Source organism: Tritonibacter mobilis F1926, assembly GCF_000376545.2.
In the GTDB taxonomy this organism is placed as follows: Bacteria; Pseudomonadota; Alphaproteobacteria; order Rhodobacterales; family Rhodobacteraceae; genus Epibacterium; species Epibacterium mobile.
Genome location: NZ_CP015230.1, coordinates 333,694 through 389,781, shown reverse-complemented (window position 1 = coordinate 389,781; position 56,088 = coordinate 333,694). Strand labels below are relative to the sequence as shown.

The following is a 56,088-nucleotide window of genomic DNA, read 5'->3' as shown; positions in this document are numbered from 1 at the left end:
TCAGGTTGCGTTCTTCCTGATCGCGGTCCAGATCCCCTTCTTCCTCGCCATTGCAGGAGGCAAAGGCGATGCGCATGTCGCCTGTCAGGTCGGTCTGCACGCTATAGCTCTGATCGCCGAGGTGATAGGTGCCGTTGCTTTGTGTGAGGGTGAAATCATAGCGCCAGATGGCGTTGCGGCCGATCTCTCGCAAGAGTTTTGGCCTATGCTGTGCGTCACCCACTTCCAACAGATCGGGCTCTTCGCCAATCGGGAGCAAGACCATTGCTGCAACCTGCAGCGCGTCTCCCTTGAGCCCCCGATAATACAGGATAGGCCCTAGCCGCGCCGCTTCGAATTCAACAGTCATATGTCCCTCTTCTAAGTTGAGCGCGGTGTCGTTTGTCCAGACATAGGGTCTGATCTGCAGCGTGGAAACCCTCAGACACATTTGCCCCGGATCACATGCGCGCCATCGGTCTATGAGGGAACGCGACCTGCGCTTCTGGGTTCCGAGATTTTCAAACACGTGCCCTGCCCAGACCCGACATCCCGCCAGATACCTCAAGGGGTTTCGAATGCTGACGCATCCGACCGGAGCGCAGGCGCGCGGCCTGACGGCCGCGCGCCTGCGCTCTCCTCAATAGCCGATATGCTACTTTATCTGAGGTAATCCGTGCTTCAGGTCACCTGCACCACCAGCGGTGTAAGCCCCTCATATGTCAGCTCTAACCTGTCGCCCGGCACCACCGGCCCCACCCCCGAGGGCGTACCGGTCAGGATCACGTCGCCTGCGGCCAATGTGTAATACTGCGACAGATGCGCAATCATTTCCGGGATTTTCCAGATCATCTGGTTGAGGTCGCCTTGCTGGCGTGGCTCTCCGTTGACCATGAGCGTCAGCTCACCCGCCTCAGGGTGGCCAAGCGTGCTGGCCGGGGTCAGAGGGGCCACGGGCGCAGCATGTTCGAAGGATTTGCCGATTTCCCATGGGCGGCCCGCCTTTTTGGCGACGCCTTGTAAATCACGCCTCGTCATGTCGAGCGCCAGCGCATAGCCCCAGACGTGATCGAGCGCGTCCTCTTGCGCGATACTCTGGCCTCCCTTGCCCAGCGCAACCAGCAGCTCTGCCTCGTGGTGGACGTCATTGCTCATCACCGGATAGGGAAAACGGCCAGACGTATCGAGGCTGTCGGGGGTTTTCTGAAAAAAGAAAGGAGGTTCGCGGTCAGGATCATGGCCCATCTCAATCGCATGGGCAGCGTAATTGCGGCCAATGCAATAGACCCGGCGCACGGGAAAGACCGCCGCGCTGCCCGCAATGGGTAATGCGGCTTGTGGCGGTGGCGCGATGACATATTCGGGCTGCGAGGCAGGCATAAGCGATCCTTTTCTCTTTGTTACAAGAAGAGATAGAGGCTTTGCCTGCGCAGGCCAAGGCTTGACGCGCCAGACATGTGGCGATCAAGATTCGCCCGCCCGGCCCCCTGTGGCACGCAGCGACAACGCCCGCTTAACACATTGATAATCATGCGGAATGCCCACTGACCTATTGTTTCGTGTGCGAAACAATAGGTCAGTAACATTGCCTTTTCACCAAGCACCGCCTGCGACGGCGCGCGGGTTTCAAACCTGAAAGGTTTACTCGCCCGCAATCTGATCCGCAGTCACAGGCAACCCCGCGCGTCCCCGGATGCTGTCACGGATGATCGCCTTGATCAAAGCCACCCCCATCAGTGCCATCACAACGGAGAATGGCAATGCGCCGATGATCATTGCGGTCTGAATTGCACCAAGCCCGCCGATGATCAGCAAGGCCCCCACAACCAGCGCCAGTGCCGCCCCCCAAAAGATGATATGTGGCCGTGCCTTTGGCCCCTCATCACCCGCGGCATTGATGGTGTTGATGATCAACACGGCAGAATCTGCCGAGGTGACCAGATAGGTCATCAACAGGATCGCCACCACGACCGAGAACGCCCAGGCGAGCCCATCACTCAGCAAAACCGCAAGCGTTGCATAAAGCTGATCGGAGAGCCCCGTACCAAGAATTGCGCCCTCTGCCACACCAGAAAGCTCCAGATCGATGGCAGTGCCGCCGATCAGGGCGAACCAGACGAAACACATCACGGACGGCACCAACATCGCACCAAAGACATACTCGCGGATGGTGCGTCCACGTGAAATTCGGGCAAGGAACAGGCCGACAAATGGCGCGAATGCGATCCACCATGCCCAGTAAAAGATGGTCCAGCTGCCTTGCCAGCTCTCTAGAGCGGCACCGGTGGCAGTGCCATCATCACTCCAGACCGTGAACAACATGCGAGGAAACGCAACGAGGTAGTCATAAATCCCGGTCGCCAGCGCAGAGAGACCAAACACGGTCGAGCCAAAAAATAGGAAAAAGGCGAGCAGAAAGAAGCTTAGCGCCATATTGATATTGGAGAGCCACTTGATCCCCTTGCCCACGCCGGAAAGAGCCGAAAGGGTCGAGGCGCCCATGATGATCACCAGCGACAGCACGATCGCCACCACAGAGGCCTTTTGCGTGCCGTCGGCCTCTGTCACCAAAAGCCAGTCCCCAAACCCGATACGGCTGAGGCCCGCGACAAATTGCTCGACACCAAAACCAAGCGTTTGCGCCACGCCAAGCACGGTTGCAATGACCGCAACCACATCCACCGCGTGACCCGCGTATCCCGACAGCCGATCCCCGAACAAAGGTGTGAGCGCCGACCGGATCGTGAGCGGCAACCCCCGGCGATATGCAAAAAATGCCAACGCCAGACCGGTCAACGCATAGGCCCCCCAAGGTGACAGCCCCCAATGCAAGAAGGCCCATTTATAGGCCGAACGCACCGTTTCTGCGCTGCCTCCTTCGACCAGCCCCTTGATGACATCGGGGTTGTTTTGGAAATGATAGATCGGCTCTCCGGTGGCATAGGTCAAAACACCAATCCCCATGCCGGCACCAAACATCATCGAGAACCACGAAAACGCCGAGAATTCCGGCCTCTCATGCTCTGCACCAAGCCGCAAACGACCCGATGTGGGCCAGATCGCAAGCCCAAGGCTGACCACCACGAAAAAGGCCACAACACAAACATACCAGTAGTTGAAACTGGCAAGGATCACCCCGTTGAGATGCGACAGCACACCTGCCGCCTGATTGGGAAAGGCCACGGCCCACAAGATCAAGGCGGCGACGAGGATTTTGGCCGTGATGGTCACATCCTTGGTAAAGCCTTTGTAAAACCCGCTATCGGCAGTTTTGATCTCTAGCTCCGTCAAAGGAGGTTTAAGCGGCATGACGGTGAGTCCTCTCTGTTGGAAAAGCGGTACACTGTACCTTTTGGTTGCCACCGCAGCATAAATGCGCGTGTGGATTGCATGAGCGTCCTGCTTTGCCAGCGCGCGCGCCCGTGGTGATCCGACAAGAATTCGCGCCAATGCGTCATGACACTGGTCCGTGATTTCGGCAGATGTCGCGAAGCTGAAAGCCCTGTCGTAAAGCCGCATATGCATCTTTGCTGCGGCGCAGCGAATCTCAAACCTCCATTGATCTGCACAAAAAACATGCAATTTTTGAGATTTGCTGCATTTGGGATCACGGCGCAGGCGGGGATCTTTGCGCCGGTCGAATCTGCTCCTTAGACTTGAAGCAGACCCTGAACGCGCCTTCTTGGTGCGGCCTTACACTGAGACCACCCTATGCCCCGGCTTCTTGTTTTCAGCGATCTCGACGGCACATTGCTGGATCACACAACATACACCTATGCCCCTGCCCGTCCGGCCTTGGCGGCGCTGCGCACGCGGGATGCTCTGGTGATCCTTGCAAGCTCAAAAACCGCAGCTGAGTTGCTGCCGTTGCATCAAGAGCTCGATCTGGGCGAGGCTCCGATGATCGTGGAAAACGGTGCCGCCTGCCTGACCCCGTCAGAGATCGACGGTCGCGATACGGTCTACCGTAAACTACGCGCTTTGCTGTCCACTCTCGACGCGCCGTTCACGGGATTTGGCGATATGTCAGTGGATGAGGTTGCCACGCTCACCGGGTTGCCACGCCCTGCCGCTGCGCGCGCCAAAGCCCGCCAGTTCAGCGAGCCGGGCCTTTGGCGGGGGGACGCGGATCAAAAGGCACAGTTCATCGCCAAGCTGGCACAAGCGGGGATCACCGCCCGAGAGGGGGGGCGGTTTCTGACGCTGTCTTATGGCGCGTCAAAAGCCGATCAGATGCAGCGTATCTGTCGTCAGAATGCGCCCTGTTTCACCATTGCTCTGGGCGACGCGCCCAATGATGCCGAGATGATCGCCGCTGCAGATCGCGGCGTTCTGGTGCGCAACGACCATGGCCCGGACCTTGCCGATTTCCCTATTGGAACGCGCATTTTACGCACCGATCTGCCGGGCCCAGAGGGCTGGTGTGCCGCAATCCTGCACCTCCTCTGCGACTGGGACCAATACCAAAAAGGAGCCGCACCCCATGGCTGACTTTCATCAGAACGGCAATATCGCCCAATTCCATAACCTGCGCAGCCGTCCGGTTGAGGAATTGGAATATGAACTCACAACCTTTGCCCAGACCCGCAAAATCTCTCTGATCCTGCCTTGTCTTTATTCGGAACTTGAAGGCCCTGCCCTGCGCCCCATCCTCGATGAGCTGGCCCGCGTCCCCTATCTGCATCACATCGTGATCGGTCTGGATCGCGCCAATGAGGCTGAGTACCGCCATGCCCGCAGATATTTCTCCTCCCTGCCCCAAAACCACCGGGTGCTGTGGAACGACAGCCCAAGGATGCAGAACCTGGGCGCGCGTCTCGCCGAACAGGGGCTCGCCCCGCCAGAGCCGGGCAAAGGCAAAAACGTCTGGTCCTGCATCGGGTATCTTCTGGCACAGGCCGAGAGTTCGGTTGTGGCGATCCATGATTGCGACATCACCACCTATTCCAAAGAGATGCTGGCGCGGCTGGTTTATCCGGTGGCGCATCCGGCATTCTCCTATCAACTCTCCAAGGGATTTTATGCCCGCGTCGGCGGCAGCAAACTGAATGGCCGCGTCTCACGCCTGCTGGTTTCTCCGCTGCTGATCGCACTCAAACGCACAATTGGCGATCGCGACTACATCGACTACCTGCGCAGCTTTCGCTACCCGCTCTCTGGTGAAATGGCTCTGCGCGCGCCCTTATTGCCAGATCTGCGCATCCCCTCAGACTGGGGGCTGGAAATCGGCGTCCTGTCGGAGGCTTGGCGAAACTTGGGCCGCAAGGCGGTCTGTCAGGTGGAGATTGCCGACAATTACGACCACAAACACCAGTCCCTCAGCCCCGAGGACGCCTCCGCAGGGCTCAACCGGATGTCGACGGATATCTGCAAAGCCATCTTTCGCAAACTCGCCGCCGATGGCACGGTATTTACCCCCAATGTGTTTCGCACGCTAAAGGCGACCTATTATCGCTCGGCGCTCGATCTGCTGGAGGCCTATTCTCACGACGCCATCATGAATGGCTTAGACATGGACCGCCACGGCGAAGAAAAAATGGTGGAGATGTTTGCCAATAACATCATGAGCGCAGGGCAGGTGTTTCTGGACAACCCCCATGAAACCCCCTTCATCCCGAATTGGAACCGTATCCATTCCGCCAATCCGAGCTTCCTTGCGGACCTCAAAGCCGCCGCCCTCGCGGATGAGGCGGACTACGCCCCGGAATGATCCGGGGCGCAGACCTGTCGATGTGATCACCCAAACGCGGGGTGATAGGCGACCTCTCCCTGCGGGATGTCACCGCGCAAAGCCCGCGCCATGAAATACGCCGCAGGCACGCCCGGCAATACCAGCTCTGCTCGCGCGGCAAACCCGAAGCGTGCGTAATAGGCAGGCTCTCCCAGCAAAACCACGCCAGCGGCGCCCGCTCGTTCAAGGTGCTCAAGCCCTGCGCGGATCAGCGCAGATCCAATCCCCTGCCCTTGCCGCGCTGGCAATACAGACACCGGCCCGAGCCCCAGCCAGCCCAGATCCTCACCAGAGATGGTGACGGGTGAAAAGGCCACATGGCCAAGGATCTCCCCCGCCTCCTCGGCAACCAACGACAGCTGCAAGGCCCCCGCGTCACGCAACCGTTGCACGATCATTGGCTCGCTGCCATCCCCATGTGGATGATCTGCAAAGGCCACAGCCGTCAGATCATGTATCGCGGCCTCATCTCCGCGTCTTTCCTGTCGAATATGCACTCAAAACCCTTTCTTCTAACTCCAAATATCCCGGGGAGCGCGAGGGGCTGGCCCCTCGCATACCCACACGAGCATGAGAGAGCCGCCCCCCACGCTCCCCCTCACGTCATCGATTGTCCAACTGTGATCGCACCGAACGTCGCCCCTTGTCTGAGATCCGATAAGGGCTGGAGCACTTGCTCTCCACAAGCCGCTTACGCCGGAGTTTCTGAAAGATCTCGAGCGTGCAATTGGTCAGGATCAGCCCGTCACGGGTATAGCAGATCACCTCAGTGACCCGACCATTGGCGGCGCGTTCATAAAGGATGCGCCCACCCTGCGCCAACGCGTGCAACACGCGCTGTTCGTTTTTGGAAATATTCATTGAATGTTGCCTGTGATTGAACCACGTCAAACCGGCACGCGCAGGCCAAAGCGCCGCGCCTGCGCGGGTGTGACAGGTCTCGGATGAGCCGAACCTGTCAGCGGGTGGTTGCAATCTCCAACATCAACAATTCCCTAGTCTGGAGGGGCATTTGCCCTCTCGTATCACCGCAAGGGCCCCTGTCTCAACCCTGATTGGTGATCCAGCGACACTGATAGGGCGCTAGTGTGATCTCTGCATCGCTGGCAAACGCCTCAGTCGACAACAGATCCCGCCAATGCTCGCCTTCAATCAGGTTCAGCGCACCGGGCGGCAAAATCACCGCCTCTCCGCTCACGTTATGCAACGCAAAAATCGACTGCGCCCGGTCCAAAGACTGCCGCCACAGGGCAAACACCCGATCATCCAACTGCAATGTGAACTGCGTGGCATTGGGGTGAAATGCTGCCTGTTTTGCCCGGATCTTTAGCCGCTCAGACAGGACCATCAACACCCGCGACTGATCGCTTTGTGCATCTGCAAGGCGGGTTTTTAACTCCGGATAATCCCATCGATGCCGGTTGATCGCCCGGTTCATACCACGCCGCTCAACCGCTTCATGATCATTCGCCGTCGCAAGCATCGCATGGATATAAAACGCCGGAATACCCTCAAGCCCCATCGGGATCGTCTGCGCGCAGATAAACCGCTCCACTTTCGACCCTTCACCTCCCTCAAACGTGCGGCTCAACGCATCAAAATAGGTGCAATTCACCTCATAAGGGGCCTCACCGCCACCGGGCAGACTGCGCATCGAGACCAGACCACCGCCGGCCCGCACACAGTCAATCATCTGATCGATCTCGCCTTGTGGGAGCACGCCCTCCGCAGGGCGCATGCCGATCCCGTCGTGGCTTGCAGTGAAGTTCAGATAAGCACAGCCCAAAGGCGCTGGCGGCATCGCGCGCGCCCACTTCAGCAAATACCGGGCCGACCCTGCCATCATTGCATGCAGGATCAGCGGTGGCAGCGGAAAATTATAAACCACATGCGCTTCATTGCGATTTCCAAAATAGCTGAGGTTTTCAGCGCGCGGCACGTTGGTTTCGGTCAACAGAACCACCGTCTCCGTCGCGTAATCCGCCAATAGCCGCAGCAGTTGAACGATCGCGTGGGTTTCAGCCAAATGGATCGAAGATGTCCCCACCTGTTTCCAGATAAACGCCACCGCATCGAGCCGGACAATCCGCACCCCCTGATCGATATGCAAACGGATAATGCGCAGGATCTCCAGCAGCACCTCGGGGTTTTCAAAATTCAGATCGACCTGATCGTGACTGAAGGTACACCAGACATGTTTCGGACCACTGGAGGTCGCCACCTCCTGCAGCAATGGGGTTGTGCGCGGACGCACCACGGCGCTTAGATCGTCTTCTGGCAAGGCCTCGTAAAAGAACCGATCAAATGGTGCCTGCTCCTGCCGATAAGCATTGAACCACGGGCTCTGCGACGACACGTGATTAAGCACCATATCCGACATCAAATGAAACGCGCCGCCAATGCGGCGAATGTCGGCCCAGTCACCAAGCTCCGGGTTCACCTTGCGGTAATCCGTCACCGCAAACCCATCATCAGAGGTAAATGGAAAAAACGGCAGGACATGCACCCCATTCACCACGCCCTTCATATTGGTCAGCAGAAAGTCGTGCAGCAAATCCAGCGGCTTATGCGCACCGTCCCGAATAGAGTTGCCATAGGTGATCAGCAGTGCATCGCCTTCGGACCAGAGCGAATTACCGGGCGCGCGCGGGCGTTTGCGCCGGTGGGTGCCTTCGGGCCAAAAGGCCTCGACCACTTTTGAGCCGAGGATTTCAGCGTCCAGATCCGGATAGATCCGGTGTAAGAGTTGCGACAGTCTCGCAGCAAAGGACGTGGCCATCATTCTCCCTCTCTGCACGCGCGCGCAGCATGTCCCCAATCTGCGCCAACCCATGCAGGCGCGTTTCAATCCTATGAGCCACAAATCGCTCGGGCAAATTCTGCGCCTCAGAAACCGAGCCCGCACAGCGTATTTGACCAATTTACGGGCATATTCCGCGCAACCTGGCCTATCTGCGCTATTCTCAGCATGAAGCCCCTATCTCGACCAGCCCGGCGCTCACGTCACGGGGCTTGATTGGCAGCTTCGTTAGCGTTAACGATAGCCGCGAGTGATAGCGGTACCAGCTTCGGTGCCGTGCCCGGAAACCCAACCGGAGTTATTGGCAAATGACCCTTAAGATCGCGATCAATGGATTTGGCCGGATTGGCCGCAACGTGCTGCGCGCGCTGTTGGAAAACGACACCACCGACGTCGAAGTGGTGGCAATCAACGACCTCGCGCCCCCCGCCACCCAAGTTCACCTGCTGAAATTCGACAGCGTGCATGGCCGCCTCAACGCCGATGTCACGGTCGAGGGCGACACGATGAAAGTGGGCCGTCATGAAATTCGCCTGACCGCGATCCGCAACCCCGAAGAGCTGCCGTGGTCTGATGTGGATATCGCCTATGAATGCACCGGCCTCTTCACCAGTCGTGAAAAAGCGGCCATGCATCTGAAGAACGGCTCCAAACGGGTGCTGATCTCTGCACCGGGCACCGAGGTCGACCGCACCGTGGTCTTTGGCGTCAATGACCAAGACCTCACCGCAGATGATATCGTGGTCTCCAATGCGTCCTGCACCACCAACTGCCTCGCACCGGTGGCAAAGGTGCTGGACGATGCCTTTGGCATCAAGACGGGCTATATGACCACAATCCACGCCTACACGGGCGACCAGCCGACCCATGACACAACCCACAAGGATCTCTACCGCGCCCGCGCGGCAGCATTGTCGATGATCCCGACCTCCACGGGCGCAGCGCGGGCCATTTCCCTCGTGCTGCCGCACCTGAAGGGTCGCCTCGAAGGTTCCGCCATCCGCGTGCCCACCCCGAATGTCTCGGTTGTGGACCTGACCTTCCAACCCGAGCGCGCCGCTTCTGTTGAGGGGATCAATGCCGCCATTGAGGCCGCCTCAAAAGAGGGTCCGCTCAAGGGTGTCCTCGGCTACGAGGAGGCGCCGCTGGTCTCCATCGACTTCAACCACGACAAACGCTCCTCGATCTTTGCCGCACCACAAACAGCCGTGACCTCCGAGGGTCTGGTGCGCTTGGTCAGCTGGTATGACAACGAATGGGGCTTTTCCAACCGGATGATCGACACCGGTCGCGCCATGGGCAAATTTCTCTGACCCAAACCGGGCAGGACATTCATAACAAAAGGGCCACAGCAGATGCGGTGGTCCTTTTTTTCGAGTTCTTCTAACCAAAAATATCCCGGAGCGCGAGGCAGAGCCTCGCATCCCAAAGCTGACATCAGCGCAAGGTGTCAGATCCGGAAAATCGGCTGCAACAGGCGCGGCACAAAAGAGCGGAACCGCAGCGATGCATCGGTCGCCGCCAGGCAGATACAGGCAGGACCGTCCTCGGCGATCGGCTCATGCTCCAGATCACCATCGGCCACCTCCACATCTCCAACGCCAAAGCGGCCCGTCTCATCCCGAAACGCCCCCTGTAGAACCATGGTCAGTTCCAGCCCGTTGTGACCGTGATCCGGCACCCCTTGCCCGCCGGGAATGTAAAGCAGGCGCACACTGCCGCTGCGGTCGTGATCCAAGATCATCTGCCGCACCCCTAGACCCAAAGGCTTCCATTTGGGGGGCAGACCGCCCAGCGCTTCCATAACCGGGGCCGGGAAAATACCTGAGCGATCATAGCGTTGTTCAAGGGCGACCGGGTCGTCCAACGCATCAAACAACCGCCCCTTGAGATCAGAAGACACCTCCGTTACCGGCATGTCATCCAAAAGTGCGCCGCCCAATGTCTCATGCGCGCCAAGCCGGGCGCGACATTCGTCACACATGGACACATGCGCTGCCACCACCAGCGAAAAAGCCTTCGTCAGGCTTCCCGCCGCATAGGCGATCAGCAACTCATCAGGGATGTGGTGCGTAATGCCCGTCATTTGCGTTCCGTTCCCTTCAACTCGTGACGCAGTTTTTCCAGCCCCAGCCGGATGCGCGATTTGATGGTGCCCAGCGGCAGGCCTGTTTCGGCCCTGATCTCCGCATGGGTCAACTCGCCCAGATAGGCGCGTTCCACCATGTCACGCTGCGCGGGCTTCAATGTCTTTAATGCCGCGCGCAAAGCCTGCGTTTCCTGTTCCAGCGCCACCACTTGTGACGCGTCATCCTCTGTATCCTCGACCGGCTTCAGTTCTTCCGGCACCGGTCGCTTTTCCTTGCGCAATATGTCGATTTGCCGGTTGCGGGCGATCTGGTAGATCCACGCAGAGACCTGCGCGCGACCGGGGTCAAACATATGCGCTTTGCGCCAGACCGTGAGCATCACGTCCTGCACAATGTCTTCCGCCTGCGCAGGCGGCAGCCCCGAGCGGCAAATGACGCCTTTGAGACGGGGCGCAAAATGGTCGAACAGACGACCAAAAGCCACCTTGTCCCGCTGATCGCGCACCGCCAGCATCCAGACCGTCGTCTCGGAATATGCCTCGCCTGTCACTCTGTCGCTCTCCCGGCAACTGCTTGTGCCCTCGCTCACCCTAGCGGGCGCGACGGGGGCTTCAAGGCTGTCATCGCAAAGAGCGTCAGGAGCTTCAAACATAATTCCACTACGCGCCGGAGATGGAGCTGGATCACAAAAAATCTGCGCCATCGCAAAATCAGCGCATACCCCGACATATTTTTCCGCTTTTTTGATCCGATCTCCTGCCTCGCCTCGTAAGCTCATGAAAACCGATGGAGAATACATGTCCTTTGATGCCCTGCCCTCTCAGCGCCGCCGGATCGCCATTGTCGGCGGTGGCATATCCGGTCTGGCCGCCGCATGGCTCCTTGGTCCACGTCATGACGTGACCATGTTTGAGTCTTCCGCGCGGCTTGGCGGGCATGCACGCACGGTAATGGCAGGCATTCGCGGCGATCAGCCAGTGGATACCGGGTTCATCGTCTTCAACTATGTGAACTACCCGCATCTGACGCGCATGTTCAACGCGCTGGATGTGCCGGTGGTGCGCAGTGACATGTCCTTTGGCGCAACCATCCAGAACGGTGCGGTGGAATACGGGCTGAAGGATATGGGGGCATTGTTTGGTCAGCGCCGCAACCTTGGCCGGCCCGCGTTTTTTGGCATGGTGCGCGATATCCTGCGTTTCAACGCCCGCGCCGAGAGCGTGGCCCGTGATGACAGCACCACCATTGGCGAGATGGTGCAGGAACTGTCTCTGGGCGATTGGTTCCAGCGCTATTACCTGATGCCGATTTGCGGCGCGATCTGGTCCACCCCTCCCGAAGAGATTCGCGCATTCCCAGCCCGCTCTTTGGTGCGGTTTTTTCGCAATCACGCTCTGCTTTCGGCCTCGGGTCAGCATCAGTGGTGGACGGTCAAAGGTGGCAGCCGCGAATACGTCCGCCGCCTGACCCAACATCTGCAAAAGATCGGCGTGGATCTACGTGCAGCCTGCCCGGTGCAATCGGTCGAGCGCACTGAGGATGGCGTCACCCTGCGCCTATCCGAGGGGCGTGTGGAGGGTTTTGACGAGGTAATCTTCGCCTGCCATTCGGATGATGCCCTGCGCCTGCTGGCCCGTCCCACGCCACAGGAACAGGCCACCCTCGGGGTAATGCGCTATCAGGACAATCACATGATCCTGCACCGGGATGCGGGCCAGATGCCCCACCGCCGCGCCTGCTGGTCCTCTTGGGTCTATAAGGCAGATCAGCGTGACAACCGCCCGGCGATTGGCGTCACCTATTGGATGAACCGCTTGCAGAACCTGCCGGAAAATGACCCGCTGTTTGTCTCTCTCAACCCGGTGCAGGACGTAAACCCAAAGCTGATCTATGACGATAAAACCTTTCGCCACCCGGTGTTTGATCGCGCTGCGATCCGGGCACAGGGGGCGGTGCAGGCGATGCAGGGGCAGAACCACACATGGTTTGCGGGAGCCTATCTGCGCCACGGTTTCCATGAGGACGGCTTTGCCAGCGCAGTGCGGGTCGCACGTGGCATCGACGCCCTCTATCAAAGCAACCGCGACGCGGCAGAGATGCTCGCATGAGCACGCCCGGCGACCATACCACACACTGGCCGCAATATCTGGCGGGCACCACCACCCATGCGAGACGTGGCGGCATCCAAAATGCCTTTCGCTACGGGGTGGACTATGTGCTGCTCGACCCAAACTCGCCCCGGGGGCCACTGCTGTTTTCTCGCAATCGCTGGAATCTCGCCTCCGTCATGGATCGCAATCACGGCGGCGCCCCAAAACAGGGACGCGGGCTGACGTGGGCCAAAGAGGTCTTTGAGCACGCAGGGCTTGCTCCGGACGACCTAACCATCCTGCTGCTGACGCAACCCAGTTTCCTTGGCTATATCTTCAACCCCGTGAGCTTTTGGCTCGCCTATGACGGCGATGACCTGCGCGCGGTGATCGCAGAGGTCTCAAACACCTTTGGCGACCGTCACAGTTATCTCTGCGCGCAGCCCGATTTTGCGCCGATCACGGCCAAAACCTACCTGACGGCGCAGAAAATCTTTCACGTCTCCCCCTTTCAGGAGGTCGCGGGCGCGTATCGGTTTACCTTTGATATAACTAAGACACGGATCGCCATCCGCATCGCCCATGAAAACGGCGCGGAGGGCGTGATCGCCACTTTGGTGGGCGATGTGCACGACCTGAACAACGCCCGCCTGATCAAAGCCAGCCTGCGCCGCCCGCTCGGCGCGCTGCGCACTGTTGCGCTGATCTACTGGCAGGCCCTGAAACTCAAACTCAAGGGCGCGCGCTATAGAAGACGCCCGCTTCCGCCCGAACAGGAGGTAAGCTGATGCTGTTCATTACCAACCGCGTGAAACGCGATTTTCTCGACAGTTGCGCCCGGACCCGACGGGGCAGCCTGCGGCTGATCACCCCCGAAGGCGAAACATATGATTTTGGTCAGGGTGAACCGGCGGCCGAGATGCAGGTCAACGACTGGGGCGTGGTGACCGCTCTGGCCTCTCGCGGGGACATCGGGTTGGGGGAAACCTATGTGGCCGGGCTGTGGGAGACACCGTCGATTGAGGCCGTGACGCAAGTGGCGCTCCTGAACCTCGACTATCTTGAGGCCTTTGCCTACCCGAGCCGCCTTGCCACACTGAAGTTTCGCCTCGTGGACCGCATCCTGCGCGCCAATTCCCGTGCCGGGGCCAGCCGCAATATCAAGGCGCATTATGACGTCGGCAATGAGTTCTACCAACTCTGGCTCGATGAAAGCATGACCTATTCTTCGGCCCTGTTTGCCCCCGGTGACAAGACACTGGAGGATGCGCAACACCGCAAATACGACCGCATCCTGAACCGCGCCAGCGATGCCGAACGCATTCTGGAGGTCGGGTGCGGCTGGGGCGGGTTTGCGGAGCGCGCCGCGGATCGCGGACGCCATGTGACCGGCATCACCATTTCCCCGAGCCAACACGGGTTTGCCGATGCACGCCTTGATGGGCGTGCGGAAATCCAGCTCTGTGACTATCGCGATACCAAGGGCAAATTCGACGGCATCGTCTCGATCGAGATGATCGAAGCCGTGGGAGAGCGTTACTGGCCGCAGTATTTCGAGATGCTGAAGGATCGTCTGGCCGAGGGCGGTCGCGCCGTGGTGCAGGCAATCACCGTGCCGGATGCCTATTTCGACATCTACCGCAAGGGATCGGACTATATCCGCCAATATACCTTTCCCGGCGGTATGTTGTTGTCGGATGCCATGATCGCGCATCACGCCGCCAAGGCGGGGCTGAAGGTCACCGACAACTTTGGCTTTGGTCAGGACTACGCCCGCACCTGCCGGATGTGGTCAGAGCGCCTGAGTGCGGCCTCGGACAAGGTGCTCGGTCTGGGCTATGATCAGGGGTTCCTGCGCAACTGGCAATTCTACCTGCAGATCTGCGCGGCATCCTTTGAGACCCGCCAGACCGATGTGGTGCAGGTGGAGCTGACCCATGCGACCTGAGACCGGCCTTGCGACAGTGCTCTCGCTCATTGCAGTGCTATCGATGCTGGCGGCGCTGTCCCTTGCCGCGCCGCTGTTTGCAAGCCCCAGTCCCACCGGTCTAAAGGCGCCAGTGCAGTTGGGTCAGGCCACGCTGCGGTTTCTGGGGTTTGAGATCTATACGGCGACCCTTCATACCGAAGGGGCGGAGCGGTTCGGCTGGGACCAGCCTCTGTCACTGCGGCTGGATTACGCGCGCGGGTTCTCCGATCAGGAACTCCTGCAGGGCACTGAAAAAGAGCTTCAGCGCATCGAAGGGGCACAGCCGGATCAAGCGGTGATGCTGCAGAAGCTCGCCACCTGCTTTCGACCGGTCACAGCCGGGGACAACTACGTCGCAATCGCAACGGCCCCAAATACGGTCGAGATGCGATTGAATGGTCAACGTATCTGCCGGGTCTCGCATCCTGACCTGCGCCGGCGTTTCCTCGGGATCTGGCTGTCACCCAACAGCCGTTCTGCACGGCTGTCGGCACAGTTGCGGGGTGAATAGACATGAAATGGCGGGTCAGCACATATGCGCTGATGCTGGCTGCGGCTGGCCTGCCGCTCTATATCCATTTGCCGCGCTACGCGACCGGCGAGCTAGGGATGAGCCTTGCGACCCTTGGCGTGATTCTTGCAGGTATCCGGGTGATGGATTTTGCCCAAGACCCCGCATTGGGCTGGTTGGTGGATCGCTACCCGGACAAAAAAACCACCTTTGCGACCTGTGCCGCGCTGGGAATGGCGCTGGGATTTGTGATGCTTTACACGCTGCGCCCCGACGGCGGCGGGCTATGGTGGTTCATCGCAGCACTGGCACTGGTGTTCACCTCCTATAGCCTTGGAACCATTCTGTTTTACGGTCAAAGCGCGGCCCTTGCGGCACAAACCGATGGGCTGATCCATCTGGCCGGTTACCGCGAGGCGGGCACATTGGGTGGCATCATCCTTGCGGCCAGCGCGCCTGCCGTTCTGGTGATGCTGGGGGCCACGGGCAGCGGCTATGCGGCCTTTGGTGTGCTGCTGGCCGGTGTGTGCCTGATCGCACTCTGGTTCAGCCGCCCGCTCTGGCGTGTCTCGGCTCCTGCGCAGTCTCCACTGTCGCTTGCCGAGTTGCGGGCTTCTGGCGGGCTTGGTCTTCTGGCGCTGGCCTTTGTCAATGCGCTGCCGGTGGCGATCACCTCGACGCTGTTTTTGTTCTTTGTCGAAGACCGGCTTGGGCTGCCTGATTTGGCAGGGCCGTTCCTGATCCTGTTCTTTGTAGCTGCGGGCCTGTCAGTGCCTGTCTGGACGCGCGCAGCGACACAACATGGCGCGGCCCGCACGTTGATTGCCGCCATGTGCCTTGCGATCCTCGCCTTTATCGGCGCTGCACTCCTGCCTGCGGGGGCTGCGATCGGCTTTGCCCTGATCTGTCTCGGCTCTGGTGCCGCCCTGGGCGCGGATATGGTCATCCTGCCCGCACTCTTTGCAGGCGCTCTGGACCGCGCGGGGCTTCAGGCAGGGCGTGCCTTCGGGCTTTGGTCCTTTGCTGCGAAACTTGCCTTGGCGAGCGCCGCCATCCTGCTGCTGCCGCTACTGGAACTGAGCGGCTATCGCCCCGGTACCGACAACTCTGAGGCCGCGCTGATGGCGCTCACCCTCGGCTATGCGGTTCTGCCTTGTCTCATCAAATGCGCCGCCATTGCGCTAGCGCTGCAACTCCCCCGTGAAGAGGTCCATGTATGAAACTTCTCCTCGGCATCACTATCCTCGTGCTGCTTTTGTTGCTGTTGCGCCCCGGACTGGGTTTTCGCGCACAGCGCCCGTCTGATTACACCAAAACCGGCCCCGCCTTTGACATACGCAAACACCTGAACGGACGCTTCATTTCAGAGGGGATGATCTATGGGCCGACCGGGCGCGTGGTGTCCCGGTTCGTGGCGGAGATGAATGGCACATGGGATGGCACCAGCGGCACGCTCACGGAGGATTTCACCTATGCAGGCGGTGGCACACAGGCGCGCAAATGGATGCTGGAGATCGGCGAAGACGGTGCGTTTGCCGCCACGGCGGAAGACATTATCGGCACGGGCGCGGGCCAGCACGCGGGCGCGACCGTGCGGTTATCCTACCGCATTCGCCTGCCCGAGGACGCTGGCGGGCATGTGTTGGATGTCACCGACTGGATGTATCTGATGGAAAACGGCACGATTATGAACCGCTCCGAGATGCGTAAATTCGGCATAAAGGTCGCCGAACTGATTGCCACCATCCGCCCTGCGCCGGACGCCGCCTCCGAGGTGACGCCATGAGAGTTCAAGGTCAGACATGGTGGATCATTGGCGCTAGCGAAGGCCTTGGGCGCGCGCTCGCCGAGGCGCTGGATCAAGAGGGCGCATCCTTGATCTTGTCGGCCCGCAGCAAGGACCGACTAAGCGCGCTTTGCGACAGATTGCGCGATGCACAGGCGCTGCCCATGGATGTGACAGACGCCCGCTCCGTCCTTGCCGCGTCAGAAGCTGCGAGCGATGCTGATGGCGTGATTTACTGCGCCGGGCTTTATGATCCGATGACCGTGCAGGATTGGGAGCCAGAAGCGGCAGAAGCCATCTGTGAGGTTAATTTTATGGGCGCGATGCGCGTGATGGGGCGTGTTGCACCCCGAATGGCCCGCCGTGGACATGGCCACATTGCGCTGATTGGCTCGCTCGCTGGGTTTACCGGTCTGCCCGGTGCCATAGGCTATGGCGCTTCCAAGGCCGCAGTGATGCATCTGGGCGAGAACCTGCACCGCGACCTGCGCGACACCAATGTCAAAGTGCAGGTGATCAATCCGGGCTTTATCAAAACTCGGCTCACGGCCAAGAACAATTTTAAGATGCCGATGATCCAAACCCCGGAAGAGGCTGCGGCCTGCTGCATGAAAGCGCTGCGCTCCAACCGGTTTCAAAGCTCCTTTCCCGCGCCCTTTTCATGGGTGTTTCGCATCGCAGCGCATCTGCCCCGTAAATGGGTCACGAGGTTGATATGATGGACCCGCGCAACGTGGTGATTTTTGGCGCATCCGGTGGCATTGGCCGCGCCTTGGTGGAGGCTTATGCGGGCAAAGCAGCGGTCGAGAGCGTGCATGCGGTTTCGCGTGGAGGGAACGCTGCTTTTGCGGTTGACCCGTCAGCGGAGGACAAGATCAGCCAGCATCGGGCGGATATCACCTCAGAAAGCGATCTTGAGGCATTGGCCGCGCAGGTCGGCACGCCGGATATGGTGATCCTTGCGACGGGTATTCTGACGGACCCTGATACCGGGCTCACACCAGAAAAGAGCTATCGCCAGCAAGAGATGGCCGCGTTCGAGCAAGTGTTTCGCATCAACACCTTTGGGCCTGCTTTGGTCGCCAAACATTTCCTTGGGCGAATGCCGCGGGAGGGGCGGTGCGTCTTTGCGGCTCTGGCGGCGCGGGTGGGGTCGATCAGCGACAATGGGTTGGGCGGCTGGCACGCCTATCGCGCCTCAAAGGCGGCGCTGTGCATGTTGATGCGCAACTACGCCATCGAGATTGCACGCAAGAACCGCGATGCCATTTGTGTCTGTTTGCATCCCGGAACCGTGGACACCGCGCTCTCTGCGCCGTTCCAGAGCAACGTGCCCGACGGCAAGCTGTTCACACCAGAATATTGCGCACAATGTCTGATGTCCGTCATCGCCGGGCTGAAACCACATGACAGCGGCAAACAGTTTGATTGGGCTGGAAAAGAAGTCCCCGCCTGAACCATCTCCCTATCCGCCGCAGGTCCGCGCTGCCTTGCACCTTGGGGCGGTTCCGGCGACACTCTGCACGAGGTAACGCGCAATCTGGCGGCCTAGGGAGAGACCCATCCATGTTGAAATCTGTCCGCCTGCGCCTGCTCATTATGGCGCTGCTGCCGCTTATCGTTCTGATGCCGCTCCTGATGGTCGTAGCGATGGCGAGGTGGAATGCGGATTACGATAAGATACTGATTGCAAAGGTAGAAAGCGACCTTCGTATTGCCGAGCAATATCTCGGCCATCTGCAAAGCAACTCTGCCCGCGCGCTTCAGGGCATTGCGCAATCCGCCCGGATTGCGGGCGTTTTGTCCAGCGGCTCTGATGCGACCGAGGCATTTCTGAGCGAAAGCCAAGAGAGCCTGAACCTCGATTTTCTACATCTGTTGCGTGGCGATGCATTGACCGAAGCCAAGGAAAAATGGCCGGTGATCTTTGAGGCGGCAGCCGGGCGGATGGCCTCGGAGATAGATATCTTTTCCGCCGAGGATCTGGCGGCGCTTTCTCCGGCATTGGCCAAACAAGCCCGGATCGAGCTGATCGACACAGAAGCCGCCGCCCCTGCCGATCACACGGTCGAGGATCGCGGCATGGTGGTTCACACCGCCGCACCTGTGCGCGTCAACGGGGAGGTCAGCGTGCTGGTGGGTGGTTTGCTTCTCAATCGCAACCTCGACTTTATCGATACGCTGAATGAGCTGGTCTACCTGCAAGGCGTGTCGAACGCCGGGCGGCAAGGCACCGCGACGCTGTTTTTATCCGACACGCGGGTCTCTACCAATGTGCGCCTGTTTGAAGATGTGCGCGCGCTGGGTACGCGGGTTTCTGTCGCCGTGCGCGACGCGGTACTCGGCGAAGGGCGCACGTGGCTCGACAGTGCCTTTGTCGTCAATGATTGGTATATCTCGGGCTATATGCCGATCAGCGACAGCTTTGGAAAACGTGTTGGCATGCTCTACGTGGGCTTTCTGGAAGCGCCCTACAAGAACGCCAAGCGCGCAGCTTATTGGACCGTCGTGGGGGCCTTTGTACTGGTGATCGCCCTGACCGCTCCGCTGTTTTTGTGGCTGGCCAAGGGGATCTTTGCGCCGCTTGAACAAATGACCCGCACCATGGCGCGGGTTGAACGTGGCGATCTAACGGCGCGCAATCAGACCCCTTCGCGCGGGGATGAGATCGGCCAGGTGGCCAACCATCTGAATACATTGCTCGACCAGGTGCAGGAACGCGACCGGCGCCTGCGCAACTGGGCCGGAGAGTTGAACACCCGCGTCGAGGAACGTACCAAAGAATTAAAAATCGCCAATGAGAAACTGGAGGAGACCTTCCGCCAGCTTGTGATGAGCGAAAAGCTCGCCTCAATTGGCGAAATCACCGCCGGTGTTGCCCATGAGATCAACAATCCGGTGGCCGTGATTCAGGGCAATGTGGATGTGATGCGGATGACGCTGGGCGAGGCCGCTGAACCTGTGCGCACTGAGCTGGACCTGATCGACAATCAGGTGATGCGGATCGGGGCCATTGTGGGCAAACTGCTGCAATTCGCTCGCCCGTCAGAATTTGGCACCTTTGCCGAACATGTGGATGTGGCTGCGGTGGTGCGAGACTGCCTTGTGCTGGTGGATCATGTGATCTCCAAACAGGAAGTGCGGGTGCTGACGCAATTTGATGACGCGCCCTGTGTGCGTATCGACCCCGGCGAATTACAGCAGGTGGTGATCAACATTATCATCAATGCAAGTCAGGCGATGGACGGAAACGGCACGCTTGCCATCACCGTCGCAGGCGCGGAACGCGACGCGCAAATGGGCGTGGCCCTACGCATTGCCGACACCGGCCCCGGTATCCCTGCGGATCGGATCGATCATATCTTTGACCCGTTTTTCACCACCAAGCAGGGTGAGGGCACCGGGCTTGGCCTGTCGATCAGCCAGACCCTCATTCAACGCGCCGGAGGACGCATTACCGTGCGTAATCGTCGCGCGCGCGGGGCGGAATTCCTGATCTGGCTGCCCGGCCCCTCAGACGAAGATGACACCAATCAGGGGTGATCGCGGCCCCGGTTCAGACACCCCAACTGGCGCATTTGCGATCTACTGTTTTGCGCGAGACACCAAGGCGGCGGGCTGCCTCGGCGCGATTGCCGTCACAGGCATCCAGTACATGCATAATGTGGCGCTGCATCACCATATCGAGGTTTTCAACCGCCGCTGTTCCGGTCACAGATCCGGTGCCTGCGAACTCTTCGGGGAAGGCCCCGAGGATCACCGAGCGTTCGATCAGGTTGCGCAGTTCACGCACATTTCCGGGCCACGCGTAGCGCGAGAACTTCAGCAGGGTTTCTTCATCCAGCTCCAGCGCGGGCATGCCGAGGCTCAATGCGAATTGATCCATAAAGAGCGCGGCCAGCTCGACGATATCCTCGATCCGTTCCTGAAGCGGCGGCATTTCGATATTGACCACATTGATCCGGTGATAGAGATCCGCGCGGAATTTGCCTGCCGCGATTGCGTCTGGCAGGTCGGCGTTGGTGGCCAGCAGGAACCGAAGGTTCAGCGGAATATCACGTTCTGCACCAACAGGGCGTACCTTCTGGTCCTCCAACACCCGCAACAGCGCCGCCTGCACCTGTTCCGGCATCTGCGCCACCTCATCGAGGAAAAGCGTCCCACCATCAGCGTGCAGGAACAGACCGTCGCGCCGACGATCCTGCGCATCTATGACCCCAAACAGCTCTTCTGCCAGACGGTCGGGAGAGAGGCTGGCGCAGTTTACCGCAACAAAAGGCTGCTCTGCCCGGTCCGAGAGCGAATGCAACGTGCGGGCGGCGATTTCCTTTCCCGTGCCGGACGCGCCGGTAAACAGCACCGGCGTCGGCAGCGGGGCCAATCGCTGCAACATCTGGCGCACTTTTTCGATGGCCGCGGACTTGCCCAGAAGACGGCCACGCGCGCCGGATTGCTCGGCTGAAAGCTCGTGTTTCAGCAGGTAATTTTCCCGCCGCAGATACTTGCGGTCGAGGGCGCGCGCTACCGCGTTGAGGATCTGATTGGCGCGAAAGGGTTTGAGCACAAAATCCGCAATCCCGATCCTGAGTGCCTGAATGGCCGTATCGAGATCCGCATAGGCGGTCACCAGAATAGTGTCGGCAAACAGCCCCACCCGGCGCTGCTCTGCCACCCAGTCCAGACCGGTTTTCCCCGGCATGATGTTATCCAGCACGATCAGGTCGAAATGGGCCTTGTCGAGAATATCAGAGGCCTCGCGCGCAGAGGCTGCCTGTTCCACGCGTTTGCAGCGAGGTTCGAGGATCTTGGTCATGAAGTGACGCATGCCGGGTTCGTCATCAATCACGAGGATCGATGCGGACGACAGCGATTCTGAGTATTCGTCGCGGATGGTGGCGGAGACGTTCATCTGGCGCGTCAGTTCAGGCGCACGGCAGCACCGGAGTTCTGGTCCTGTGCGGAAAATCCTGCACGCTCCAGCGCAAAGTCAGCACCCACCGCGATTGCGGCAATGAGGGCAAAGCCTGTTAGCATGGCTTTCATTTCAGTCGTCCTCCGGAAGTTTTGTCGCGGTTTTCAGATAGTCTATCAGATCCTGACGATCCGTGGGGGCGGTGATGCGTTGCATCGGCATCTTGGACCCCGGAATATAGTGGTCAGGCCCTTGGTCGAACAGGGCATCAATGGTCTCGTCCGTCCAGATCAGGTCGGATTGCAGCAATGTCCGGGAATAGCGGTAACCCGGCAGGCTGCCCGCCGCGCGCCCGAACAGACCTGCCAGGTGTGGGCCGGCCCGGCGCTGCCCGGCATCGTTGAGGTCGTGACAGATGGAGCATTTGCGCATGAACTGGCGCTCGCCGTTGCTCATGGTTTCGGGGGCTTGCAGAAAACTGCGTGTCTCGTTTCCTGCGGCCTGATGGCTGTCCATCAGCGCAATCGGCCAGCCATAGATCACATCGTGAATGCCTCCGGCCCAGATGCGGCTGCCATCGCGCGAGAACGCCAATGCCCAGACCGGCCCCTCGCGCATCGCCCTGAAATCGCGGGCAATGGTCCAATTACGAGTGTCGATCATCATGATGTAGCCATGACCGTCGCCAACCGCGATCTGCTGACCTTGCGCATGATAGGCCAAGGCGAGGATCGGGCGGCGATCGAGGGTGAAATCGGCGATCTGCGCGCCGGTTTCCATATCGATCACCCGTGTGCCGCCATCCACCGCGCCATAGGCAAGCCAGCCCTCTTGCGACAGCACCAGACGGTTGATGCCAAACCCCTGTTCGGCCAAAAGCCGGGGGGTGGCGTCGGGCGTGTCATAGACCTGCACCTGCCCGGTCATGGTCGCGGCAAACAGGCGCCCTTTGGCATCAAAGCGCACATCGTTGACACCTGCGCCCACGGTGATCTGCTGCCCGGCACCGCCGTTCAGCGACCAAAGACCGATGGTGCCGTCCCAACTGGCTGAGGCCAGAAACGCCCCATCCAACGAGACATCCAGCGCGCGGATCTTGCCCGCATGACGCCCGATGTCCTGCGGCTGTCCCTGCTGCCAGCGATAGATCGCAAAATCATCGCCACCGCTGAACAGCGCCCCACGCGGGCCAAAGATCACCGCGGCGGTGGCCGCGTCATGGGCCTCCAACCACGTAGGTCTGCCCTCCTGCCAAATGGCAGCGGTATTGTCGAAACTGGCGCTGGCCACGCGATCCGCATCATCCACGGCAAGCGCCATGATTGGCCCACCGTGTCCTTTGAGGGTCACAAATTCCTCTGCCCCCGCGCCCCAGACGGGCGCAGCACAGAGGGCAAGGCTCAGCGCCAGTCGCCGCATCACGTCACTCCGCCGGGGTGGCGCCTGTGTTTTCAGCCTTGGCGCGCTCTTTCTCCTGCACTTCCTCAAGCCAGATCGAGTGGTGCTGATGCGCCCAAGCCTCATCCACCTCGCCAGAGCCCATGGCGTCATAAGCGCCTTCCATGCCAAGCGTGCCGATATAGATATGCGCGATGATGATCGCCATCAGCACAAAGGCGACGATTGCGTGCCAAAGCTGGGCAAGCTGCATCTCCTCTTGCGGGGCAAGCTCGGTGGGCAAGACGCCGTAGCCAAGCCACTGCGGGATGCCGGTGTCATTGAGGAGGGCAAAGGTCTTGGCAAAGAGCGGCAGTTCAAACGGGAACAGCAGCGACAGGCCGGAGACGGAGATGGAGGCCCCGAACAGGATGACCGACCAGAAAATCACCTTTTGACCGGCGTTGAACTTCTTTGCGGGGGGGTGTTTCTTGCCGATGATGCCACCGAATTGCTTGATCCAGACCAGATCGAGCTTGTTCGGGATGTTATGCGCAACCCACATGACAAACACCAAAATGAGCGCCAGCATGAAGGCCCAAGAGACGGAATTGTGAATCCATTTGGAGCCGATGAGCAGCACCGAATTCACGTCCTTGCCAAGATACGGCTGGATCGCCACCCGGCCAAAGAGCGTCAGAAGCCCCGTCAGACCAAGCAGGATGAAAGATCCGGCAAGGGTCCAATGGGTCATCCGCTCGACAAAGGCAAAGCGGGTCACTGTGCGTCCGGTCTTTTCTGCATCGACCCGCACACGGCCCCGTAGCAGGAAAAATACTGCCAGCGCAGCAATCGTGCCCAGCAAGAGCCAGCCCCCATATTGCCGCAACGGGCCCGCCCGGAACGAGAGCCAGTTCATGCCACCGTCCTGCACCAGAACCGTGGCCACATCGCCCCCGGCAGAGACGCGAATATCAGCGGAATTGTAGCGCAACGCCCGCCAGAGTTCGGGATCGGACTGGCCACCAAGGGTGCCCAACTGCTGATCAATCCCGGCAGCAATCTCAGGGTTCCCGGTCGCGTCGCTGCGGAAACTGTCGTCCAGCGCCTCGCCGCGTTGCCGCGCGAGAATGTCCTCAAGTGTCTGCGCCCCACCGGTGGCGGAGCGATCAGGTGCCACGGGGTTTGCGTCCTGCGCATGGGCAGACAGGCCACAGAGCAGGGCCAGTTTAAGGACGAATACGAAAATCAGGCGCGGCATGGATGGACCTCCCGTTGAGCCGGATTTGATAAAATGAATCAGTCGCATAGCGGAAGGGGCCCGCCACAATGGCGGGCCGCCTCCCGGTGTAGGCGTATTGGGATCAAAAGTGGGCGTCAGCCGCCCTTTTGATCGTAAGCGGTTCCCCAGCCCCAAGCGCCGGAGCCAAAGCCACGGGCCACCACACGCTCGCGGTAGACAGCGGAGACGGTGTCGCCATCGCCTGCCAAAAGCGCCTTGGTGGAGCACATCTCGGCGCAGATCGGCAATTTGCCTTCTGCGATCCGGTTGCGCCCGTACTTCTGGAACTCGGCCTGAGAGTTGTTTTCCTCAGGACCACCGGCGCAGAAGGTACATTTGTCCATCTTGCCGCGAGAGCCGAAGTTGCCCGCCTGCGGATACTGCGGTGCCCCAAAGGGACAGGCGTAGAAGCAGTAGCCACAGCCAATGCAGAGGTCCTTGGAGTGCAGAACCACCCCGTCCTCGGTCTGGTAGAAACAGTCCACCGGGCAGACCGCCATGCAGGGTGCATCGGAACAATGCATGCAGGCGACCGAGATCGACCGTTCGCCGGGCTTGCCATCATTGATGGTCACAACACGGCGACGGTTGATGCCCCAAGGGACTTCGTGCTCGTTCTTACAAGCGGTGACGCAGGCGTTGCACTCGATGCAGCGTTCGGCGTCGCACAGGAATTTAGCTCGTGCCATATGTCCGTCTCCTTACGCTGGCATGATTTTGCAGAGGGTGGCTTTGGTCTCTTGCATCTGAGTGACCGAGTCATAGCCATATGTCTGCGCGGTGTTGGTGCTTTCGCCCAGCACATAGGGATCCGCACCGTCGGGATATTTGTCCCGCAGGTCCTTGCCCTGGAAGTGCCCGCCAAAGTGGAACGGCATGAAGGCAACGCCCTCACCCACCCGTTCTGTCACCATGGCCATCACCTTGACCTTGCCGCCTTCCGGGCCTTCGACCCAGACCTGAGCCCCATCCCGCACGCCGATGTCATTGGCATCGCGCGGGTGGATTTCGACGAACATGTCCTGCTGCAATTCCGCAAGCCATGGGTTTGAACGGGTCTCATCACCGCCGCCCTCATATTCGACCAGACGGCCGGAGGTGAGGATGATCGGATACTCCTTGGAGACGTCGTTCTTCTGGATCGAGGCATACATGGTGGGCAGACGGTAGAATTTCCGATCCTCATAGGTCGGATAATCCGCCACCAGATCCCGCCGGTTGGTGTAGAGCGGCTCGCGGTGCAGCGGCACCGGATCCGGGAAGGTCCACACCACGGCACGGGCCTTGGCGTTGCCGAAGGGGGCGCAGCCATGCTTGATCGCAACCCGCTGGATACCGCCGGAGAGGTCGGTTTTCCAGTTCACCGAAGCGGTCTTGGTGTTGAAATCAGACGGGAAGGGAGACATGGACTGCTCGCCCACTTCTTCGCCTGCGCCCTGATTGCCATTTCCGCTGGTCCCCGCTTCGCCCGCACCATCGAGCTGTACGCCCGCAACGCCTGCGATAACGGTTTTCTCTTCTTGGGTGAGGTCCTTATCCCAGCCCAGATCCACCAGCATCTGCATGGTAAACTCAGGATAGCCGTCCTGAATTTCCGCACCGGGGTTCGAGACACCCTCGGCCAGCAGATTGTCGCCATCGCGTTCCACCCCGAAACGGGCGCGGAAACACAGGCCACCTTCGGCCACTGGTTTGGACATATCATATAGGTTCGGCGTGCCCGGATGGTTCATCTCGGGTGTGCCCCAGCAGGGCCACGGCAAGCCGTAGAAATCCCCATCCGCCGGGCCGCCCACCGCTTGCAGCGTGGTGCGGTCAAACGTGTGCTGGTTCGCCATATGAAGTTTGATACGCTCCGGGCTTTGACCCGTATAGCCCACCGTCCACATACCCTGATTGAACTCGCGGGTGATGCTCTCGATGTTGGGGGTCTCGGCGTCTTCCATCTCGATATTGCGGAAGAGACGATCTGCCCAGCCAAACTTATTGGCGAATTTGGCCATGATCACGTGATCGGGCAGGCTCTCGAACAGAGGTTCCACCACCTGATCGCGCCACTGCAGCGACCGGTTCGACGCCGTCACGGAGCCACGTGTCTCAAACTGAGTACAGGCAGGCAGCAGGTAGACGCCATCGGTGCGGTCATGCAGCACGGCAGAGACGGTCGGATAGGGATCCACCACGACAAGCATGTCGAGCTTTTCCATCGCCGTCTTCATCTCCGTCATCCGGGTCTGAGAGTTTGGCGCGTGGCCCCAGAGAACCATGGCCCGCACGTTGTTGGGCTGATCCATGTTCTCTTTGTCTTCGAGGATCCCGTCGATCCATCGGGACACCGGAATGCCCGTCAGGTTCATCAGGTTCTTGTCCTTGCCGTCGGCGGATTTGACGGTTTCGAACTGCCCCTTGAGCCAGTCCATGTCCTCGCCCCAGACACGGCCCCAATGGCCCCATGCACCAGCAGACAGGCCATAATAGCCCGGCAAAGTGTGGCTCAGAACGCCAAGGTCGGTCGCCCCCTGCACGTTGTCGTGACCGCGGAAGATATTGGTGCCGCCGCCGGAGGTGCCCATGTTGCCGAGTGCAAGCTGCAGGATGCAGTAGGCACGGGTGTTGTTGTTGCCGTTGGTGTGCTGAGTGCCGCCCATACACCAGATCACGGTGCCGGGACGGTTGTTCACCAAGGTCCGCGCCACGCGCTTGAGCTGGCTACCGGGGGTGCCGGTCACGCGCTCAACTTCTTCGGGCGTCCACTTTGCGACCTCTTCGCGGATCTGGTCCATACCCCAGACACGGGTGCGGATGAACTCTTTGTCCTCCCAACCGTTTTCAAAGATATGCCACAAGATCCCCCAGACCAGCGCCACGTCGGTACCGGGACGGAAGCGCACATACTCGTCTGCATGGGCCGCCGTGCGGGTAAAGCGCGGATCACAAACGATCAGCGGCGCATTGTTCTGCTCCTTGGCCTTCAGCACGTGCAACAGCGAGATCGGATGCGCCTCGGCAGGGTTGCCCCCGATGATGAAGATCGCCTTGGAGTTATGGATGTCATTGTAGCTGTTGGTCATGGCGCCGTAGCCCCATGTATTCGCAACACCTGCAACGGTGGTGGAGTGACAGATCCGCGCCTGATGGTCCACGTTGTTCGTGCCCCAGTAGGCGGCGAACTTGCGGAACAGGTAAGCCTGTTCGTTGTTGTGCTTGGCAGAGCCGAGCCAATAAACGCTGTCCGGGCCGCTTTCTTCGCGGATGGACATCATCTGGTCGCCGATCTCGTCAATGGCTTGTTCCCAGCTGATGCGCTTCCACTCACCGCCTTCGCGTTTCATCGGGTACTTGAGGCGCCGCTCACCATGGGCGTGCTCGCGCACCGATGCGCCCTTGGCGCAGTGCGATCCCAAGTTGAAGGGGCTGTCCCAGCCGGGTTCCTGACCGACCCAGACACCGTTTTGCACCTCTGCGATGACGGTACAGCCAACCGAGCAATGGGTGCAGACGGATTTGATTGTTTCCATGGCGCCGGTCGCAGAGGCCGCCGCATTGGCCTGCGTCACCGTTCCACCGGTGGCGCTGATGGCCGCAAGCCCGCCGATGGCGAGGCCGGACCCGCGCAGGAATGCGCGGCGGTCGACAGCTGACTCGCCGACCTTGGACAGGATACTGGTCCGCTGGGGGCGTCTCGCAACCCCGTTGGTCTTTTTCCTAAGCATTTTAAAACCTCCCTTGCTTGCCCCTGAAATCAGAAGCGCGCTGGGTTTATTGAGAAACCTGTGCTCAGTCGGGCGTCACGCAACCAGTCGGCTCAGGCATGAAAGGCATCCGGTCAGAACCGGGTGCTGTCGTAATATGCGCGGGTATGCGCGGTATCCTGCATCTTGTTGGATGACAGGTCCGGAGTAGCGGCCTCAGCCTCGCCTCCGGTGGTTGCAAGAGCCACCGCCGCTGCGGGCGTGGTGGTTGCAGCCAGTTTCAGAAAGTCGCGGCGGCTTGCGCCATCCTCTTTCCGTGACATGTGGATCCTCCTCCTCTTTCGGTCTTTAGGTCCAGTCGTTCGGGCGTCCGGGCCGCCCTGCCCTGCGCCTGCCTCCTGCGGGCGCATCGTCGTGGATCAGAGAGCTCAGCCCCCCATCCGAAATCCTTCGGTCTCAATTTCCATGAAGGCCCGCCCAACCGCCGCCACTGAGGCATAAAGCACGGAGTTCTTTGCGCCCTCGAGGTCGGCAAAGAAATGCGCGGCCCACGGACCGATGTGTTTGTTGAAAAAGGTTTTCTGCTCCGCAAGCGATGTGGCGGCACCAAACCGGCCCACGATCATCGCCCCCATCATCTCCATCAGGGAGGCAATGTTGTCTTCGGGCTCAAACACATTGGGCGCGCGGCTCAGCCCCCGCGCGCTCATGTCGTTACGCAGCGCTGCCAGAGGCTTTTCATTCAAGAAACCAGTGAGGTAATAGCTCGCATAGGGCAGCAACTCCCCCCGGCCCAGACCGATGAACAGCGCGTTAAACTCGCGTTCGGCTCCGGCGGGTTTGGTGCGTTTGGCCACCCGTGCCAGTTGGGTGATCGCCTGCCCCAGCGGTGTCTCATCCCCGGAGAGCCCAGCCGTCTGTTCCAGCAGCATCTCGCTCGGGGGTGCGGCCAGCATTAGGCCAAGGTAGTTGTAGAGATCCGCGCGCAGCCGATCTTCTTCGCTGACCCGCTCTGTGGTCACGGCGGCGTCTGTCATCGGGCTCTCCTGTGTCATATTGTTGCCTCCGCATCCTCAAAGACAAAGCGCATCCGGCGCGATGTCACTTGTGGCGGGGTATCTTCGACCTGAACATCGCTGTGCGCGATTTCATCTTCTTGCACCTCTTCGGCCTCGGCAGAGGCGACTGACGCAGCGGCTGCTTCGGCGTTTTCCTCTGGCGAAATGGTGTCCTCTTGCGCATCAGAGGCTGCAACGTCCGGTGCCACGTCATCGGCGCCTTGTGCTGCCGCTTCACGCTCTGCCTGACGGGCCAGCTCTTCCACATGGGCGGTCATGCCTTTGCCGACCTGATAGGCGGTCTGGATGTTCTCCACCGCCATCGCCGCGTCCGTGAAATCCTCGCCATAGTCGATCAGCCCATCGACATTTGCCAGAACCGGGTTGGTGACCCAGAGCCTGCGCAATGCGCGTGTCTTGAGACGTGCAGGAACGGCTTCGGTGAGAAACGCCTTGAAATCATCCCCCGGCCCAAGCGTATCCGGGTCCGGCAGATCCAACTCGGCGAGCAAGTCTGCATCGCTGCGCTCGGCAAGTTCAGCGTCCCGCGCCTGCGCTTCCGCCTCCTTCAGCGCGCGGGCCTCCTGCGCCTCTTCCGCCTCGACCGCTGCGCGACGGCGGGACCAGAAATTCTGCGCACTCATTGCAGGCGCTCCTTACGGGCCTTGGCCGGGGCGCGATACACATCCGTCAGTTGCGGAATGCGCGCATCGCCCACGCCGTCCTCCTCCAGATCCACGCGCTGGCGGTCGCGACGACGCTTCTTGAACTCTTCTTCCTTGAAATGCGCGAGGGTGAAGTCGCGCACCCATGCCACCAGCCCCGCCGGCATCTCGACCTTCTCGACCTGATCTTCGCCAGTGTCGGCATAATCCTGCGCCTCAAACGGCGAGGCCGTGACCAGCGTCACCTCAGGGCGCGCATTCGGCCCCGGTCGCATCACCACGTAAATGCTTGGCGGATTGGCTGTGAGACCCTGCATGTAGGCCTCAGCATCGGCGCGGTGCAATTCAAGCGGCAGCGTGGCTGCGTGAAACTCGCAAGCTTCGCCCTCTTCCCGCATCAGGCTCCAGTCGGCATCGGCAGCACCGGGCAGCACCGCCACCACACGCCACGCCCAACGCGCCCACGGCGTTACCCCCGGCGTGCGCCGGATCACGACCCCAAGCGGCATCACATCCATCTTTGCGTAGTACTGGTCCACGACCCATCCCTGGCTAAGTTGCTGCAATCTTGCCGCAAACCACCCTGCATGCGAAAGCACACAGTGCTATGGGATTGGGCATTTCAGCCCGCCGTGGACAATTTGACTCCCCCACCCGAGCCCAAGGACCGGCAGTGGACGAATTGTCCAACCCTATCTTTTTGCTCAGGCATTCGATTTTTTCGATAAATTCCCGAATCACTTCGCCACGGCGCTGGATCTTGCGCCCTTTGCTGCGCTTTACGGTGGTTTACGAATGCTGTGAAACCTGACTAGGATACGCTCCAAACCCGTGATTTCACCACCGAATGCCAGCCCGACGGCCAGCGAGGAAAACATGCCTAAGAACCTGATATTGTGTGATTGTTCCGGATCACAACCACTCGATTCAGAGACCCTTAGCGCAACCACCGGATTGCCGTGTTCAAAGGTGCATTCCAACCTCTGCACAACCCAATCCGATGCCGCAGTCGCAGCCCTTCAGGACCCGGATGCAATTTTTTGTTGCGGCCAGGAAAGCCGCTTTTTCACCGCCCTGGCCGAGGAGTTGGGACAGGATGCCCCGCTGTTTCTCGACCTGCGAGACAGGGCCGGATGGTCCATTGAGGCGCAAAATGCGGGCGATGTGCTACCCAAAATGTCCGCATTGGTTGCAGAGACGCAGCTGAACATCCGCCCCGCCAAGAGCGTCGATGTGATCAGCGAAGGTCTGTGCCTGATCGTCGGCACTGCGGATGTGGCGCTGCCTGCCGCCGAGAAGCTACAGGATATTCTTGGCGTTACGGTCCTGCTGACCGATGTGGCCGAGCCGCCGCTCAGCCGCGGGTTCGACGCAATCCGAGGGCAGCTGCGCAGCGCGCGCGGAGCACTCGGCAACTTTGAGGTGACGGTGGACGCGCTGCAATCGCTCGATGTCACCGGGCGTGAATGGACGTGGAGCGCGCCCCGCGACGCAGGCCGCTCCGAGTGCGATGTCATCCTCGACCTGCGCGGTGACGCCCCCCTGTTCCCGGCCCCCGAGAAACGCGAAGGTTACCTGCGCGCAGACCCGAAATCGCCGGTTGCGGTGGCGGACGCGGTGCTGGCCGCCAGCCAGTTGGTCGGCACCTTTGAAAAACCGCTCTACGTGAAGGCGGAGCCGCTGCTTTGCGCCCATTCCCGCGCGCGTCAAACCGGATGCACCCGCTGTCTGGATGCCTGCCCCACCGGTGCGATCACGCCCAATGGCGACAGTGTTGCCATTGATCCGATGATTTGCGCAGGCTGCGGCGCCTGTGCTTCGCTCTGCCCGTCCAGCGCCATCACCTATGATGCGCCCCCGGCTGAGAGCCTGTTTTTGCGTGTTCAAACCCTCGCCAAGGCCTATCTGGCGGCAGGTGGCGACACGCCCCGGCTGCTGGTGGTGGACGCCCATGGTGCCGAGATGATCCGCCTCGCCGCGCGGTTTGACCGTGGCCTCCCCGCAAGCGTCATTCCGCTGGAGGTGGAGGCCTTCAACACCTTTGGCCATGCAGAAATCCTCGCGGCGCGTGCCGCTGGTTTCCGCGAGGTCTGCCTGCTGCCCGGGCCGCGCGCCGATCTTGAGGTTCAAACGCGTGAGGTTGATCTGGCCAATGCGATTTCCGCTGATGCCGCGCGCCTGCTGCACGCGGCAGAACCCGAGGCGCTATGTGATGCGCTCTACGAGACCCGCAATCTGCCCGCAGCCCCCGCGACGGTCCAGCGCCCCATGGGCACCCGCCGCCAGATCACCCGACAGGCCGCATTGGCCCTGAACGCCGCTGACACAGAATTGCCGCTGCCAGAGGGTGCGCCCTATGGCGCGGTACTGGTCGATCAGGATGCCTGTACCCTGTGCCTGTCCTGCGTGTCGCTCTGCCCGTCGGGGGCGTTGGGGGACAACCCGGACCTGCCGCAGCTGCGCTTTCAAGAAGATGCCTGCCTGCAGTGCGGTCTCTGCGCTAATGTCTGCCCGGAGGATGCCATCACCTATGAGCCGCGCCTGAACCTTGCCCCCTCGGCGCTGGATCAGGTGGTTTTGAATGAAGAAGAGCCCTTTGCCTGCATCGAATGTGGCAGCCTCTTTGGAGTCAAATCCACCGTCGAGCGGATTATGGAAAAGCTTGCGGGCAATCATGCGATGTTTGCCAACCCGGATGCCGCCAAGATGATCCAGATGTGCGATGACTGCCGCGTGAATGCGCAATTCCACCAAAAGGATTCCCCCTTTGCGGGCAAGGAACGTCCTCGCGTGCGCACCACCGAGGATTATCTCAGCACGCGGCGCGACCATTGACGCAAACTTGCGCCACTGAGCCCTTTCAACCCGCGCGCACAACAGGCACCATGCAGACGCGTGACCTGACCAGGCCAACCACCAGACCAACCAAGGAGTAGCCCCGCGTGTCCATCACCCGCGACGCCGTCCTCGACGCCCTGAAGACCCTGAAAGACCCCGTGAGCGGCAGCGATATCGTCGCCGCAGGCATCATCCGCGCCCTCACCATCGAGGGCAGCAATGTGCGGTTTGTGCTGGAAATTGACCCGGCCAAATCCGAGGCCTACGCGCCGGTGCGCGATCAGGCCGAAGTACTGGTGAGCAACCTCGCGGGTGTTGAGAAAGTCTCGGCCCTGATGACGGCGCATAGCACCAAAGCCCCGCCGGATCTCAAACCCAACAAACCCGCAGAGCCGCAAGGCCCGCAAAAGATTCCCGGCATCGCAAAGATCATCGCGGTCGCCTCGGGCAAGGGCGGCGTCGGGAAATCCACCGTTTCGGCCAACCTTGCCTGTGCCCTCGCGCAGGCTGGCAAACGCGTGGGTCTCTTGGATGCGGATGTCTACGGCCCCTCGCAGCCGCGCATGCTGGGTGTCTCTGGCCGCCCGGCCAGCCCCGACGGCAAGACCATCCTGCCGCTGCGGAATCACGGCGTCACCATGATGTCGATCGGTCTGATGACCAATGACGATCAGGCCGTGGTCTGGCGCGGCCCGATGCTGATGGGGGCGCTGCAACAGATGATGATGCAGGTGCAATGGGGCGCGCTCGATGTGCTGATCGTAGACCTGCCACCGGGCACCGGCGACGTGCAGATGACACTGGCGCAAAAAGCGCAGGTGGACGGGGCGATTGTGGTTTCCACCCCGCAGGATGTAGCCCTGATTGATGCCCGCAAAGGTATTGATATGTTCCACAAGCTGAACGTGCCGATCCTCGGCCTCATTGAGAACATGTCGACCCACATCTGTTCCAGCTGCGGCCATGAGGAGCATATCTTTGGCCATGGCGGCGTTGCAGCAGAGGCCGAGAAACTGAACGTACCGCTCCTGGCAGAGGTGCCCTTGCATCTGGATGTGCGTTTGGCGGCGGATGGCGGCGCGCCCATCGTGGTCTCCAAACCCGACAGCACACAGGCTCGTGCCTTTCAGGACATCGCCGCAGCCCTCGTGGAGCGCGGCGTCGTATGAGCGAGACTGTCACCTTCCCCCCTCTGATGACGGGCGAGGCCGCAGGTCCGGGACAGGACCCGTTTGATCTCGCCTGCCAGAAAGCCGAGTTGGGCGTTGATGCGGGGCTTGTGGTCTATGACCTCGGCACTGACGTTTTGCGTGCCGCACTGGTGCTCGCGCCCGAAGTGCCCCTGACCAAGGCCATGGCGATGCTGCCCGTGTGCGGCCTGGGCTTTCAGAACGCCCTTGGCGCGCTGGCCCCGCCCGAAGTTGCCGTGCATCTGGACTGGGACGGTGGTCTGCTGATCAATGGCGCGCGATGCGGAAGCCTTCGCGTCGCGGCCAGTACCGATGCACCCGGCGCCCAGCCGGACTGGCTGGTTGTCGGCTTGGACCTGCCGCTCTGGCCTGCGGGCGACGGGGGCGACACGCCGGATCAAACCGCGCTCTATGCCGAGGGCTGCGCAGATGTGGCTGCGCCGCGCCTGCTGGAAAGCTGGACCCGCCACTGCCTGCATTGGATCAACCGGTGGGACGAAGGCGAACTCAAAGCGCTTCATGCAGAATGGCGCGGGCTTGCGCATGGCATCGGCGAAGACCGCCAGCAAGCCGGGCTGAGCGGTACCTTCCTTGGCGTCGATGAGGATTTCGGCATGCTCCTGCGCGACGACACAACCACCCATCTGATCCCGCTCACCACTGTTCTGGTGCAGGACTGACAGGAGAAAGACGCGATGAAACTGGCCCGTGCCATTCATTTTGACGAAAGCGACATGAACGTCTTTGCCAGCCCCGCCCGCACCGGGGAATGGTGTATTTCCGGCGGGTTTGAGTTCTCCAACTGGAGCGAGGGCGACCTTGTTGGCAAACAACGTCAAGCCTTTGCCAATGGCTGGATGGGGCTGGAAACCGCAGGTCGGGTGACATTTGTCGCCGTGACCCAGATCGAGGCTGAAGAAGTCACCACGCTGATCGAACAGCTCGCCCGGCATTTCATGGAGATCTATGGCGCGCCGGATATGGCCAGCGCCCGCCCCGTTGCCGAAGCCGAGATCGACCATATGGCAGAGCTTTGCGAGGATCACGCCCCCAACACGCTGCTGACAGTCGCGAGAGACCTGACCGAGGCTGGGGTGCGCGAGAGTTTCCGCGTGATCGAAGCCCAATCTGCGGGGCTAGAGCAATTCGCGATCCATGTGACAGACGACTGACCACGGTGTCCCCGGCGATCACCAAACGCGATAACGCATTAAGAATTCCGCATCTATTGCGCAGTAGCTTTGCGCCAACCACGATTGTTTAGGACATCTTTCATGCTGAAATCTCTCGCTGCGACGCTCGCCTTGTCTCTGATGGGTGGCCTCGCGCAGGCCTCGACGCTGTTCCTTGAGGCTGGCAATTGGGCGGCGGTCTACAAGGGCAACACCTGCCACGTCTATACGCTCTCCTCCGCCCGCGACACCTCCGGCTATCTGGAATTCACGTTCGAAAACAACGGTCTGAATGCCACCTTCGACTATATCTACACGCCTTACGGCCCTGACGAGGTCGAAGCCCCCTGGGATGAGGCAGCAGATAGTGTGACGCTCTATCTGGGGGATGAGCCGGTGTGGTTTGGCGACGAGATGTTTTTCTATACCGCTCCGGGCTTCACCTATGGTGCGAGCCTGACACCGGGCTTCATCTCGGAATTGATCGGCGCCATGCTCGCCACCAAGGGCGATTTTGGCTTTGCGGTGGATCGCGCCGCCGAAGGGGAAACCTGGCTCTACGGTGGTTTCTCCCTCTCCGGGCTGGATCAGGCCTTGGCCAAAGCGGGCGAGATGTGCCAATTCGACCCGCGCGCCCTGCCGCAATCCTGACGGGCGCGCGCTTTGGTTCGACTGGGTGGCCCCTTTGGGCCCACCGTCAGAGACAGCCGCGCGGGATGACCTCGGTCCACTCGCGCGTCAGCACCACCTCTTCACCCTCATAGGCTTTGATCCCGCGCCAGAGGGTGAAATTCTCGGTGTCGCAATGCATCGAACTGTCAGTCTCGACCCGCACGCCCCAGTCCTCCTGATCACCTTCGCCATCGCGGCCAAAGTTGAAGACCCAAGCACAGTCAAACCGCGCGCTGGCCGGATCGTTGGGGTGGATGGCATAGCGCATCCGAACGTTACTGGCGACACGCTGGCCATGGGTCAGATCCTGCGCCGCGCCATAGCTGTCAAAGCTCTCCAGCACATGAGTCCCGTCCGCCTCGACACGTGTCTCGGCCTCGCCCCAAGGTTTTTCCAACACCTCGGCCTGATACTTCGGGTAGTCACGCGCCGCGCCCGGGGCTTGGGCCTCAATCTCAACCTCGACGCGGCGCTCCGGCAAGATCAGCGCGCATCCGTCCAGATGCAGCGTGATCTCGGCAGCCTCCGGCGCGGGCCAGACAATCGGCCAATAGGAGGTCGACAGTGCCAGCCGCAATTGATGCCCCGCCAGCACCCGGTGCGCGCATTCATTCAGCTCAAACTCCACCTCGTAGCGCTTGCCCGGCTCCAGCCGCGTTGCCACCTCATGGCTGTCGTCATGGCACAGGTTGCGTGGGCGATAGGTGATGCGCTGCGACTGACCGGAGGGTGCCACATCACACAACCGCGCCACCACCTGCGCGACGGGTTTGTCGACACTGAAGGCCAGTCGCACACGCGGACGGCCCAGGATCTCTATCGGGGCAAGCAGCGCGGTGCTGTCAAAACAGGTCGAGGCCCGGTCATCCACACTCTGGTCGCCGGGGCGTTCATTGTCGATCCGGATACCGGGGCAGAAATAGCCGCCCGCCTGCCCAACGGTCGCGGGGCTATGGACCCTCGCCGTACCCGCCTGCGGCTCGGGTGCAAATCCCCCCACGGCCAGCGGCCACACCACGTCCGCGACATTGGGCGAGGGCCACTTCGTTTCGGCCACCCAACGGCCGTTCTGCGGCAGGTTCTTCGGGCTTGGCGCGGTAAACTCCTGCATAAAGACCCGGTAGTCGGGCAAGGCTTCTGCCCCGGTGTCCTCACCTTTGAGGTATTGATCGAACCAGCGCAGCACCTCGCCATGAAAATCCGCCGCCTCAACCTGAGAGATATGGGCATAGCGGTGTTCCCACGGCCCCATCAAGGCCTTTGCCGGCGCGCCGGTCATCTTTGCGGCCAGTGCGGGCGGGGCGTTCACATAGGCATCGGCCCAGCCGGTGATTGCCAGCACCGGCGCCTGGATCGCCGACCAGTCCTCGCAAACGGAGCCATGTTTCCAGAACGCATCCCGCGTCTGATGGCGCAGCCAATCCGCCGCCATAAAGGGCAGGTCATTGATCCGACCCAACCATTCCGCGCGCCAATCCGGGCGCAGTTTCGGATCCAGCGGCCGGGTCATATAGGCAAACATCTGGCTCGCCCAGTTCTTGTTATCGCTCAGCAGGCAGCCCCCCATATAGTGGATATCGTCAGCATAGCGATCCACGGTAGAGGCCACCGAAACCACCGCTTTCAAGGCCTCCGGTCGGCGATACGCCATTTGCAAGCCATTGAACCCGCCCCAGGAAATCCCGATCATACCGACCTTGCCTGTCGACCAGGGCTGCTGCGCGATCCACTCCAGCACCGCCTCACCATCCGAGAGTTCCTGCTCGGAGTATTCGTCATCAAAGCGCCCGTCGCTGTCACCGGAGCCGGTGATATCCACCCGCACACAGGCATAGCCATGGGCGGCAAACACCGGATGCGTAGTGGCGTCCCGTGGGGCTGTGCCATCGCGTTTGCGGTAGGGCAGATATTCAAGGATCACCGGAAACGGGCCTGCGCCCGCGGGCTGCCACATCCGCGCCGCGAGCCTGCGCCCATCGGGCAGCGGGATCCACAGGTGTTCGGTCACGGTGATGGGAGTCTGCACGGACATGTCGGCCTCGTTTCCTTATGCGTTTGGGCAGAGTGTGCGCGAAATCCGGACAGGGCGAAACTGCGCACTTGTACGCGGGATGATGCAGATGTACGCACAGTCGCGTCACATCGCGAAAGCTCAAACCATGCGCACGGCCTTCAGTCAGAATTTACGGTTTCTCTGCGCCGAGGCCCCCTCGATCGCGCAGATCTGCCGCGAGATCGGCCTCAACCGGCAACAGTTCAACCGCTACCTTTCGGGGGCCGGACTGCCCTCGGCGCATAACCTGCGCCGCATCGCGCATCATTTCAACGTGGGTGAGGCCGATCTATTTACGGATCCCGATCACTTCGCAGCCGCGCGTCGCCCGACCACCGCGCCAAAGCTCCCCGCGCCGCTTTGGCACATCGGCACGGGTTTTGCCGATCAGGCCCGCCCCCTGCGACGGTTTCTCGGCACCTATCATGGGTATTTTTGCACGCCCACATGGCCCGGACAGGTGCTGCGCTCGCTGATCCACCTCAAAGAGGTCGATGGCTATGTGGTAAGCCACACATTTGAGCGCGCCCACGCAAGTGATGGCAGCATCCGCCAGCGCAGCACCTATCTGGGGCTGGTTGCAGAACGCGGCGGACGGTTGTGTCTGACAGAGCGCCCCCGCAACACCGTCGGCGCTCTCTCAGAGACGATATTGATGCCGGAACACCCGCATCAGATCTCTTTTCTGCAAGGGCTGGTCCTAGGCGTCTCTGCCGGGGCCAATCGTCGCCCGTTTTCCACCCGCACGGTCTGGGTGCGGCTTGAGGAAAAACGCACTGCGCGCGAGGCCCTTGCTGATGTGGGTGGCCTGCCAAAGGATAGCCCGCGCCTCGACCCCAAGGTGCGACGTCTGCTGGGCGATGAGGTGCCCTTGAGCATAACACTTGATGCCTATCCGCCCAGTTAGTCCGCCTTGCGCGGCAATACCGGTGCCGAGCGATCAAGCGCCAGTTCCGCATCCGAAAATACCCAAGGTCCCCGCACGCCCGGCACGCCTTCGGGCGCGATCTGCATCTGTCGATGTTTGATCTGCGCGTCGTCGAACGCCTGCCCGATGGTGTTGATCGGCCCCGCCGGAACGGTCGCGGCCTCCAATGCGGCAAGTAGATCCGCCTGGCTCCACTGTGCCAGAGCCGCCGCCAGCATCGGCGTCAGATCACCGCGGTTTGCGACCCGCAGCTGGTTGGTGAGAAAACGGGGATCATCCTTGAGACCTCCGAGGTTCAGCACATCGCACAGCCGCGTGAACTGACCGTCATTGCCAACCGCAAGGATCACATGCCCATCGCGCACCGCCATCACCTGATAGGGCGCGATATTGGGGTGTTCATTACCCATGCGGGTGGGGCTGTTACCCGTCACCAGATAGTTCATATTCTGGTTCGCCAGCATGGCCGTGGCACAATCCAGCAGGGACATATCAATATGCTGTCCCCGTCCGGTCCGATGCCGTTGCTCGACTGCGGCCAGAATGCCGATACTGCCGTATAGCCCTGTCACCACATCCGTGATCGCGACGCCCACCTTTTGCGGCTCACCCTCCGCTGCACCAGTGATCGACATCAGCCCCGACATGCCTTGCAGCAGGAAATCATAACCCGCACGGCTGGCATAAGGCCCATCCTGCCCAAACCCCGTGACCGAGCAATAAATCAGCCGCGGGTTCACCTCAGCGAGGCTTTCATAATCGAGGCCATATTTCGCCAGTCCGCCGACCTTGAAGTTCTCGATCAGGATATCTGCGCCCGCAACCAGATCGCGGACCTTGGCCTGCCCCTCTGGCGTGCGAAAATCTGCGGTGACACATGTTTTGCCCCGGTTGGCGGCATAGTAATAGGCTGCGGTCTTGTCTCCGTCCCGCTCCACAAAGGGCGGCCCCCAGCGACGCGTGTCATCGCCTTCGAGGCTTTCGACCTTCACCACCTCCGCACCCAGATCCGCCAAGGCTTGTCCGATCCACGGACCAGCGAGAATACGGGCGAGTTCCACCACCTTGAGACCTTGAAGCGGAGTCATGCTGAAATGTCCTTTGCAAGTTAAACACTTGGTCCTGTGCATAGCTCACCCGATCGCCAAAGGCCAATCCCATTGCGCAGAGACGACAAGACACGCCCGTCAGAGAGCACCCGCAGCGCACCGCAGGTGCGCTGCGGGGCCCAACGGGTTTGACGGCATTTTCAATGCAGGCAAACCGGGCGGGAGCGCCCCCGCTTTCTTGACTTGCCTATTTTGCTGGCAAATCGGCTTATTTCGCCCAAAATATCAACACAGCGATAGGTCGCCGCCCTCGCAGACAGCGCTCCGAATAGCGCCCCGCCCTCCGCCCTCGCAAAGTCGGCAAGGACGCACAGATACACGCAGCTATCTTCTTTGCAGTGTCTCAGGGCGGTATTCAGGGAGAGCGCGATCACGCATATCGCACATACCACGCCCGGGTCTCACAGCCCGATCACGGCTGCCCCGGAACAGCAGCCCCGCGCCATGGGGCACGCGCATGTCAGCAGCAAGTTGCGTCCTGACGGCAAGGTCGCATTGGATGCGCTGCATCAGTCCGGAGCGCTCAAGCTGCTGTTTCCCACGGGCAGGCAAACGCTGGAAGCCGTGGCCGTGAACACCGCAGGCGGCATTACCGGTGGGGACCGGTTTTCCCTCAAAGCCGAGGCCGGAGAGGGCAGCCAGATGACCCTCACCACCCAAGCGGCCGAACGCGCCTATCGCGCGCAGCCCGGACAGACCGGGCAGATGACCACACACCTGAACGTCGCCGCACGTGCCCGCCTCAATTGGTTGCCACAGGAAACCATCCTCTTTCAGCGCAGCGATTTTACCCGGAGTTTGCAAGCCGATCTGGCAGAGGACGCACGGCTCTTGCTGGTGGAGCCGCTGGTGTTTGGACGCGCCGCAATGGGCGAGGCGCTTACATCCGCCCGGTTTCGCGATCACATCCAGATCCGGCGCGCGGGACAGCTCATTTATCGCGATGCAATCCATCTGCAAGGCGATCTGGCCGCGCAGCTTAGCCGTCCGGGCGTGGCTGGCGTCCTGTCGGCCCGCTGCAGTGCGATGGCGACCCTCCTGCTGGCCGCACCAGAAGCAGAGGCCACGCTGGGATGGCTGCGCGCTCACCTGCCGGACGGTGGCGACGCCCTCGGCGGCGCCTCGCTCCTCGCCCCCGATTTACTGCACATGCGGCTCTTGGCGGTGGATAGTTTTGTCCTGCGCCAGAGCCTTCTGCCCCTTCTTGACAGGCTGACCGAGGGTGGCCTGCCCCGTTGCTGGAGACTTTGACCATGAAAGCGCCACACCCATGAACCTGACCCCGAGAGAAAAGGACAAACTGCTGGTCGCCATGGCCGCCGAGGTCGCGCGCAAGCGGCTCGCCCGCGGGGTCAAACTCAACCACCCCGAGGCGATCGCGCTGATCACCGATGCTGTGGTCGAGGGCGCACGCGATGGCCGTTCCGTCGCAGAGATGATGCAGGCCGGGGCCGAGGTCATCACCCGTGCACACTGCATGGCCGGCGTGCCCGAGATGATCCACGAGGTTCAGGTCGAGGCCACCTTTCCCGACGGCACCAAGCTGGTGACCGTGCATAACCCCATTCGCTGACTGACCGCTTTCCAAGGACTGACCGATATGAAATCCCGCATTGCCCTTTCCCTCGCTGCCCTGCCGACCGCCAGCCCTGCCTTTGCGCATCTGGACCCGGCCGGGCATGGATCCTTTGCCGCTGGCGTCAGCCATCCGGTGTTCGGCCCGGATCATATCCTCGCCATGGTGGCGGTGGGCCTATGGGCCGTTGTGCAGGCGCACCGCACGGGTGAGACCCGCGCACTCTGGCTGCTACCGACCGCCTTTGTGGGCATGATGACGCTCGGGTTCCTTTTCGCCATGCGCGGCGTGGAACTGCCCCTGGTAGAGCCGATGATCCTCGCCTCTGTGATGGTGCTGGGCGGTATGGCTGCGCTGGCACTCCGGATGCCGCTTGCGGGGGCAACGGCGATCACTGGGCTTTTTGCGCTGTTTCACGGCCATGCTCACGGTGCGGAAATCGGTGCAGCTTCGGCCCTGCCGTATCTGGCAGGCTTTGCGCTCTCCACGGCTCTGCTGCACGGCGCCGGTGTTGCGGGCGGGCTGACCTTGGCGCAGCGCAGCGCCACCCTGCCCCGCGTCCTTGGGGCCTGCGTTGTTCTTGCAGGCACCGCGCTTGGGCTCGCAGGCTGAGGGGCGCTTCACATGATCCCCGGAGAGATGTTCCCCGCCAGTGGCGAATTGACCCTGAATAAGGGGGCCGAGGCCCTCACCTTGATGGTTGCCAACACCGGCGACCGCCCGGTTCAGGTGGGCAGCCACTACCATTTTGCCGAAGCCAACCCGGCGCTGGAGTTTGACCGCACCGCCGCCCGTGGCCTGCGTCTGGACATTGCCGCCGGCACCGCCGTGCGGTTTGAGCCCGGTCAGCGCCGCGAAGTGCAACTGATCCCGATTGGGGGTGCGCGCAAGGTCTATGGGTTCAATGCTCAGGTAATGGGGGAGTTGTGATGGACTCGCTGAGGGCCGCGACCGAGCCTGGGTGGGCGCTGTTGCCTTCGCTGATGAACGCGCCCTCACGCCCCAGAGTACCGGGTTCGCCTGCCTCCACGATGCCCACGCGCCCTCCCTGGGGGAGGGTCGGACGCGGCCCGGCCTGTCGTCCGGGCGGGTCATTTCGAGATCTCGACTTACCGATCTGCCTCGACAAGCAGGATCAGGAAAAACTGAATATAGACACGAGAAGGCGCTCCTTGATGAAGGGCGAGCCGCAGCGGCTCAGGAGCCTCCCAATCTTCACACATCACGACCTTCCCAAATGCACGAGACACAGAACACCCTGTTCTCTGCCGTGCATTGACAAGAAAAACACATCCAGAACAGCAGGATAAGTCCGACATGCCCGCCAAAATCTCCCGCTCTGACTATGCCGCCATGTATGGCCCCACCACCGGAGACCGCGTGCGGTTGGCCGATACTGACCTGATCATCGAGGTGGAGCGCGACCTCACCGGACCTTACGGTGAGGAGGTGAAATTCGGCGGCGGCAAGGTGATCCGTGACGGGATGGGGCAGGCACAGACCACACGCGCGGCGGGCGCGGTTGATACTGTGATCACCAATGCGCTGATCCTTGACTGGACCGGCATCTACAAGGCTGACATCGGCCTGAAGGATGGGCGCATCCATGCTATCGGCAAAGCCGGAAACCCCGACACCCAGCCCAATGTGACCATTATCGTTGGCCCCGGCACCGAGGTGATCGCGGGCGAAGGGCGTATCCTCACGGCGGGTGGGTTTGACAGCCATATCCATTATATCTGCCCGCAACAGATCGAGGATGCGCTGCATTCTGGCCTCACCACCATGCTGGGCGGAGGCACCGGGCCAGCGCATGGCACTTTGGCCACCACCTGTACCCCCGGTGCCTGGCACCTTGGTCGTATGATGCAGGCCGCAGATGCGTTTCCAATGAACCTCGCCTTTGCAGGCAAAGGGAATGCGTCGCTGCCGGCTGCTATCGAGGAACAGGTGAACGCGGGCGCCTGCGCATTGAAACTGCACGAGGACTGGGGCACTACCCCCGCCGCCATCGACTGCTGCCTCGGGGTTGCCGATGCGATGGATGTGCAGGTGATGATCCACACCGATACGCTGAATGAATCGGGTTTTGTCGAACATACCGTAAAGGCCATGAAAGGCCGCACGATCCATGCCTTTCATACCGAAGGCGCAGGCGGTGGCCATGCCCCCGATATCATCAAGATCTGCGGCGAGGAGCATGTGCTGCCGTCCTCGACCAACCCGACGCGGCCCTTCACTGTGAACACACTCGAAGAACACCTCGACATGCTGATGGTGTGTCACCACCTCGACAAATCCATCCCCGAAGATGTGGCCTTTGCCGAGAGCCGCATTCGCCGGGAAACCATCGCGGCCGAAGACATCCTGCACGATATGGGGGCGTTCTCGATCATCGCGTCGGACAGTCAGGCGATGGGGCGCGTCGGCGAGGTGATCATCCGCACGTGGCAGACCGCCGACAAGATGAAGAAACAGCGCGGGCGGCTTTCGGATGAGGTCGGCGAGAACGACAATTTCCGCGTTCGCCGCTATGTGGCGAAATACACCATCAACCCGGCCATCGCGCATGGTATCTCGCATGAGGTTGGCTCGATCGAGGTTGGCAAACGCGCCGATCTGGTGCTGTGGAACCCGGCGTTTTTTGGCGTGAAGCCGGAAATGGTGCTGATGGGGGGCACAATTGTCTGTGCCCAGATGGGCGATCCCAACGCCTCGATCCCGACGCCGCAACCGGTCTATTCCCGGCCCATGTGGGGGGCCTATGGCCGCTCTGTTGAACACTCCGCCGTGACATTCGTGTCAGAGGCGGCGCAAGCGGCGGGCATTCGCGGCAAACTTGGCCTGGCAAAGCAAACGCTCGCCGTGAAGGGCACGCGGGGGATCGGTAAATCCGCGCTGAAGCTCAACGATGCGACACCACATATCGAGGTTCACCCGGAAACCTATGAGGTGCGCGCGGATGGGGAACTGCTGACCTGTCAACCTGCGGCGGAGCTGCCCATGGCGCAGCGGTATTTCCTGTTCTGAAGCGCACCCCAGCTGCAACCAAGAGATGGTCGCGCGGCTGCCCCCTTGCCAAAACACGGCGACAAATCCATCAAAGGCCCCATCATCATGCCGAAATATTCAGCAAAATCAGAATCTTCACCCCTTGCCTTGTCACAGGCGCATGGCGGGAATGCGTCAACACTACCTACCTATTTGCTGCACCGCAGCTATATTGGTGTCACGGGAGAGACATTCTTGAACACAGGAGCATATCCCCATGGCATACGCATCGAACGCACAAACACGCGCGCCCTTCAATCCGCTGGGCCTGATCGCAGGCTTTTTCCGCGCGATTGGCAACGGTCTGGTTCACCTCGCAGAATCCAACCATCGTGTGAACCGCGCCCGCACCTTGATGGCGCTGTCCGACGAGGAATTGGCAAAGCGCGGCCTGAAGCGCGACGACGTTGTAAAACACGTCTTCTCGGACATCATGTACGTCTGAGCCTCTGCACGCAGAGATACCTGAAAACGACCACAGCGGGGGGCCTGTCATGAGCGCCCCCCGGCTGACCGCCCGCCACTACCACGGGCACCCGCATGACCAGAGCCCTCGCGACCGCGTGGTGCTCGACTATGACGCCCGCTTTCTGCGTCGCAAGGTGCTGACCTGCGAAAGCGGTGAGCGCCTGCTGGTTGACCTGCCCAATACGACTTCGCTCTATCATGGCGGCGTTCTTCTTTTGGAGGGCGGCGGCGAGGTGCTTGTGGTCGCAGCCTCTGAGCCGCTGTTGGAGGTCACTGCCGACCATCTGCCAAGGATCGCCTGGCACATCGGCAATCGCCATACCCCCTGCCAGATCGAAGACACCCGCCTGCTGATCCAGCGAGATCATGTGATCCGCGCGATGCTCGACCACCTCGGTGCCACTGTGCGCGAGGTTGATGAGCCGTTTACCCCGGAAGGTGGCGCATATAGCCACGGGCGCACCCATGCGCATGAACATGGGCATACGCATCATCACGGCCACGCCGATCACGACCACAGCCATGAGCACTGAGGCCGCGCTTTTGTTGGTGCAATGGCTCTCGCCCGCCTATCCGGTGGGGGCTTTTGCCTATTCACACGGGCTTGAGTGTGCGGTGGCAGAGGGGCACGTCAGCGATGGGAACGGGTTATCCCGGTGGCTGACAGACCTTCTGACCCATGGGGGCGCACGCTCTGACGCGATGCTGCTGGCCTGTGCCTATCGGGCAGAGACGGCTGCGGACCTGTCCGAGATCGACGCCACCGCCCGCGCGTTTTGCCCCACGGGCGAACGCTTGCAAGAGACCGACCTGCAAGGCGCGGCGTTTTGCCGAACCACAGCCGCCACTTGGGGGAATGACCTTGCGCAGCTTACCTATCCGGTGGCGGTGGGATGTGCCGCACGGCAACATGACATCCCGCTGGATCTCACCGTGCAGATGTATCTGCATGCGTTTCTCGCAAACCTCATCGCCGCTGGCCAAAGACTTCTGGCGCTCGGTCAGACAGACGCGCAGCAGCGCCTCTGCGCTCTCTCGCCGCAATTGCGCGACACAGCCGGAGCCGCCTTGTCCTGCACGCTCGACGATCTCTTTGGTGCGAGTTTTGCCGCAGATATCGCATCCATGCGCCATGAAACCCAATATTCAAGGATCTTCCGCTCATGATCTCGAAGACCACTTCGCACCACGGCCCACTTCGCGTTGGAATCGGAGGCCCCGTGGGTGCAGGCAAGACCACCCTGACGGCGCAGCTGGCCCGCGCGCTGAAGGATCATCACTCCATCGGTGTGATCACCAATGACATCTACACACAGGAGGACGCCGAGGCATTAATGCGGCAGCAAATACTGCCGCAGGACCGTGTGATTGGCGTCGAGACTGGAGGCTGTCCGCACACGGCGATCCGCGAAGATGCCTCGATCAACCTCGCGGCCGTGGCCGAGATGCAAAAACGCCACCCGGAGGTCGAGATCGTGCTGATCGAGAGCGGCGGAGACAACCTCTCTGCGACGTTTTCACCGGAACTGGCGGATGTGACGCTCTATGTGATCGACGTCGCAGCGGGCGAGGAAATCCCCCGCAAGGGCGGCCCCGCCATCACCCGTTCCGATCTGTTGATCATCAACAAGACCGATCTGGCACCACATGTGGGGGCTTCACTTGAGGTGATGGAACGCGACGCCACCCGGATGCGCCGGGGGCTGCCATTTGTCTTTACTGCGATGCGCCACGGAGACGGGGTCGAGGCGGTCTTGCATCATCTCTTTGAGATTGGTGGCATCGACTCGGGCGCGCTCGCCCCACCCAAACCGTGAGAACGCCGCCCGGGTAAAACCCGTTGCGACGTCTCACGAGGTAACTCAGATGCGCTTGGCGCACTCAAACGACACAGTAACGATCAAAGGATCTGCGTGTCCAGCGCTTGCGTCAGTTCCACGCCGTGTGCCTTATCGGCACAAAATCCGCCGTCTGCATAAGTTTTGGTCAGGCTAACGCCAACAATCAGCACAGCCAGGGCAAAGGTTTTAATGTGTTGGATCATATCGGTATCCTCTGGCGATAAGGGCGATCAATTGCCCTTTCTGCGAAAAAGGTAACGCGATCTGAAAACGCGCAATATGAAGCGCTTCACACAAGTTGCAAAAAACTGCCCAGTCGTCTTGGTCCATCTCTAACGGCGTGCCATACAGATCGCGACGCAAACACGCTAAAGCAGAGTTTTGCAGCGCCTGCGCGCCTGTGACATTCCCTTGAACACTGCTGGCATGTTGCAAGAGTGTGAAATTTTAGAAATAGAACTGGCATTGTTAGCGCTAACTTGGCATATAGGCCGCGAAACGGATCCCGCGCGCGGTCGCCGGTCGCGCAGCCATCCCGATGCGATCCACGAGGAGCCGACTTGATGAGTGACATTTGGCAGCAACTCTCTGCCCACCGGGCCACAACCGAGACCACACCGCTGACCGATCTCTTTGCAAAAGATGCCGCTCGGTTTGAGCGATACTCGGTCTCTGTCAACGATCTGTTGCTGGACTACTCCAAGACCGCGCTTGATGACACCGCGCGCGCGTTGCTGTTGCAACTGGCGGAGGGTGCGGACCTTGCGTCAAAGATCGATGCATTGATGTCAGGCGAGAAGATCAACACGACAGAGGGCCGCGCGGTGCTGCACACCGCCCTGCGCGCGCCCGCAGATGCGGTGATCGAGGTGGACGGCGAGAACGTGGTGCCCGGCATTCAGAACGTGCTGGCGCGGATGGGTGAGTTTGCCACTGCCCTGCGCGATGGCACCTATGCCACCAAAACCGGCAAGGCGTTTACGGATGTGGTGAATATCGGCATCGGCGGCTCTGACCTTGGTCCCGTGATGGCGACATTGGCGCTCGCGCCCTATCACGACGGGCCTGCGTGCCATTTTGTCTCCAATGTGGACGGCGCGCATATTCATGATGTGTTGGCGGGGTTGAACCCTGAGACCACATTGATCGTGATCGCTTCGAAAACCTTCACCACCATCGAGACGATGACCAACGCCCAGACCGCCATCACATGGCTACAAGGCACGCTTGGCGAAGATGTCTCGGCGCATCTGGCGGCGGTATCGACCGCGATGGACAAAACCGCCGCGATGGGCATTCCCGACGCCCGTGTCTTTGGCTTTGCCGACTGGGTGGGCGGGCGCTATTCCATGTGGGGGCCGATCGGCCTGCCAATCATGATTGCCGTGGGGCCAGAGGCATTCCGCGCGTTCCTTGATGGCGCAGCGGCGATAGATGAGCATTTCCGCAGCGCGCCACTGTCTGAAAACCTGCCCGTGCTTCTGGGGCTGATCGGTGTCTGGCACAATAATATTTGCGGCTATGCTTCGCGCGCGGTGCTGCCCTACGATCAGCGGCTCTCCCGCCTGCCTGCCTATTTGCAGCAGCTTGATATGGAGAGTAACGGCAAGTCCGTCGCGCTGGATGGCAGCCCTCTGCCCCGCGCCTCTGGTCCGGTGGTCTGGGGCGAGCCGGGCACCAATGGCCAGCATGCGTTTTATCAGTTGCTCCATCAGGGCACGCAGGTGGTCCCCACCGAGTTCTTGATCGCCGCCACAGGTCACGAGCCCAATCTCACCCATCAGCACAACCTCTTGAAGGCCAATTGCCTCGCTCAGTCCGAGGCGCTGATGCTGGGGCGGTCCTGGGATGAGGCGCGCGAGATCGCCGAAAAACGTGGCTTTAGCGGCGCTGACGCTGACCGGATGGCCGGGCATCTGAGCTTTCCCGGCAACCGTCCCTCGGTGACCATTGCCTATCCCAAACTGACGCCTTTCGTGTTTGGCCAGATCGTTGCGCTATATGAACACCGTGTGTTCACCGAAGGCGTGATCTGGGGGATCAACTCCTTTGACCAATGGGGCGTCGAGCTGGGCAAGGAACTGGCGACCCGCCTCCTGCCCATGGTCGAAGGGGCAGATGCATCACAAAAAGATGCCTCCACCCGTGGCCTGCTGGCCAAGCTTTCAACCTGACCCGCCAACCAAGAGGAAGACACTTATGGTATCCCGCGTCATCCCCGTAGACAGTTTCGACTTCGTCTTGTTCGGCGCCACCGGCGACCTTGCACGGCGCAAGATCCTGCCGAGCCTGTTCCACCGGTTCCAGATCGGCCAGTTCGACGACACCAGCCGCATCATCGGGGCGTCACGCTCCAAGATGGATCAGGGCGAGTTCCAGACCCTCGTGGGAGATGCGCTGAAGGAATTTGGCGACATCCCCGCCGATGCAGAACCAGATGTCGAACGGTTTCTGGCGCTGCTGGACTATGCCTCCGTCGATGCCAAGGGAGGTGGCGGCTGGTCCGACCTCGGCAGCAAATTGCGCAATGGCGTGGTGCGGGCGTTTTACCTCTCGGTTGCGCCTTCGCTGTTTGGTGACATTGCCGGGCGGCTCAAATCCACAGGCATCGCGGACGACCTAAGCCGCATCGTGGTGGAAAAACCCTTTGGTCACGATCTGGCCTCGGCGCAGGCGCTGAACGCAGCCCTGCGCGAACACTTTGAAGAAAGCCAGATTTACCGGATCGACCACTACCTTGGCAAAGAAACGGTGCAAAACCTGATGGCGCTGCGCTTTGCCAACTCGCTCTTTGAGCCGCAGTGGAACTCGCATCACATCGACCACGTGCAGATCACCGTCTCCGAGAGCATCTCTGTGGCGGGGCGTGGTGAATACTACGACAAATCCGGCGCGATGCGGGATATGGTGCAAAACCACCTGATGCAGCTTTTGTGTCTCACCGCGATGGAGCCGCCCTCGACCTTTGAGCCCAATGCTGTGCGCAATGAGAAACTCAAGGTCATCGAAAGCCTTGAGCCGGTTGCTGCGGATGACATCGTGCGCGGCCAGTATCGCGCCAAGACGGGAGGAGATGGCTATCTCGATCACGCAGGTGACCCGCATTCGCGCACCGAGAGCTTTGTTGCGATGAAGGTCGAGGTCGCGAACTGGCGATGGGCGGGCACACCGTTTTATCTGCGCACCGGTAAGTGCCTGCGCGAGCGGGTGTCGGAAATCGCCGTCTACTTCCGCAAGCCGCCGCATAATATCTTTGGCGAGGACAATGCCATTGATGGCAATATGCTGGTTATTCGCCTGCAACCGGACGAGGGCATCACGCTCAAGACCACTATCAAGGACCCCGGACCCGGCGGTATGCGCCTGACCTCTGCCGATCTGGACATGACCTTTGCCGACAGCCTGCCCGAGGCCGGTCGCCCGCAGGACGCTTACGAGCGCCTGATCATGGATGTGATCCGCGGCAACCAGACCCTGTTCATGCGCGGCGATGAGGTCGAGGCCGCCTGGACCTGGGCCGACCCCATCATCAACGCGTGGGATAATTCGACTCGCACGCCGCAACCCTATGATCAGGGCGGCTCCGGCCCCGAAGACGCGCTTTTGCTGCTGCACCGCGACGGTCGCCGCTGGCGCGCTATCGGCGCCTGACCCTGTTGTAAGATCTGAAAAGGAGGCACGCCAATGTCGCTCAATGCCACACTCGCCGCCGTCACCGACCGTATTATTGAACGCAGCCGTCCCACGCGCGAGGCCTATCTTGCCCGGATGCGCGCCGCCGCCTCCAAAGGCCCCGCACGCGCGCACCTCAGCTGTTCCGGTCAGGCCCATGCTTATGCTGCCACCGGCCCGGATCAGGAAACACTTGCCGCCGGCACGGGCGGCCACCTCGGGATCGTCACCGCCTATAACGACATGCTCTCGGCACATCAGCCGTTTGAGACCTATCCGATGTTGATCCGCGAAGCCGTGCGCGAAGCTGGTGGCACCGCGCAGGTGGCAGGCGGCGTTCCGGCCATGTGCGATGGCGTCACGCAGGGCGAAGCGGGCATGGAGCTGTCGCTGTTTTCGCGCGACAGCATTGCCATGTCGGTGGGTATCGCGCTGTCGCACAACGTCTTTGACGCCGCTGTCTTCCTCGGCGTCTGTGACAAAATCGTCCCCGGCTTAGTGATTGGCGCGCAGGCCTTTGGCCATCTGCCATCAGTGTTCCTGCCTGCGGGGCCAATGACGTCTGGTCTCTCGAATGACGAAAAAGCGCAGATCCGCCAGAAGTTTGCCAAGGGTGAGATCGGTCGGGATGAGCTGCTGAAGGCCGAAATGGCCGCTTACCATGGCCCCGGCACCTGTACGTTTTATGGCACCGCCAACACCAACCAGATGCTGATGGAGTTCATGGGGCTGCACCTGCCCGGCTCCTCCTTCGTCAATCCCGGCACCGAGCTGCGCGATGCGCTGACCAAAGAAGGGGCGAAACGTGCGCTGTCACTTTCAGCGCTTGGCAATGACTACACGCCGACCTGCGATATCCTTGATGAGAAGGCTTTCGTGAACGGCATGGTCGGGCTGATGGCCACCGGCGGCTCCACCAACCTACTGATCCACCTGATCGCCATGGCACGCGCAGGCGGGATCATCCTCGACTGGCAGGATTTCTCCGAAATCTCTGATGTGGTGCCACTGATCGCGCGGGTCTACCCCAACGGGCTGGCGGATGTGAACCACTTCCACGCCGCAGGCGGTCTGGGCTATATGATCGGTCAGCTGCTGGACGCGGGCTACCTGCACCCCGACACCAAAACCGTGACCGGTGAGGGTCTTGGTTCCTACCTGATGGAGCCGTTCCTTGATGCAGGCGCACTAACATGGCGCAAGGGCACCTCGGAAACGCTCAACGACAAGATCGTGCGCCCTGCTTCAGATCCGTTCCAAAAGACCGGCGGCCTTGCGCGTCTCAGCGGCAACCTCGGCACCGGGGTGATGAAGATCTCCGCCGTGGCCGAGGAGCACCGTGTGGTCGAAGCTCCGGTGCGGGTCTTCCACGATCAGGACGAGGCCAAGGCCGCCTTCAAGGCGGGCGAACTCAACGACGGCGACGTGGTCATCGTGGTCCGCTTCCAGGGCCCCAAGGCCAACGGCATGCCGGAGCTGCACTCCATGACGCCTTTCCTGTCGATCATGCAGGGGCGCGGGCAGAAAGTCGCCCTTGTTACCGATGGACGCATGTCAGGTGCCTCTGGCAAGGTGCCCTCGGCGATCCATGTGGTGCCCGAAGCCCTGGACGGCGGCGCAATCGCCAAACTGCAGGATGGCGATGTGGTGCGGGTGGATGCGCTGAGCGGCGATCTGCAGGTGCTGACCGAAGGCGTGCTCGACCGCCCCGCCGCCACCGCCGACCTCACATCCTATCAGCACGGTACGGGCCGCGAACTCTTCGCCCTGTTCCGCAATTCCGTGACCTCCGCCGATACCGGCGCAACCGTATTTGGAGTCTGATCCCATGGCCCTTACCCCGCAAGACGCCAGCAAACAGGCGCGTGAGATTTGCGCGCTGGCCCCCATCGTTCCGGTTCTGGTCGTCCACGATGTTGCACACGCCCGCCCCCTGGCCGAAGCGCTGGTGGCTGGTGGACTGCCCGCACTGGAAGTCACCCTGCGCACCCCCGCAGCCCTCGATGTGATCCGCGAAATGGCGCAGGTCGAAGGCGGCGTTGTCGGTGCCGGTACGCTGGTCACCCCCGCCGATGTCACCGCCGCCGTTGCCGCGGGCGCCAAATTCGGTGTCTCCCCCGGCTCCACGCCGCTGTTGCTGGACGCCGCACTGGCCGCAGATCTGCCGATGCTGCCGGGTGCTGCCACCGCATCCGAGGCCATGGCGCTCCTGGAGCTGGGCTATGACATGCTGAAATTCTTCCCCGCTGAGGCCTCTGGCGGTGCGCCCGCGCTCAAAGCCATTGGCGCGCCCTTGCCGCAAATCTCCTTTTGCCCCACCGGAGGCGTCAGCCCAACAAATGCCGACAACTATCTGAGCCTGTCCAATGTGGTCTGCGCAGGTGGCAGCTGGGTCGCCCCCACCAAATTGGTCGAGGCAGGCGACTGGAAAGCCATCGAAGAGCTTGCCCGCGAGGCCAGCCAGCTCTCGCGCTAAGGCCTGCGCTTGATGTACTAAACAAACCGGCGCGGCAGTCTCTCTGCCGCGCCGTTTTTTGCGCCCCACACCGCCCGACTGAGGCTTGACCCAGGCACAAGGACGCGACACCGTACGAGCGCGCCCGCCAAAGGAGACCTCATGACACAGATTTACACCGGGAGCTGTCTCTGCGGCACGATTGCGTTTGAGGTCGCGGGCAATGTTGCAGCCTTCTTTCTCTGCCACTGTTCACGCTGTCGCAAGGGAACAGGCTCAGCCCATGCGGCAAACCTCTTTGCTCCGGGCGCGTCGGTCCGCTGGACACAAGGCAAGACAGAACTGCGTCACTACCAACACCACGGCAGCCGCCACCACCGTAGTTTTTGCGCCACCTGTGCAAGCCCGGTGCCCCATGCGGGCGATGACCACATTGTGATCCCTGCCGGATGCCTCGACACCGCCCCCGATGTGCCAATCACCGCCGGGATCTGCTGGTCGGATCGTGCCGCATGGGTCGATGGCATTGCAGCGGCGTCAAAAATTGCGGGCTTGCCAGACGCCTAGGCGCAACCCCAAAAATTTCGCTTGCCCTCAACCATAGTTGAGATCCGAAAACCGTCTCCACAGCTTCTAACGGAGACCACACATGCGAATTTTCCTTCTTGGTGCCACAGGTTCGATTGGTACGGCGGTCCTGCGCGAACTCCTGAGCGCGGGACATCACGTCACAGCACTTTGCCGATCTGACACCGCCGCCCAAGCGGTGTCAGACCAAGGGGCCGCCGTTCAACGCGGTGATATGCGCGAGCCTGAAGCATGGTCAGAGGCCCTGAAAGATCAGGATGTCGTGATCCACGCCGCGATTACATTCGATGATGAGATGGTCGCGGCGGATCGCACCGTGGTCGACACGATTCTCTCCGCCGCCGACCACCGTTCTACGCCTTTGCGCGTTGTCTATACCGGCGGGTGCTGGCTCTATGGTGACACTCAGGGCCGCATCGCGACAGAAGACGATGGCTTTGCGCCGCTTCCGGCTTTCAGCGCGATGCTCGATCATGCCCACTTGCTGATGAACGCGCCTGCCCTCGCAACCGCCACGCTACATCCCGCGATGGTGTATCACGAAGAAGGCGGCGTCTTTGACAGTATGCTTGCAGATATCAAAGCCAATCGCCCGGTTGAGATCTGGGGCAGCCGCGACATTCGCTGGCCGCTGATCCACCGCACCGACCTCGCTATTGCCTATCGCCTTCTGGCAGAGCGACCAGATCTCACGGGCCATTTCAATGCCGTGGCCCAAACTGGCGTCACGATCGGCGAGATTGCCGCCACGCTCTCCCGTTCTCACCATCATGATGGCCGTCAAACCTGCCTGCCGCGCATGGCCGTCCTTGCCCGCGAGGGGCACTGGGCCGAAGGGCCAATGTTGGATCAAAGACTCTCCTCCGCGCGCTTGATGCAGGCAACAGGTTGGTCACCCCGATACAATACACTCCAGCAGGCCTTTCCACCGGTCTGACCCTATCACGCCGCGAAAGCAATTAAAGCGTCTTGCACGTCATACGGGAAAAAGAGTACCTCGGCCCTCTTGCGTAACAGGAGGCCCAGATGCAGCGCGTGATGATCCTCGGACAACCCGGCTCGGGCAAGTCAACTCTTGCGCAAAAGCTCGGTCAGCGCAGCGGCTTACCTGTGTTTCACATCGACAAAATCCACTGGTCTGCGGGCTGGGTAGAGCGCCCCCGTGATGAGAAAACCCGCCTGTGCCTTGAAGTCCACGCGCGCCCGGCATGGATTTTTGAGGGCGGCCACTCGGCAACCTGGCCCGACCGGCTGTCGCGCGCCGATACCATCATCTGGCTCGACGTGCCGCTCGCGCTGCGCTTGTGGCGCGTCGTCAGGCGTTCGCTGATCTATTGGGGTCGGTCGCGTCCCGACATGCCCGACGGCTGCCCCGAACAATTCAGTCTGGAATTTTATCGCTTTATCTGGCGCACGCGCCACAGTTCGCGCCGTGCAATTCAGCGCCTGATCGACAATGCTCCGCCCGAAAAACACATCTACATCCTGCAAAATCTGCGCGAGGTGGAGGCGTTTTTGAACGCACTCCCCAAAAGATCAGCCCCCACACAGCCGGACTAAACCCACTCCCAGTTTCACCTTTTAAAAATACCTCAGGGCGCACAAGCGGCAGCACCCCTCGTCAGACAAAACTGTGCGCCGGGGCTTTGACCCGGCGCTCCGCTTAGTAATCAGACACCAACAGATGCGTAGGCTCTGCATCCTCGTTGATCTGGCTGAAACGTCCGATCTTCATCTCGAACACATTATCGGTGCGGTCATCATTCACGGTAGAGACCTCGCCAATCAGACAATCACTGCCCTCCGCCCAAAACGCATGCCAAATTCCGGGCATCAATGTCACGCTCTCGCCGGGCTCCAGCATCAGCTTACCCCCCGCAGGCAAGGTGCGCGCGATCCCATCGGTGGGCACAGTCACCGGTGAGACCCGGTCAATACCGCCTTCTTTATCGGGTGCGAACAATTCAATCACCAGCGTGCCGCCCCCCCTGTTGATGATGTCCTCCGCCTTGATGTTATGGCGATGCATTGGCGACAGTTGGTCCTTGCGCGAAATCATGATCTTTTCCGCATAGAGCATCCCACGCCCGGCGCTCAGATCCTCGTGGCTGCCATTGCGCGCGGTGAACAGAAACAGGCCTAGTTCATCAAATCGCCCCTGCCCATAGTCGGTAATATCCCACCCCAAGCCGCGCGCCCGAATATCGGCCGCCTCAACCGCGCGCATCTGATCCGGGGACCAATGCGCAAAGGGGGGCAGATGCACCCCATGGCTTTTGATAAAAGACCAGCTTTGATCCAAAATTTCATTCACCTCAGAGCGTTTCATGCCCCGGTCTCCTTTATGTTTCTAAGGCGGATGCTGCGCGCCAGATCAGATCTGCGGGCAGTCTGGCAGCATCAATGGCGCGCGCATTCGCCAGATCATTGCCATGCGCCCGCGCAACGGCTGCCGCGTGATCCAGACCATGATCCAGCCAACGCTGTATCAGCCGCGCTTCCAGTTCTTGGCTGGGAACTTCAAGTCGGATCG

57 protein-coding genes (2 of these 57 cut by a window edge) are annotated in these 56,088 nt (G+C 61.0%); 34 read left to right on the top strand and 23 right to left on the bottom strand.

The window, feature by feature from the left end:
* The 3 genes from K529_RS01895 to K529_RS01885 form a co-directional block, all read right to left on the bottom strand.
* Nucleotides 1-349: the 5' portion of an alkaline phosphatase D family protein gene (locus tag K529_RS01895; RefSeq protein ID WP_005614364.1), read on the bottom strand. The gene continues 1,073 nt to the left of window position 1, outside the view; the window shows 349 of its 1,422 coding nt (coding positions 1-349); its start codon is at nt 347-349; its stop codon lies off the left edge, out of view.
* A gap of 311 nt (nt 350-660) precedes the next feature.
* Nucleotides 661-1,359, bottom strand: a complete 699-nt coding sequence (locus K529_RS01890; RefSeq protein ID WP_005614361.1) for a fumarylacetoacetate hydrolase family protein — start codon at nt 1,357-1,359, stop codon at nt 661-663.
* Between the two features lie 261 nt (nt 1,360-1,620).
* The gene (locus K529_RS01885) at nt 1,621-3,288 is read right to left on the bottom strand and encodes a BCCT family transporter (protein ID WP_005614357.1); all 1,668 of its coding nucleotides are present in this window, start codon (nt 3,286-3,288) and stop codon (nt 1,621-1,623) included.
* 402 nt (nt 3,289-3,690) lie between these two features.
* On the opposite strand from K529_RS01885, the gene K529_RS01880 reads away from it, so the two are divergent.
* Together K529_RS01880 and K529_RS01875 are read left to right on the top strand one after the other, a co-directional pair.
* Nucleotides 3,691-4,470 carry an HAD-IIB family hydrolase gene (locus K529_RS01880; protein WP_005614351.1) on the top strand — a complete coding sequence of 260 codons (780 nt, stop codon included), beginning with the start codon at nt 3,691-3,693 and terminating at the stop codon, nt 4,468-4,470.
* On the top strand, nt 4,463-5,689 hold the full coding sequence (locus K529_RS01875; RefSeq protein WP_005614347.1) for a glycosyltransferase family protein: 1,227 nt from the start codon (nt 4,463-4,465) through the stop codon (nt 5,687-5,689). The genes K529_RS01880 and K529_RS01875 overlap by 8 nt, the downstream gene beginning before the upstream one ends.
* A 26-nt stretch (nt 5,690-5,715) precedes the next feature.
* On the opposite strand, the gene K529_RS01870 is transcribed toward K529_RS01875, so the two are convergent.
* The 3 genes from K529_RS01870 to K529_RS01860 all read right to left on the bottom strand — a co-directional run bounded on the left by K529_RS01870 (nt 5,716) and on the right by K529_RS01860 (nt 8,489).
* Nucleotides 5,716-6,207 (bottom strand): GNAT family N-acetyltransferase, encoded by a 492-nt coding sequence (locus tag K529_RS01870; protein WP_005614344.1) that lies wholly within the window; start codon nt 6,205-6,207, stop codon nt 5,716-5,718.
* Between the two features lie 106 nt (nt 6,208-6,313).
* The gene (locus K529_RS01865) at nt 6,314-6,571 is read right to left on the bottom strand and encodes a YjhX family toxin (protein ID WP_005614342.1); all 258 of its coding nucleotides are present in this window, start codon (nt 6,569-6,571) and stop codon (nt 6,314-6,316) included.
* Between the two features lie 184 nt (nt 6,572-6,755).
* Nucleotides 6,756-8,489 (bottom strand): alpha-amylase family glycosyl hydrolase, encoded by a 1,734-nt coding sequence (locus tag K529_RS01860; RefSeq protein ID WP_005614340.1) that lies wholly within the window; start codon nt 8,487-8,489, stop codon nt 6,756-6,758.
* Between the two features lie 329 nt (nt 8,490-8,818).
* Between K529_RS01860 and gap the strand changes: the two genes are divergently transcribed.
* Complete coding sequence (gene gap / locus K529_RS01855) at nt 8,819-9,823, top strand: type I glyceraldehyde-3-phosphate dehydrogenase (protein WP_005614339.1); 1,005 nt, start codon at nt 8,819-8,821, stop codon at nt 9,821-9,823.
* Between the two features lie 137 nt (nt 9,824-9,960).
* Here the strand turns inward: gap and K529_RS01850 are convergent, their stop codons facing one another.
* Together K529_RS01850 and K529_RS01845 are read right to left on the bottom strand one after the other, a co-directional pair.
* The gene (locus K529_RS01850) at nt 9,961-10,596 is read right to left on the bottom strand and encodes a ChrR family anti-sigma-E factor (protein WP_005614338.1); all 636 of its coding nucleotides are present in this window, start codon (nt 10,594-10,596) and stop codon (nt 9,961-9,963) included.
* Entirely contained in the window at nt 10,593-11,150 is a 558-nt protein-coding gene (locus K529_RS01845) for a sigma-70 family RNA polymerase sigma factor (RefSeq protein ID WP_040641702.1), read from the bottom strand. Before K529_RS01845 ends, K529_RS01850 begins: the two co-directional genes overlap by 4 nt.
* Nucleotides 11,151-11,397: 247 nt before the next feature.
* Here K529_RS01845 and K529_RS01840 point away from each other — a divergent pair, with 247 nt between their 5' ends.
* From K529_RS01840 to K529_RS01800, 9 genes are all read left to right on the top strand, one after another.
* Nucleotides 11,398-12,708: an NAD(P)/FAD-dependent oxidoreductase gene (locus tag K529_RS01840; RefSeq protein ID WP_005614335.1), complete on the top strand. Its 1,311-nt coding sequence runs from the start codon at nt 11,398-11,400 to the stop codon at nt 12,706-12,708.
* Nucleotides 12,705-13,478: a DUF1365 domain-containing protein gene (locus K529_RS01835; RefSeq protein ID WP_005614333.1), complete on the top strand. Its 774-nt coding sequence runs from the start codon at nt 12,705-12,707 to the stop codon at nt 13,476-13,478. Before K529_RS01840 ends, K529_RS01835 begins: the two co-directional genes overlap by 4 nt.
* The gene (locus tag K529_RS01830; protein WP_005614330.1) at nt 13,478-14,638 is read left to right on the top strand and encodes an SAM-dependent methyltransferase; all 1,161 of its coding nucleotides are present in this window, start codon (nt 13,478-13,480) and stop codon (nt 14,636-14,638) included. Before K529_RS01835 ends, K529_RS01830 begins: the two co-directional genes overlap by 1 nt.
* Nucleotides 14,628-15,170: a hypothetical protein gene (locus K529_RS01825; RefSeq protein WP_005614328.1), complete on the top strand. Its 543-nt coding sequence runs from the start codon at nt 14,628-14,630 to the stop codon at nt 15,168-15,170. Before K529_RS01830 ends, K529_RS01825 begins: the two co-directional genes overlap by 11 nt.
* A gap of 2 nt (nt 15,171-15,172) precedes the next feature.
* Entirely contained in the window at nt 15,173-16,390 is a 1,218-nt protein-coding gene (locus K529_RS01820) for an MFS transporter (protein ID WP_046002508.1), read from the top strand.
* Nucleotides 16,387-16,956 carry a DUF3833 domain-containing protein gene (locus tag K529_RS01815; RefSeq protein ID WP_005636053.1) on the top strand — a complete coding sequence of 190 codons (570 nt, stop codon included), beginning with the start codon at nt 16,387-16,389 and terminating at the stop codon, nt 16,954-16,956. The genes K529_RS01820 and K529_RS01815 overlap by 4 nt, the downstream gene beginning before the upstream one ends.
* Nucleotides 16,953-17,675 carry an SDR family NAD(P)-dependent oxidoreductase gene (locus tag K529_RS01810; protein ID WP_005636051.1) on the top strand — a complete coding sequence of 241 codons (723 nt, stop codon included), beginning with the start codon at nt 16,953-16,955 and terminating at the stop codon, nt 17,673-17,675. The genes K529_RS01815 and K529_RS01810 overlap by 4 nt, the downstream gene beginning before the upstream one ends.
* Nucleotides 17,672-18,412 (top strand): SDR family NAD(P)-dependent oxidoreductase, encoded by a 741-nt coding sequence (locus K529_RS01805; protein WP_040643002.1) that lies wholly within the window; start codon nt 17,672-17,674, stop codon nt 18,410-18,412. Before K529_RS01810 ends, K529_RS01805 begins: the two co-directional genes overlap by 4 nt.
* A gap of 110 nt (nt 18,413-18,522) precedes the next feature.
* Complete coding sequence (locus K529_RS01800) at nt 18,523-20,499, top strand: sensor histidine kinase (protein ID WP_005636048.1); 1,977 nt, start codon at nt 18,523-18,525, stop codon at nt 20,497-20,499.
* A 13-nt stretch (nt 20,500-20,512) separates the two neighbouring features.
* Here K529_RS01800 and K529_RS01795 read toward each other — a convergent pair whose 3' ends face one another.
* From K529_RS01795 to K529_RS01755, 10 genes are all read right to left on the bottom strand, one after another.
* Entirely contained in the window at nt 20,513-21,865 is a 1,353-nt protein-coding gene (locus K529_RS01795; protein WP_005636046.1) for a sigma-54-dependent transcriptional regulator, read from the bottom strand.
* A gap of 8 nt (nt 21,866-21,873) precedes the next feature.
* The gene (locus K529_RS23955; protein ID WP_009176220.1) at nt 21,874-21,999 is read right to left on the bottom strand and encodes a hypothetical protein; all 126 of its coding nucleotides are present in this window, start codon (nt 21,997-21,999) and stop codon (nt 21,874-21,876) included.
* Between the two features lies 1 nt (nt 22,000).
* Nucleotides 22,001-23,287, bottom strand: coding sequence for a c-type cytochrome (locus K529_RS01790; RefSeq protein ID WP_005636044.1), 1,287 nt, complete (start codon nt 23,285-23,287; stop codon nt 22,001-22,003).
* A gap of 4 nt (nt 23,288-23,291) precedes the next feature.
* Nucleotides 23,292-24,506 (bottom strand): formate dehydrogenase subunit gamma, encoded by a 1,215-nt coding sequence (locus tag K529_RS01785; protein WP_046002509.1) that lies wholly within the window; start codon nt 24,504-24,506, stop codon nt 23,292-23,294.
* Between the two features lie 116 nt (nt 24,507-24,622).
* A complete protein-coding gene (fdh3B, locus tag K529_RS01780; RefSeq protein ID WP_005640291.1) occupies nt 24,623-25,216 on the bottom strand; it encodes a formate dehydrogenase FDH3 subunit beta in 594 nt (197 codons plus the stop codon).
* A gap of 12 nt (nt 25,217-25,228) precedes the next feature.
* Nucleotides 25,229-28,240 carry a formate dehydrogenase subunit alpha gene (locus tag K529_RS01775; protein ID WP_046002510.1) on the bottom strand — a complete coding sequence of 1,004 codons (3,012 nt, stop codon included), beginning with the start codon at nt 28,238-28,240 and terminating at the stop codon, nt 25,229-25,231.
* Between the two features lie 113 nt (nt 28,241-28,353).
* Nucleotides 28,354-28,542, bottom strand: coding sequence for a twin-arginine translocation signal domain-containing protein (locus K529_RS01770; protein WP_005674136.1), 189 nt, complete (start codon nt 28,540-28,542; stop codon nt 28,354-28,356).
* Nucleotides 28,543-28,647: 105 nt separating this feature from the next.
* Complete coding sequence (locus K529_RS01765; RefSeq protein WP_005674138.1) at nt 28,648-29,256, bottom strand: TorD/DmsD family molecular chaperone; 609 nt, start codon at nt 29,254-29,256, stop codon at nt 28,648-28,650.
* 14 nt (nt 29,257-29,270) lie between these two features.
* Nucleotides 29,271-29,921: a DUF3306 domain-containing protein gene (locus tag K529_RS01760; protein ID WP_046002511.1), complete on the bottom strand. Its 651-nt coding sequence runs from the start codon at nt 29,919-29,921 to the stop codon at nt 29,271-29,273.
* Nucleotides 29,918-30,451, bottom strand: a complete 534-nt coding sequence (locus tag K529_RS01755; protein WP_039982912.1) for a DUF3305 domain-containing protein — start codon at nt 30,449-30,451, stop codon at nt 29,918-29,920. Before K529_RS01755 ends, K529_RS01760 begins: the two co-directional genes overlap by 4 nt.
* A 367-nt stretch (nt 30,452-30,818) precedes the next feature.
* On the opposite strand from K529_RS01755, the gene K529_RS01750 reads away from it, so the two are divergent.
* The 5 genes from K529_RS01750 (at nt 30,819) to K529_RS01730 (ending at nt 35,793) form a co-directional block, all read left to right on the top strand.
* The gene (locus K529_RS01750; RefSeq protein WP_046002512.1) at nt 30,819-32,777 is read left to right on the top strand and encodes a 4Fe-4S binding protein; all 1,959 of its coding nucleotides are present in this window, start codon (nt 30,819-30,821) and stop codon (nt 32,775-32,777) included.
* A gap of 107 nt (nt 32,778-32,884) precedes the next feature.
* Nucleotides 32,885-33,949, top strand: a complete 1,065-nt coding sequence (locus tag K529_RS01745) for an Mrp/NBP35 family ATP-binding protein (RefSeq protein WP_005642139.1) — start codon at nt 32,885-32,887, stop codon at nt 33,947-33,949.
* Nucleotides 33,946-34,650 carry a biotin/lipoate--protein ligase family protein gene (locus K529_RS01740; RefSeq protein WP_046002513.1) on the top strand — a complete coding sequence of 235 codons (705 nt, stop codon included), beginning with the start codon at nt 33,946-33,948 and terminating at the stop codon, nt 34,648-34,650. Before K529_RS01745 ends, K529_RS01740 begins: the two co-directional genes overlap by 4 nt.
* Nucleotides 34,651-34,665: 15 nt before the next feature.
* Nucleotides 34,666-35,142, top strand: a complete 477-nt coding sequence (locus K529_RS01735) for a DUF6505 family protein (RefSeq protein ID WP_005670680.1) — start codon at nt 34,666-34,668, stop codon at nt 35,140-35,142.
* A 102-nt stretch (nt 35,143-35,244) separates the two neighbouring features.
* Nucleotides 35,245-35,793 (top strand): hypothetical protein, encoded by a 549-nt coding sequence (locus K529_RS01730; RefSeq protein WP_005670677.1) that lies wholly within the window; start codon nt 35,245-35,247, stop codon nt 35,791-35,793.
* A 46-nt stretch (nt 35,794-35,839) separates the two neighbouring features.
* Here the strand turns inward: K529_RS01730 and K529_RS01725 are convergent, their stop codons facing one another.
* Nucleotides 35,840-37,846, bottom strand: coding sequence for a CocE/NonD family hydrolase (locus K529_RS01725; protein ID WP_046002514.1), 2,007 nt, complete (start codon nt 37,844-37,846; stop codon nt 35,840-35,842).
* 88 nt (nt 37,847-37,934) lie between these two features.
* On the opposite strand from K529_RS01725, the gene K529_RS01720 reads away from it, so the two are divergent.
* On the top strand, nt 37,935-38,774 hold the full coding sequence (locus K529_RS01720) for a helix-turn-helix transcriptional regulator (RefSeq protein ID WP_227512256.1): 840 nt from the start codon (nt 37,935-37,937) through the stop codon (nt 38,772-38,774).
* On the opposite strand, the gene K529_RS01715 is transcribed toward K529_RS01720, so the two are convergent.
* Nucleotides 38,771-39,883, bottom strand: a complete 1,113-nt coding sequence (locus tag K529_RS01715) for a CaiB/BaiF CoA transferase family protein (RefSeq protein WP_005625351.1) — start codon at nt 39,881-39,883, stop codon at nt 38,771-38,773. The genes K529_RS01720 and K529_RS01715 overlap by 4 nt on opposite strands.
* 465 nt (nt 39,884-40,348) lie before the next feature.
* Between K529_RS01715 and K529_RS01710 the strand changes: the two genes are divergently transcribed.
* The 9 genes from K529_RS01710 (at nt 40,349) to ureG (ending at nt 46,816) form a co-directional block, all read left to right on the top strand.
* The gene (locus K529_RS01710) at nt 40,349-41,155 is read left to right on the top strand and encodes an urease accessory protein UreD (protein WP_046002515.1); all 807 of its coding nucleotides are present in this window, start codon (nt 40,349-40,351) and stop codon (nt 41,153-41,155) included.
* A 19-nt stretch (nt 41,156-41,174) separates the two neighbouring features.
* On the top strand, nt 41,175-41,477 hold the full coding sequence (locus tag K529_RS01705; RefSeq protein WP_046002516.1) for an urease subunit gamma: 303 nt from the start codon (nt 41,175-41,177) through the stop codon (nt 41,475-41,477).
* Between the two features lie 27 nt (nt 41,478-41,504).
* The gene (locus K529_RS01700) at nt 41,505-42,092 is read left to right on the top strand and encodes a HupE/UreJ family protein (RefSeq protein ID WP_046002517.1); all 588 of its coding nucleotides are present in this window, start codon (nt 41,505-41,507) and stop codon (nt 42,090-42,092) included.
* A gap of 12 nt (nt 42,093-42,104) precedes the next feature.
* Nucleotides 42,105-42,410, top strand: a complete 306-nt coding sequence (locus tag K529_RS01695; protein ID WP_046002518.1) for an urease subunit beta — start codon at nt 42,105-42,107, stop codon at nt 42,408-42,410.
* A 387-nt stretch (nt 42,411-42,797) separates the two neighbouring features.
* Complete coding sequence (gene ureC, locus K529_RS01690) at nt 42,798-44,510, top strand: urease subunit alpha (protein ID WP_005615379.1); 1,713 nt, start codon at nt 42,798-42,800, stop codon at nt 44,508-44,510.
* Nucleotides 44,511-44,748: 238 nt separating this feature from the next.
* Nucleotides 44,749-44,976 carry a hypothetical protein gene (locus K529_RS01685; RefSeq protein WP_005615377.1) on the top strand — a complete coding sequence of 76 codons (228 nt, stop codon included), beginning with the start codon at nt 44,749-44,751 and terminating at the stop codon, nt 44,974-44,976.
* 49 nt (nt 44,977-45,025) lie between these two features.
* Entirely contained in the window at nt 45,026-45,532 is a 507-nt protein-coding gene (gene ureE, locus K529_RS01680; RefSeq protein ID WP_005615376.1) for an urease accessory protein UreE, read from the top strand.
* Nucleotides 45,522-46,166, top strand: a complete 645-nt coding sequence (locus tag K529_RS01675; protein ID WP_005615374.1) for an urease accessory protein UreF — start codon at nt 45,522-45,524, stop codon at nt 46,164-46,166. Before ureE ends, K529_RS01675 begins: the two co-directional genes overlap by 11 nt.
* Nucleotides 46,163-46,816, top strand: a complete 654-nt coding sequence (gene ureG, locus K529_RS01670; RefSeq protein WP_005615372.1) for an urease accessory protein UreG — start codon at nt 46,163-46,165, stop codon at nt 46,814-46,816. The genes K529_RS01675 and ureG overlap by 4 nt, the downstream gene beginning before the upstream one ends.
* Before the next feature lie 83 nt (nt 46,817-46,899).
* On the opposite strand, the gene K529_RS23400 is transcribed toward ureG, so the two are convergent.
* Entirely contained in the window at nt 46,900-47,043 is a 144-nt protein-coding gene (locus K529_RS23400) for a hypothetical protein (RefSeq protein ID WP_009176862.1), read from the bottom strand.
* 360 nt (nt 47,044-47,403) lie between these two features.
* On the opposite strand from K529_RS23400, the gene pgi reads away from it, so the two are divergent.
* The 7 genes from pgi to K529_RS01635 all read left to right on the top strand — a co-directional run bounded on the left by pgi (nt 47,404) and on the right by K529_RS01635 (nt 55,115).
* Entirely contained in the window at nt 47,404-49,014 is a 1,611-nt protein-coding gene (gene pgi / locus K529_RS01665; protein WP_005615369.1) for a glucose-6-phosphate isomerase, read from the top strand.
* A 25-nt stretch (nt 49,015-49,039) separates the two neighbouring features.
* Nucleotides 49,040-50,491: a glucose-6-phosphate dehydrogenase gene (gene zwf / locus K529_RS01660; RefSeq protein WP_046002519.1), complete on the top strand. Its 1,452-nt coding sequence runs from the start codon at nt 49,040-49,042 to the stop codon at nt 50,489-50,491.
* Between the two features lie 33 nt (nt 50,492-50,524).
* Nucleotides 50,525-52,336 (top strand): phosphogluconate dehydratase, encoded by a 1,812-nt coding sequence (gene edd, locus K529_RS01655; protein ID WP_046002520.1) that lies wholly within the window; start codon nt 50,525-50,527, stop codon nt 52,334-52,336.
* A gap of 4 nt (nt 52,337-52,340) precedes the next feature.
* Nucleotides 52,341-52,988 carry a bifunctional 4-hydroxy-2-oxoglutarate aldolase/2-dehydro-3-deoxy-phosphogluconate aldolase gene (gene eda, locus K529_RS01650; RefSeq protein ID WP_046002521.1) on the top strand — a complete coding sequence of 216 codons (648 nt, stop codon included), beginning with the start codon at nt 52,341-52,343 and terminating at the stop codon, nt 52,986-52,988.
* 141 nt (nt 52,989-53,129) lie between these two features.
* Nucleotides 53,130-53,534, top strand: coding sequence for a GFA family protein (locus K529_RS01645; RefSeq protein ID WP_005626844.1), 405 nt, complete (start codon nt 53,130-53,132; stop codon nt 53,532-53,534).
* An 82-nt stretch (nt 53,535-53,616) separates the two neighbouring features.
* Nucleotides 53,617-54,492 (top strand): NAD-dependent epimerase/dehydratase family protein, encoded by an 876-nt coding sequence (locus K529_RS01640; RefSeq protein WP_005626846.1) that lies wholly within the window; start codon nt 53,617-53,619, stop codon nt 54,490-54,492.
* Between the two features lie 89 nt (nt 54,493-54,581).
* Nucleotides 54,582-55,115, top strand: a complete 534-nt coding sequence (locus K529_RS01635; protein WP_046002522.1) for a P-loop NTPase family protein — start codon at nt 54,582-54,584, stop codon at nt 55,113-55,115.
* 103 nt (nt 55,116-55,218) lie between these two features.
* On the opposite strand, the gene K529_RS01630 is transcribed toward K529_RS01635, so the two are convergent.
* Nucleotides 55,219-55,884, bottom strand: coding sequence for a D-lyxose/D-mannose family sugar isomerase (locus K529_RS01630; RefSeq protein ID WP_005626853.1), 666 nt, complete (start codon nt 55,882-55,884; stop codon nt 55,219-55,221).
* A 13-nt stretch (nt 55,885-55,897) separates the two neighbouring features.
* Nucleotides 55,898-56,088, bottom strand: partial view of a nucleoside triphosphate hydrolase gene (locus K529_RS01625; protein WP_005626855.1) — the 3' portion only. 448 nt of this gene lie beyond the right edge of the window; only the last 191 of its 639 coding nucleotides appear in the window; its start codon lies off the right edge, out of view — the gene reads right to left on this strand; the stop codon is at nt 55,898-55,900.

Excerpts from the sequence above, each read along its gene's own strand:
- K529_RS01810 (WP_005636051.1), top strand. The coding sequence starts at position 16,953 with ATGAGAGTTCAAGGTCAGACATGGTGGATCATTGGCGCTAGCGAAGGC.
- K529_RS01675 (WP_005615374.1), top strand. The coding sequence starts at position 45,522 with ATGAGCACTGAGGCCGCGCTTTTGTTGGTGCAATGGCTCTCGCCCGCC.
- K529_RS01835 (WP_005614333.1), top strand. The coding sequence starts at position 12,705 with ATGAGCACGCCCGGCGACCATACCACACACTGGCCGCAATATCTGGCG.
- K529_RS01770 (WP_005674136.1), bottom strand. The coding sequence starts at position 28,542 with ATGTCACGGAAAGAGGATGGCGCAAGCCGCCGCGACTTTCTGAAACTG.
- K529_RS01725 (WP_046002514.1), bottom strand. The coding sequence starts at position 37,846 with ATGTCCGTGCAGACTCCCATCACCGTGACCGAACACCTGTGGATCCCG.
- K529_RS01685 (WP_005615377.1), top strand. The coding sequence starts at position 44,749 with ATGGCATACGCATCGAACGCACAAACACGCGCGCCCTTCAATCCGCTG.
- K529_RS01755 (WP_039982912.1), bottom strand. The coding sequence starts at position 30,451 with ATGCCGCTTGGGGTCGTGATCCGGCGCACGCCGGGGGTAACGCCGTGG.
- K529_RS01820 (WP_046002508.1), top strand. The coding sequence starts at position 15,173 with ATGAAATGGCGGGTCAGCACATATGCGCTGATGCTGGCTGCGGCTGGC.
- K529_RS01840 (WP_005614335.1), top strand. The coding sequence starts at position 11,398 with ATGTCCTTTGATGCCCTGCCCTCTCAGCGCCGCCGGATCGCCATTGTC.
- K529_RS01760 (WP_046002511.1), bottom strand. The coding sequence starts at position 29,921 with ATGAGTGCGCAGAATTTCTGGTCCCGCCGTCGCGCAGCGGTCGAGGCG.
- K529_RS01785 (WP_046002509.1), bottom strand. The coding sequence starts at position 24,506 with ATGCCGCGCCTGATTTTCGTATTCGTCCTTAAACTGGCCCTGCTCTGT.
- zwf (WP_046002519.1), top strand. The coding sequence starts at position 49,040 with ATGGTATCCCGCGTCATCCCCGTAGACAGTTTCGACTTCGTCTTGTTC.
- K529_RS01775 (WP_046002510.1), bottom strand. The coding sequence starts at position 28,240 with ATGCTTAGGAAAAAGACCAACGGGGTTGCGAGACGCCCCCAGCGGACC.
- K529_RS01645 (WP_005626844.1), top strand. The coding sequence starts at position 53,130 with ATGACACAGATTTACACCGGGAGCTGTCTCTGCGGCACGATTGCGTTT.
- K529_RS01705 (WP_046002516.1), top strand. The coding sequence starts at position 41,175 with ATGAACCTGACCCCGAGAGAAAAGGACAAACTGCTGGTCGCCATGGCC.
- K529_RS01715 (WP_005625351.1), bottom strand. The coding sequence starts at position 39,883 with ATGACTCCGCTTCAAGGTCTCAAGGTGGTGGAACTCGCCCGTATTCTC.
- K529_RS01860 (WP_005614340.1), bottom strand. The coding sequence starts at position 8,489 with ATGGCCACGTCCTTTGCTGCGAGACTGTCGCAACTCTTACACCGGATC.
- K529_RS01640 (WP_005626846.1), top strand. The coding sequence starts at position 53,617 with ATGCGAATTTTCCTTCTTGGTGCCACAGGTTCGATTGGTACGGCGGTC.
- K529_RS01850 (WP_005614338.1), bottom strand. The coding sequence starts at position 10,596 with ATGACGGGCATTACGCACCACATCCCTGATGAGTTGCTGATCGCCTAT.
- K529_RS01885 (WP_005614357.1), bottom strand. The coding sequence starts at position 3,288 with ATGCCGCTTAAACCTCCTTTGACGGAGCTAGAGATCAAAACTGCCGAT.
- K529_RS01700 (WP_046002517.1), top strand. The coding sequence starts at position 41,505 with ATGAAATCCCGCATTGCCCTTTCCCTCGCTGCCCTGCCGACCGCCAGC.
- K529_RS01710 (WP_046002515.1), top strand. The coding sequence starts at position 40,349 with ATGGGGCACGCGCATGTCAGCAGCAAGTTGCGTCCTGACGGCAAGGTC.
- K529_RS01790 (WP_005636044.1), bottom strand. The coding sequence starts at position 23,287 with ATGCGGCGACTGGCGCTGAGCCTTGCCCTCTGTGCTGCGCCCGTCTGG.
- K529_RS23400 (WP_009176862.1), bottom strand. The coding sequence starts at position 47,043 with ATGATCCAACACATTAAAACCTTTGCCCTGGCTGTGCTGATTGTTGGC.
- K529_RS01880 (WP_005614351.1), top strand. The coding sequence starts at position 3,691 with ATGCCCCGGCTTCTTGTTTTCAGCGATCTCGACGGCACATTGCTGGAT.
- K529_RS01735 (WP_005670680.1), top strand. The coding sequence starts at position 34,666 with ATGAAACTGGCCCGTGCCATTCATTTTGACGAAAGCGACATGAACGTC.
- K529_RS01875 (WP_005614347.1), top strand. The coding sequence starts at position 4,463 with ATGGCTGACTTTCATCAGAACGGCAATATCGCCCAATTCCATAACCTG.
- K529_RS01720 (WP_227512256.1), top strand. The coding sequence starts at position 37,935 with ATGTACGCACAGTCGCGTCACATCGCGAAAGCTCAAACCATGCGCACG.
- K529_RS01740 (WP_046002513.1), top strand. The coding sequence starts at position 33,946 with ATGAGCGAGACTGTCACCTTCCCCCCTCTGATGACGGGCGAGGCCGCA.
- K529_RS01765 (WP_005674138.1), bottom strand. The coding sequence starts at position 29,256 with ATGACAGACGCCGCCGTGACCACAGAGCGGGTCAGCGAAGAAGATCGG.
- K529_RS01815 (WP_005636053.1), top strand. The coding sequence starts at position 16,387 with ATGAAACTTCTCCTCGGCATCACTATCCTCGTGCTGCTTTTGTTGCTG.
- K529_RS01695 (WP_046002518.1), top strand. The coding sequence starts at position 42,105 with ATGATCCCCGGAGAGATGTTCCCCGCCAGTGGCGAATTGACCCTGAAT.
- K529_RS01825 (WP_005614328.1), top strand. The coding sequence starts at position 14,628 with ATGCGACCTGAGACCGGCCTTGCGACAGTGCTCTCGCTCATTGCAGTG.
- K529_RS01890 (WP_005614361.1), bottom strand. The coding sequence starts at position 1,359 with ATGCCTGCCTCGCAGCCCGAATATGTCATCGCGCCACCGCCACAAGCC.
- K529_RS23955 (WP_009176220.1), bottom strand. The coding sequence starts at position 21,999 with ATGAAAGCCATGCTAACAGGCTTTGCCCTCATTGCCGCAATCGCGGTG.
- K529_RS01795 (WP_005636046.1), bottom strand. The coding sequence starts at position 21,865 with ATGAACGTCTCCGCCACCATCCGCGACGAATACTCAGAATCGCTGTCG.
- eda (WP_046002521.1), top strand. The coding sequence starts at position 52,341 with ATGGCCCTTACCCCGCAAGACGCCAGCAAACAGGCGCGTGAGATTTGC.
- K529_RS01730 (WP_005670677.1), top strand. The coding sequence starts at position 35,245 with ATGCTGAAATCTCTCGCTGCGACGCTCGCCTTGTCTCTGATGGGTGGC.
- ureC (WP_005615379.1), top strand. The coding sequence starts at position 42,798 with ATGCCCGCCAAAATCTCCCGCTCTGACTATGCCGCCATGTATGGCCCC.
- K529_RS01865 (WP_005614342.1), bottom strand. The coding sequence starts at position 6,571 with ATGAATATTTCCAAAAACGAACAGCGCGTGTTGCACGCGTTGGCGCAG.
- K529_RS01800 (WP_005636048.1), top strand. The coding sequence starts at position 18,523 with ATGTTGAAATCTGTCCGCCTGCGCCTGCTCATTATGGCGCTGCTGCCG.
- gap (WP_005614339.1), top strand. The coding sequence starts at position 8,819 with ATGACCCTTAAGATCGCGATCAATGGATTTGGCCGGATTGGCCGCAAC.
- fdh3B (WP_005640291.1), bottom strand. The coding sequence starts at position 25,216 with ATGGCACGAGCTAAATTCCTGTGCGACGCCGAACGCTGCATCGAGTGC.
- K529_RS01635 (WP_046002522.1), top strand. The coding sequence starts at position 54,582 with ATGCAGCGCGTGATGATCCTCGGACAACCCGGCTCGGGCAAGTCAACT.
- K529_RS01830 (WP_005614330.1), top strand. The coding sequence starts at position 13,478 with ATGCTGTTCATTACCAACCGCGTGAAACGCGATTTTCTCGACAGTTGC.
- edd (WP_046002520.1), top strand. The coding sequence starts at position 50,525 with ATGTCGCTCAATGCCACACTCGCCGCCGTCACCGACCGTATTATTGAA.
- K529_RS01630 (WP_005626853.1), bottom strand. The coding sequence starts at position 55,884 with ATGAAACGCTCTGAGGTGAATGAAATTTTGGATCAAAGCTGGTCTTTT.
- ureE (WP_005615376.1), top strand. The coding sequence starts at position 45,026 with ATGAGCGCCCCCCGGCTGACCGCCCGCCACTACCACGGGCACCCGCAT.
- pgi (WP_005615369.1), top strand. The coding sequence starts at position 47,404 with ATGAGTGACATTTGGCAGCAACTCTCTGCCCACCGGGCCACAACCGAG.
- ureG (WP_005615372.1), top strand. The coding sequence starts at position 46,163 with ATGATCTCGAAGACCACTTCGCACCACGGCCCACTTCGCGTTGGAATC.
- K529_RS01805 (WP_040643002.1), top strand. The coding sequence starts at position 17,672 with ATGATGGACCCGCGCAACGTGGTGATTTTTGGCGCATCCGGTGGCATT.
- K529_RS01750 (WP_046002512.1), top strand. The coding sequence starts at position 30,819 with ATGCCTAAGAACCTGATATTGTGTGATTGTTCCGGATCACAACCACTC.